Annotated in this window: 50 protein-coding genes (2 of these 50 only partly in view); 25 read left to right on the top strand and 25 right to left on the bottom strand. The window is 70.1% G+C overall.

The window, feature by feature from the left end; all coding sequences use genetic code 11:
- The 3 genes in view from ABEA43_RS12590 to kynU are tightly spaced (at most 12 nt apart) and all read left to right on the top strand, a layout consistent with a single transcriptional unit that may run on beyond the window.
- A protein-coding gene (locus ABEA43_RS12590) for an amidohydrolase family protein (RefSeq protein ID WP_345561331.1) crosses the window boundary here: on the top strand, nt 1-798 show its 3' portion. 171 nt of this gene lie to the left of the window's left edge; only the last 798 of its 969 coding nucleotides appear in the window; its start codon lies off the left edge, out of view; it ends in the stop codon at nt 796-798.
- A gap of 12 nt (nt 799-810) precedes the next feature.
- A complete protein-coding gene (locus tag ABEA43_RS12595) occupies nt 811-1947 on the top strand; it encodes an ABC transporter substrate-binding protein (protein ID WP_345561332.1) in 1137 nt (378 codons plus the stop codon).
- 4 nt (nt 1948-1951) lie between these two features.
- The gene (gene kynU, locus ABEA43_RS12600; protein WP_345561333.1) at nt 1952-3148 is read left to right on the top strand and encodes a kynureninase; all 1197 of its coding nucleotides are present in this window, start codon (nt 1952-1954) and stop codon (nt 3146-3148) included.
- On the opposite strand, the gene ABEA43_RS12605 is transcribed toward kynU, so the two are convergent.
- Nucleotides 3141-3515 carry an MmcQ/YjbR family DNA-binding protein gene (locus ABEA43_RS12605; protein WP_345561334.1) on the bottom strand — a complete coding sequence of 125 codons (375 nt, stop codon included), beginning with the start codon at nt 3513-3515 and terminating at the stop codon, nt 3141-3143. The two genes, kynU and ABEA43_RS12605, sit on opposite strands and share 8 nt — an antisense overlap.
- Complete coding sequence (locus ABEA43_RS12610; protein WP_345561335.1) at nt 3512-4549, bottom strand: DUF2293 domain-containing protein; 1038 nt, start codon at nt 4547-4549, stop codon at nt 3512-3514. The genes ABEA43_RS12605 and ABEA43_RS12610 overlap by 4 nt, the downstream gene beginning before the upstream one ends.
- 223 nt (nt 4550-4772) lie before the next feature.
- On the opposite strand from ABEA43_RS12610, the gene ABEA43_RS12615 reads away from it, so the two are divergent.
- Nucleotides 4773-5576, top strand: coding sequence for an FKBP-type peptidyl-prolyl cis-trans isomerase (locus ABEA43_RS12615; RefSeq protein WP_345561336.1), 804 nt, complete (start codon nt 4773-4775; stop codon nt 5574-5576).
- 7 nt (nt 5577-5583) lie between these two features.
- Here the strand turns inward: ABEA43_RS12615 and ABEA43_RS12620 are convergent, their stop codons facing one another.
- The gene (locus ABEA43_RS12620) at nt 5584-6102 is read right to left on the bottom strand and encodes a GNAT family N-acetyltransferase (RefSeq protein WP_345561337.1); all 519 of its coding nucleotides are present in this window, start codon (nt 6100-6102) and stop codon (nt 5584-5586) included.
- Entirely contained in the window at nt 6099-7445 is a 1347-nt protein-coding gene (gene mads6 / locus ABEA43_RS12625) for a methylation-associated defense system protein kinase MAD6 (protein WP_345561338.1), read from the bottom strand. Before mads6 ends, ABEA43_RS12620 begins: the two co-directional genes overlap by 4 nt.
- Nucleotides 7446-7505: 60 nt before the next feature.
- On the opposite strand from mads6, the gene ABEA43_RS12630 reads away from it, so the two are divergent.
- Entirely contained in the window at nt 7506-8123 is a 618-nt protein-coding gene (locus ABEA43_RS12630; protein WP_345561339.1) for a type 1 glutamine amidotransferase family protein, read from the top strand.
- A complete protein-coding gene (locus tag ABEA43_RS12635) occupies nt 8120-8572 on the top strand; it encodes a MarR family winged helix-turn-helix transcriptional regulator (RefSeq protein WP_345561341.1) in 453 nt (150 codons plus the stop codon). The genes ABEA43_RS12630 and ABEA43_RS12635 overlap by 4 nt, the downstream gene beginning before the upstream one ends.
- A gap of 205 nt (nt 8573-8777) precedes the next feature.
- Here the strand turns inward: ABEA43_RS12635 and ABEA43_RS12640 are convergent, their stop codons facing one another.
- Nucleotides 8778-9242, bottom strand: a complete 465-nt coding sequence (locus ABEA43_RS12640) for a hypothetical protein (RefSeq protein ID WP_345561343.1) — start codon at nt 9240-9242, stop codon at nt 8778-8780.
- Nucleotides 9243-9650: 408 nt separating this feature from the next.
- Between ABEA43_RS12640 and ABEA43_RS12645 the strand changes: the two genes are divergently transcribed.
- The gene (locus tag ABEA43_RS12645) at nt 9651-9917 is read left to right on the top strand and encodes a hypothetical protein (RefSeq protein WP_345561345.1); all 267 of its coding nucleotides are present in this window, start codon (nt 9651-9653) and stop codon (nt 9915-9917) included.
- Between the two features lie 220 nt (nt 9918-10137).
- Here the strand turns inward: ABEA43_RS12645 and ABEA43_RS12650 are convergent, their stop codons facing one another.
- Nucleotides 10138-10740, bottom strand: a complete 603-nt coding sequence (locus ABEA43_RS12650; protein ID WP_345561348.1) for a C40 family peptidase — start codon at nt 10738-10740, stop codon at nt 10138-10140.
- A 374-nt stretch (nt 10741-11114) separates the two neighbouring features.
- Here ABEA43_RS12650 and ABEA43_RS12655 point away from each other — a divergent pair, with 374 nt between their 5' ends.
- Both ABEA43_RS12655 and ABEA43_RS12660 read left to right on the top strand, forming a co-directional pair.
- The gene (locus ABEA43_RS12655; protein ID WP_345561350.1) at nt 11115-11381 is read left to right on the top strand and encodes a hypothetical protein; all 267 of its coding nucleotides are present in this window, start codon (nt 11115-11117) and stop codon (nt 11379-11381) included.
- Between the two features lie 440 nt (nt 11382-11821).
- Complete coding sequence (locus ABEA43_RS12660; RefSeq protein WP_345561352.1) at nt 11822-12175, top strand: STAS domain-containing protein; 354 nt, start codon at nt 11822-11824, stop codon at nt 12173-12175.
- Here ABEA43_RS12660 and ABEA43_RS12665 read toward each other — a convergent pair.
- The 5 genes from ABEA43_RS12665 to ABEA43_RS12685 are packed head-to-tail and all read right to left on the bottom strand — an operon-like array spanning nt 12155 to nt 19230.
- Nucleotides 12155-14350 carry a terpene synthase family protein gene (locus ABEA43_RS12665; protein WP_345561354.1) on the bottom strand — a complete coding sequence of 732 codons (2196 nt, stop codon included), beginning with the start codon at nt 14348-14350 and terminating at the stop codon, nt 12155-12157. The two genes, ABEA43_RS12660 and ABEA43_RS12665, sit on opposite strands and share 21 nt — an antisense overlap.
- 28 nt (nt 14351-14378) lie before the next feature.
- Nucleotides 14379-15761: a family 2B encapsulin nanocompartment shell protein gene (locus tag ABEA43_RS12670; RefSeq protein WP_345561356.1), complete on the bottom strand. Its 1383-nt coding sequence runs from the start codon at nt 15759-15761 to the stop codon at nt 14379-14381.
- A gap of 24 nt (nt 15762-15785) precedes the next feature.
- Nucleotides 15786-17195 carry a family 2B encapsulin nanocompartment shell protein gene (locus tag ABEA43_RS12675; RefSeq protein WP_345561358.1) on the bottom strand — a complete coding sequence of 470 codons (1410 nt, stop codon included), beginning with the start codon at nt 17193-17195 and terminating at the stop codon, nt 15786-15788.
- Between the two features lie 30 nt (nt 17196-17225).
- Nucleotides 17226-18167: a 4-hydroxy-3-methylbut-2-enyl diphosphate reductase gene (locus tag ABEA43_RS12680; RefSeq protein WP_345561360.1), complete on the bottom strand. Its 942-nt coding sequence runs from the start codon at nt 18165-18167 to the stop codon at nt 17226-17228.
- Between the two features lie 13 nt (nt 18168-18180).
- Complete coding sequence (locus ABEA43_RS12685) at nt 18181-19230, bottom strand: polyprenyl synthetase family protein (RefSeq protein ID WP_345561362.1); 1050 nt, start codon at nt 19228-19230, stop codon at nt 18181-18183.
- Nucleotides 19231-19353: 123 nt separating this feature from the next.
- On the opposite strand from ABEA43_RS12685, the gene ABEA43_RS12690 reads away from it, so the two are divergent.
- Together ABEA43_RS12690 and ispG are read left to right on the top strand one after the other, a co-directional pair.
- Nucleotides 19354-21102 (top strand): 1-deoxy-D-xylulose-5-phosphate synthase, encoded by a 1749-nt coding sequence (locus ABEA43_RS12690; RefSeq protein ID WP_345561364.1) that lies wholly within the window; start codon nt 19354-19356, stop codon nt 21100-21102.
- Nucleotides 21090-22205 (top strand): flavodoxin-dependent (E)-4-hydroxy-3-methylbut-2-enyl-diphosphate synthase, encoded by a 1116-nt coding sequence (gene ispG, locus ABEA43_RS12695; RefSeq protein WP_345561366.1) that lies wholly within the window; start codon nt 21090-21092, stop codon nt 22203-22205. Before ABEA43_RS12690 ends, ispG begins: the two co-directional genes overlap by 13 nt.
- Before the next feature lie 32 nt (nt 22206-22237).
- Here the strand turns inward: ispG and ABEA43_RS12700 are convergent, their stop codons facing one another.
- Nucleotides 22238-23611, bottom strand: a complete 1374-nt coding sequence (locus ABEA43_RS12700; protein WP_345561369.1) for a carbohydrate-binding protein — start codon at nt 23609-23611, stop codon at nt 22238-22240.
- Nucleotides 23612-23768: 157 nt separating this feature from the next.
- On the opposite strand from ABEA43_RS12700, the gene ABEA43_RS12705 reads away from it, so the two are divergent.
- From ABEA43_RS12705 to ABEA43_RS12725, 5 genes are all read left to right on the top strand, one after another.
- Nucleotides 23769-24950, top strand: a complete 1182-nt coding sequence (locus tag ABEA43_RS12705; RefSeq protein ID WP_345561371.1) for a zinc-dependent alcohol dehydrogenase — start codon at nt 23769-23771, stop codon at nt 24948-24950.
- Between the two features lie 52 nt (nt 24951-25002).
- Nucleotides 25003-26052: an NAD-dependent epimerase/dehydratase family protein gene (locus ABEA43_RS12710; RefSeq protein ID WP_345561374.1), complete on the top strand. Its 1050-nt coding sequence runs from the start codon at nt 25003-25005 to the stop codon at nt 26050-26052.
- Between the two features lie 215 nt (nt 26053-26267).
- Nucleotides 26268-26741 (top strand): ATP-binding protein, encoded by a 474-nt coding sequence (locus ABEA43_RS12715; RefSeq protein ID WP_345561375.1) that lies wholly within the window; start codon nt 26268-26270, stop codon nt 26739-26741.
- A 63-nt stretch (nt 26742-26804) separates the two neighbouring features.
- A complete protein-coding gene (folP, locus tag ABEA43_RS12720; protein ID WP_345561378.1) occupies nt 26805-27704 on the top strand; it encodes a dihydropteroate synthase in 900 nt (299 codons plus the stop codon).
- An 11-nt stretch (nt 27705-27715) separates the two neighbouring features.
- The gene (locus ABEA43_RS12725; protein WP_345561380.1) at nt 27716-28114 is read left to right on the top strand and encodes a DnaJ family domain-containing protein; all 399 of its coding nucleotides are present in this window, start codon (nt 27716-27718) and stop codon (nt 28112-28114) included.
- 123 nt (nt 28115-28237) lie between these two features.
- Here ABEA43_RS12725 and ABEA43_RS12730 read toward each other — a convergent pair whose 3' ends face one another.
- Nucleotides 28238-30550, bottom strand: a complete 2313-nt coding sequence (locus ABEA43_RS12730; RefSeq protein WP_345561382.1) for a glycoside hydrolase family 6 protein — start codon at nt 30548-30550, stop codon at nt 28238-28240.
- 357 nt (nt 30551-30907) lie between these two features.
- Here ABEA43_RS12730 and ABEA43_RS12735 point away from each other — a divergent pair, with 357 nt between their 5' ends.
- From ABEA43_RS12735 to ABEA43_RS12745, 3 genes are all read left to right on the top strand, one after another.
- Complete coding sequence (locus tag ABEA43_RS12735; protein WP_345561384.1) at nt 30908-33802, top strand: glycoside hydrolase family 48 protein; 2895 nt, start codon at nt 30908-30910, stop codon at nt 33800-33802.
- Complete coding sequence (locus tag ABEA43_RS12740; protein WP_425570251.1) at nt 33745-36294, top strand: glycoside hydrolase family 9 protein; 2550 nt, start codon at nt 33745-33747, stop codon at nt 36292-36294. Before ABEA43_RS12735 ends, ABEA43_RS12740 begins: the two co-directional genes overlap by 58 nt.
- Nucleotides 36295-36359: 65 nt before the next feature.
- Nucleotides 36360-37940, top strand: a complete 1581-nt coding sequence (locus ABEA43_RS12745) for a cellulase family glycosylhydrolase (RefSeq protein ID WP_345561386.1) — start codon at nt 36360-36362, stop codon at nt 37938-37940.
- Between the two features lie 125 nt (nt 37941-38065).
- On the opposite strand, the gene ABEA43_RS12750 is transcribed toward ABEA43_RS12745, so the two are convergent.
- Nucleotides 38066-38590, bottom strand: a complete 525-nt coding sequence (locus ABEA43_RS12750) for a hypothetical protein (RefSeq protein ID WP_345561388.1) — start codon at nt 38588-38590, stop codon at nt 38066-38068.
- Nucleotides 38587-39642, bottom strand: a complete 1056-nt coding sequence (locus tag ABEA43_RS12755) for a lytic polysaccharide monooxygenase (RefSeq protein ID WP_345561390.1) — start codon at nt 39640-39642, stop codon at nt 38587-38589. The genes ABEA43_RS12750 and ABEA43_RS12755 overlap by 4 nt, the downstream gene beginning before the upstream one ends.
- 260 nt (nt 39643-39902) lie before the next feature.
- Here ABEA43_RS12755 and ABEA43_RS12760 point away from each other — a divergent pair, with 260 nt between their 5' ends.
- A complete protein-coding gene (locus tag ABEA43_RS12760) occupies nt 39903-41270 on the top strand; it encodes a glycoside hydrolase family 12 protein (RefSeq protein WP_345561392.1) in 1368 nt (455 codons plus the stop codon).
- A gap of 74 nt (nt 41271-41344) precedes the next feature.
- On the opposite strand, the gene ABEA43_RS12765 is transcribed toward ABEA43_RS12760, so the two are convergent.
- From ABEA43_RS12765 to ABEA43_RS12780, 4 genes are all read right to left on the bottom strand, one after another.
- A complete protein-coding gene (locus tag ABEA43_RS12765) occupies nt 41345-42586 on the bottom strand; it encodes a serine/threonine-protein kinase (protein ID WP_345561394.1) in 1242 nt (413 codons plus the stop codon).
- Nucleotides 42573-43544, bottom strand: coding sequence for a LacI family DNA-binding transcriptional regulator (locus ABEA43_RS12770; RefSeq protein ID WP_345561396.1), 972 nt, complete (start codon nt 43542-43544; stop codon nt 42573-42575). Before ABEA43_RS12770 ends, ABEA43_RS12765 begins: the two co-directional genes overlap by 14 nt.
- A 114-nt stretch (nt 43545-43658) precedes the next feature.
- Entirely contained in the window at nt 43659-44102 is a 444-nt protein-coding gene (locus ABEA43_RS12775; RefSeq protein ID WP_345561398.1) for a hypothetical protein, read from the bottom strand.
- A 16-nt stretch (nt 44103-44118) separates the two neighbouring features.
- Nucleotides 44119-46272, bottom strand: a complete 2154-nt coding sequence (locus ABEA43_RS12780; protein ID WP_345561399.1) for a transglycosylase domain-containing protein — start codon at nt 46270-46272, stop codon at nt 44119-44121.
- A 297-nt stretch (nt 46273-46569) separates the two neighbouring features.
- Here ABEA43_RS12780 and ABEA43_RS12785 point away from each other — a divergent pair, with 297 nt between their 5' ends.
- From ABEA43_RS12785 to ABEA43_RS12800, 4 genes are all read left to right on the top strand, one after another.
- Nucleotides 46570-47775 carry a hypothetical protein gene (locus tag ABEA43_RS12785; RefSeq protein WP_345561401.1) on the top strand — a complete coding sequence of 402 codons (1206 nt, stop codon included), beginning with the start codon at nt 46570-46572 and terminating at the stop codon, nt 47773-47775.
- Nucleotides 47775-48773 carry a hypothetical protein gene (locus ABEA43_RS12790; RefSeq protein WP_345561403.1) on the top strand — a complete coding sequence of 333 codons (999 nt, stop codon included), beginning with the start codon at nt 47775-47777 and terminating at the stop codon, nt 48771-48773. The genes ABEA43_RS12785 and ABEA43_RS12790 overlap by 1 nt, the downstream gene beginning before the upstream one ends.
- 117 nt (nt 48774-48890) lie before the next feature.
- The gene (locus ABEA43_RS12795) at nt 48891-49400 is read left to right on the top strand and encodes a MarR family winged helix-turn-helix transcriptional regulator (protein ID WP_345561405.1); all 510 of its coding nucleotides are present in this window, start codon (nt 48891-48893) and stop codon (nt 49398-49400) included.
- Between the two features lie 58 nt (nt 49401-49458).
- The gene (locus tag ABEA43_RS12800; protein WP_345561408.1) at nt 49459-49911 is read left to right on the top strand and encodes an STAS domain-containing protein; all 453 of its coding nucleotides are present in this window, start codon (nt 49459-49461) and stop codon (nt 49909-49911) included.
- On the opposite strand, the gene ABEA43_RS12805 is transcribed toward ABEA43_RS12800, so the two are convergent.
- From ABEA43_RS12805 to ABEA43_RS12825, 5 genes are all read right to left on the bottom strand, one after another.
- Nucleotides 49877-50755 carry an alpha/beta fold hydrolase gene (locus ABEA43_RS12805; RefSeq protein ID WP_345561410.1) on the bottom strand — a complete coding sequence of 293 codons (879 nt, stop codon included), beginning with the start codon at nt 50753-50755 and terminating at the stop codon, nt 49877-49879. The two genes, ABEA43_RS12800 and ABEA43_RS12805, sit on opposite strands and share 35 nt — an antisense overlap.
- 77 nt (nt 50756-50832) lie before the next feature.
- Nucleotides 50833-52239, bottom strand: a complete 1407-nt coding sequence (locus ABEA43_RS12810; RefSeq protein ID WP_345561412.1) for a dihydrolipoyl dehydrogenase family protein — start codon at nt 52237-52239, stop codon at nt 50833-50835.
- Between the two features lie 70 nt (nt 52240-52309).
- Complete coding sequence (locus ABEA43_RS12815; protein WP_345561414.1) at nt 52310-53167, bottom strand: hypothetical protein; 858 nt, start codon at nt 53165-53167, stop codon at nt 52310-52312.
- Between the two features lies 1 nt (nt 53168).
- Nucleotides 53169-54221, bottom strand: coding sequence for a hypothetical protein (locus ABEA43_RS12820; protein ID WP_345561416.1), 1053 nt, complete (start codon nt 54219-54221; stop codon nt 53169-53171).
- Nucleotides 54214-54822, bottom strand: coding sequence for an RNA polymerase sigma factor (locus ABEA43_RS12825; RefSeq protein ID WP_345561418.1), 609 nt, complete (start codon nt 54820-54822; stop codon nt 54214-54216). The genes ABEA43_RS12820 and ABEA43_RS12825 overlap by 8 nt, the downstream gene beginning before the upstream one ends.
- A 108-nt stretch (nt 54823-54930) precedes the next feature.
- Between ABEA43_RS12825 and ABEA43_RS12830 the strand changes: the two genes are divergently transcribed.
- On the top strand, nt 54931-56034 hold the full coding sequence (locus tag ABEA43_RS12830) for a sialidase family protein (protein ID WP_345561421.1): 1104 nt from the start codon (nt 54931-54933) through the stop codon (nt 56032-56034).
- A gap of 6 nt (nt 56035-56040) precedes the next feature.
- On the opposite strand, the gene ABEA43_RS12835 is transcribed toward ABEA43_RS12830, so the two are convergent.
- On the bottom strand, nt 56041-56923 hold the final stretch of the coding sequence (locus ABEA43_RS12835; RefSeq protein WP_345561423.1) for a CheR family methyltransferase. 971 nt of this gene lie beyond the right edge of the window; only the last 883 of its 1854 coding nucleotides appear in the window; its start codon lies off the right edge, out of view — the gene reads right to left on this strand; its stop codon occupies nt 56041-56043.

The following is a 56923-nucleotide window of genomic DNA, read 5'->3' on the forward strand; positions in this document are numbered from 1 at the left end:
AAGATGGACAAAGACGGCGTGGACCGGCAGGTGGTCTCGCCCACGCCCGTCTTCTTCGGCTACGAGCGGCCGGCCGCCGAGGGCGTCCGGATCGCGCGGGTGTTCAACGATCTGGCGCTGGAGATCTGCCGGGACCCGCGGCTGATCCCGTTCTGCCAGGTGCCGCTGCAGGACCCCGGGCTGGCCTGCGAGGAGCTGGAGCGCTGCCTGGCGGCCGGCCACAAGGGCGTGGAGATCGGCAACCACGTCGGCGACCGCGATCTCGACGACCCGGGCGTGGTGGAGTTCTTCCAGCACTGCGCGGCACGGAACGTTCCCGTCTTCGTGCACCCGTGGGACATGCCCGGCGGCCCGCGCGTCGAGCGGTGGATGGCCCAGTGGCTCGTCGGGATGCCCGCGGAGACGCACCTGTCCATCCTGGCGATGATCCTCGGCGGCGTGTTCGACCGCGTGCCGGACACCCTGCGGATCTGCTTCGCGCACGGCGGCGGCTCGTTCGCGTTCTGGCTCGGCCGGTTCGAGAACGCCTGGCACCGCAGGCACGACCTGGTCGGCGTCTCTGAACGGCCGCCGTCCCACTACCTCGGCAGGTTCAGCGTCGACTCTGCCGTCTTCGACGAGCGCGCGCTTCGGCTGCTCGTCGACACTCTCGGGGAGGACCACGTCATGCTCGGCTCCGACTTTCCCTATCCACTAGGCGAGTCGCCCTCCGGCGACCTGATCAGGAATGCCGGCTTCCTGTCCGGCACGGCCCGCGCCAAGCTGCTCGCAGCCAACGCCGAGGCGTTCCTGGGCTGAAGGGAGCTCCCCATGCGCATCCCCGTGCTGGGGCTGCCCGTGGCCGGGCTGCCCGTGGTCGGCCTGGCGGTGCTGATGGCGGCGGGCTGCGGCGGGACGGTGCCGCTGCTCGAAGAGGACAGCCCGCCGGTCAAGGTCGGTGCGATCATCTCCCAGACCGGCGTGTACGCCATGCTCGGCGACGACATGGAGATCGCCATGCGCCTCTACCTGGACGGCCACGGAGGCCGTCTGGGCGGCCGGCCGGCCGAGCTGATCGTGGCCGACGACGCCGGCAGCCCCGAGCAGGGCCAGAAGGAGGCCAGGCGGCTCATCGACGCCGCGGGCGTGAACGTCCTCACCGGCCTGATCTCCTCGCCCGTCGCCGAGTCGGTGGTCCAGGTGGCCGGCACGACGCCCGTGGTGATCGCCAACGCCGGCTCCGACGACCTGGGCGGCCCGAACGTCTTCCGCGTCTCCTACACCAACCGCGCCCACGGCATGGCCGCCGGCCGGTACGCCGCCGAGCGCTACGGCAAGCAGGGCGTCGTCCTCATGGCCTCCGACTACTCCGCGGGCGTCGAGACGCTCAAGGGCTTCGAGGAGGGGTACGGCGCCCGGCCGCTCAAGCAGATCCTGACGCCGTTCGGCAAGGCCGGCGACCTGGAGCCGTACTTCGAGCAGATCCCGCCGCAGGCCGGCCTCCTGTACGCCTTCTACGCGGGCGGCGAGGCGGCCACGTTCGTCAGGTCGTACAAGCGGCTCGGCTACGATGCCAAGATCAAGCTGCTGACCTGCCAGAACCTCACGGACGAAGACGTGCTGCGAGCCATCGGCCAGGACGCGGAGGGGATCACGAGCGTCGGCATGTACTCTCCGGCGCTGGACAATCCCGACAACGCGGCATTCGTCGCCACGTGGCGGACCAGGACCGGCCGCAACCCGTCGGCGGTGGCGCTCCAGAGCTGGGACGCCATGCGGCTCATCGACAAAGCGCTGGCCGGCGGCGGCGACCTGAGCCGCGCGCTGGGCGGGGCGGGAGAGCTGGACGGCCCGCGCGGCCCGTTCAGGCTGGACGCGGCGCACGACCCGGTGCAGAACTGGTACGCCCGCGAGTACCACAATGGTATAAACCGGGTAATCGCCACCATTCCCCCCAAACAGGAGTGAGTACGTGCTGGATCGCGATCGCTGCCTCGCCCTTGACGCCGCCGATCCGCTGCGCGAGTTCAGAGACGAGTTCGTGCTGCCCGAAGGCACCGTCTACCTCGTCGGGAACTCGCTGGGCGCGCTGCCGCGCCGTACCGCCGAGCGGGTGCGCAGAGCGGTCGAGGACGAGTGGGGCAGGGAACTGGTCGGCGGCTGGAACGCCGCGGGCTGGTACACCCAGCCGCTGACCCTCGGCGACCGGCTGGCCCCGCTGATCGGCGCAGGACCCGGGCAGGTCGTGGTGGGCAACAGCACCTCGATCGCGATCCACCAGGCGGTGGCGGCGGCGTCGCGGCTGCGCCCGGAGCGCCGGGTGATCGTCTCCGACGTCCGGAACTTCCCGACCGACCACTACATGGTGCAGGGGCTGGCCGGGCTGCTCGGCGGCTACGAGGTGCGTGACGTCGCGGAGGGGCGCTTCGACGACGCGGCCGTGGTGCTGCTGGCGGAGGTGGACTACCGCACCGGCGCGCGCCAGGACGTGCCGTCGGTGACCGAGCGGGTGCAGGCGGCGGGCGCGCTCATGGTGTGGGATCTGTGCCACAGCGTGGGCGCCATGGAGGTGGACGTCTCGCGCGCCGACTTCGCGGTGGGGTGCACGTACAAGTATCTCAGCGGCGGCCCCGGCGCGCCCGCGTTCCTCTACGTCAACCCGCGCCACCACGCCGCCGCCGAGAACGTCCTGTCCGGCTGGCACGGGCACGCGGAGCCGTTCGCGTTCGAGCCCGTCTACCGGCCGGCGGAGGGGATCAGGCGGTTCGCGGTCGGCACGCCGCACGTGCTCTCGCTCGCGGCCCTGGAAGCGGCGCTTGACGTGTGGGAGCGGGTGCCCATGGACCTGGTGCGGGCCAAGAGCATGGCGCTGACCTCGCTCTTCATCGACCTCGTCGGCGACGCGCTCAAGCTGGCCGCGCCGGCGGACGCAGCGGCGCGGGGGAGCCAGGTGAGCTTCCACCACCCCGACGGCTACCCGGTGATGCGGGCGCTGATCGAGCGCGGGGTGCACGGGGACTTCCGCGCCCCCGACCTCCTCAGGTTCGGCTTCGCGCCGCTTTACATCGGTTACGCCGACGTCTATGACGCGGCGCTCACCCTGCTCGAAGTGCTGGACAAGGAGCTCTGGCGGGACGAGCGGCACGCCAGGCGGCTCGCGGTCACCTGAGCGCGTCCAGCTCCTTGATCGCCCGCTTGGGCGCGATGGCCCGGTAGCTCTCCTCCACCCAGTCGATCAGCACCTCGGTCTCCGGCAGCTCGGCCAGGAACGGCACGGTCACCCACCCCGCCTTGCCGAGCCCGTAGCCGCTGGGCGCCGCGCCCTCGACGGTCAGCGCGTGGCCGTGCGCCTCGGACAGCAGCTTCACGCCGAACGTGGGATCCCACTTCTCGGTCCGCTCGTCGATCCCGAGGAAGAGGAACACCTTCTTGTTCACCTTGATGACGCTCTCGCCCCACGGGTGATCCTCGTGGGTCTCGGGGAGCCCGAGCGCGAACGCGCGCAACTCCTCGCGTACGTCGTGCCAGTCGCTCATCGGCGGAACTCCTCCAGCTTGCCCTCGATGCGGTCCCTGATCAGGTCGCGGGCCTCCATCCGCGGCACACCGGACATGAGCAGGCTGTCGTAGTCGGTGTCGAGGTGCCTGATCGAGGCGATCACGGCCAGCGTGATGGCGTTCTCGTCGAGCGCCCTGGCCGCCGCCGACCTGCCGACGCGGCCGCTGCCGCGCTGGCCCGCGTGCTCGGCGATCTCCTTCGCCCGGTCCTCCGGGCAGCCGGGGAACAGCCTGGCGATCTCGGCCGCCATCCGGGCCTGGAAGTCCACGTCCTCCTCCGCCCGGCGAACCCGGTCCCGCTCGCGGCGGAGCAGGCGGACCTCCTCGTCGGCCAGGCAGCGATCCTCGGCCGCCGCCAGCGCGCTCTCCTCCACCAGCAGGCCGAAGCGCTGGTAGACCTTGCGCCGCCGGTTGTAGCGCACGACCACGGCCGCCAGGCCGCTCTCCTGCTTGGCCCGGCGGCTGAGCGCCGCGTTGCCCGAAGGCAGGAACACCAGGTGGTCCATGTCCGCGCACGTGAGGCAGTGCGGCCGCTCGTCCTCCATGATCAGGTAGGGGCCGGTGTCGCCGCAGTCCGCGCACGTCCAGGCGTCGAGCGGGGCCACCGCCACCAGATCGGGCGCCTTGCTCTGGCGCTCGGTGAGCTGCCGCACCCTGGCCTCGCTGAGGTCGGGCGAGATCCAGTGGACGCGGAACGCCTCCTGCCCGTGGCCCGAGGTGAAGCGCAGCTCGCGGCGGTCGCGGGTGCCGGCCACGTAGGGCGTCTCCACCGGCTTGAGCCCCTTGCCCCGGGCCCAGTCCCGCAACAGGGCGGCCGTGGTGAGCAGGCGGTCCTCGTCGACGGCCGCCAGCTCGGCCAGCGTGCCGGCCCGGCCCTGCCGCCAGGTGTCCACGTGCCGGGAGTGCAGCCAGCGCAGCCCCGTCACGACGTCGATGAAGGTCACGTATTTCCGGGTGGTCAGCGCGATCTCGGCTGCCTCCGCCACCCTCCGCGCCAGGTTCGGCTTACTCACGGCACCTCCTCCGTCGGCGCCGTGAGCATGCTGCTGTGTCTAATGGTTCGCGCGCTCACGGCACCTCCTCCGTCGGCGCCGTGAGCATGCTGCTGTGTCTAATGGTTCGCGCGCTCACATACCAAGTCTCTCGTGGCTTTGTCGTGTGATGGCGAGTCCCGACGCATTCCTTTGAACCATTGCGGCAAGTAACTCCTTCGGATCTGGCACCCAAGGGGGAATCGTGCGTCTGTTCTGGCCTGCCGTTCTCATGCTGGCCACCTCGTGTGGCCTGGCCGAGGACGGCACGCAGCCCGTCGTATCGGGCACATTCGGCAGCAAGCCTGTCGTCGCCATACCCAAGGGAGCGCCCGGGCGCACGCCGCGGATCACGGTGCTGTCCGTGGGGTCCGGGCGGCGTACGGTGGCGGGTGACGTGGTGCTCGCCGACGTCGACATCCGGCGCTGGTCCGGCAACCAGCCGTACATGAACACCTACGACGCCAACCAGCCCACCACGGTGGTCTTCGACGGCAGGCAGGTGTCGGAGACCTGGCGGCAGTCGCTCATCGGCCATCCGGCGGGCAGCCGCGTCATGCTGGTCAGCCCGGCCGCCGAGGCCCTCGGCCCGAACGTGCCGCTGACCGGCGTCTCACCCGCGGACACGCTGGTGCTCGTCTTCGACATCCTGGGCGGCTACCCGCCCGACGCCCGGCTCGTCGGCCGCCCTCTGCCGGTGGTCCCGGCCGACCTCACGCCGGCCGCGCTGCCTCGCACGATCATCGACGGCTCGGGCCGCGAGGTGGTGGCGGGGGCGAAGGTGGTCATCCAGTACGTGGCCGCGTCCTGGCCGTCCAGGACCGTCGTGGACTCGTCCTACCGCAGGGGCGGGCCGAGCGCGTTCACGCTGAAGCCGGGGTCGGTGCCGGAGGCCTGGCTGGACGCCCTCGTCGGGCGGCACGTGGGCAGCCGCGTGGCCGTGCCCTCGCCCGGGGACAGACCCATCCTGTACGTCATCGACGTGCTCGACACCATCACCCAGGCGTAGGGACAGGTCAGTCCTTCTCGGGGAGATCGGCCCTGAGCATGCTGTAGAGCACGCCGTCATGCCACTGCCCGGCGCGGAAGCCGATGCCGCGCAGGACGCCCTCGCGGGTGAACCCGGCCTTCTCCAGCGCCCGCTGCTCGGCCAGGTTGGAGATCTCCGTGGCGGCCTGGACCCGGTTGACCACCGAATGGTCGAACAGGTATCGCACGAGCAGCTTGTGCGCCTGGGTGCCGTGGCCCAGGCCGCGGAACTCCGGCGCCACGATCAGCCCCATCTCCCAGTAGAAGCTGGAGGTGGTGGCGATCTGCTTGCTCCACGACACGAAACCGGCCATGTCGTCGCCGGCCATGATGATCAGGAGACCGCCGTCATCGCCGAGCAGCCCGTTGTCCTCCCAGTTCCGGCGATAACGGTGGGGGTTGCGGAAGCCGAACCACTGGAAGTCGCCGGTGCTGCCCGGATCGCTCGTGAGCAGGTACAGGAAAGGAAGATCGTTCTCTTTGACTGGGCGGAGGGTGACCGTCATGAACGGGAGACTATGCGACGCATCAGCCGCTTGATCCGGGACTCCTGGACCGGCGCGGCCTCCAGGGCGCCGAGCGCCTCGGCGGCCGTCGGACGCTTGGCCGGGGAGTGGTCGAGCATCCTCCGCACCACCTCGGGCACGTCGGGCCCGTGGGCGTCGGCGCTGGTCGGCAGCGCCCCCGTGAGGAGCTGATAGGCGATGGCGCCGACGGCGTAGACGTCGGAGGCGGTCGTCATCCTGTCGGGCCGCTCCTGGCACTCCGGCGCGACGTAGTGGGCGTCGAGCACGTTGCCCAGCTCGTGGGCGACGGTGTAGTTGCGGGGCCCCGGCTTGGCGTAGTCGAACCCGGTCAGCACGGCGTGCCCGTCGTCGGTGACCAGCACGGACGCGGGGGTCAGGGCCCGGTGGACGACGCCGTTGGCGTGCGCGTGCGCCAGCCCGCGCAGCAGGTCCTGGATCACGCCCAGCCGGGCGCCCTTGCCCAGCGACAGATGCAGCGCCTCGCCGTGCACGTCGTCGAGCACCAGCACGAACCGGCTCTCGTCGTCGATCGCGAAGAAGTCGCGGGAGCGCACCACGCACGGGTGCGGAGGGATCCTGGCCAGCGTCTGGTAGGCGTTGGCGATGCGCTGCCGCTCGGCCGCCCGCGCCTCGTGATCGGCCAGCGGGTCGGCCTGGTAGACCCGGAGCAGCACGGTCTCGCTGCCCGGCACCGTGACGTTGAACGCGCGATATTCGGTGATCTTGGTGTCGCCGCCGAGCTGCTCCTCGACCTCCCAGTTGCCGAACCTGGGCGGCGCCGTGCTGCGGCGCACGGTCTGGTTGAGCGCGTCGAGGATCGCCGTCATGTATGGTCGCGCATCCGGGCTGCAGCCCCGCCTGATCCTGGAGACGTCGCTCAGCGTGGCCAGCAGCTCAGGCAGCACCGTGACGTTGATCGCGTCACGCCCCGCGGGGTCGATGAGCTCCGCGTCGGGCGAGGTGAGCACGACCAGGCTGTCGACGTAGACCCGTTCGAGCTGGGTGGCCTTGGACACCAGCAGGCCCTTGAGCGCCTTCGCGGTGCCCCGCAGCTTGGCCACGGGGGAGCCGAACGCCTCCCTGCGCGGCGGGAACCAGCGCGTGCCGGACACCTCGATGCGGCCACGGGTGCCCTTGACGTCGACGACCACGAGCGAGTGGCCGGTCAGCACGATCAGGTCCACCTCGAAGACGTCATGGCCGCGCGGCACCTCGACGTTGTGCAGCAGCAACCAGTCGGCGGGCGCGTTATCGCGCAGATAGGAGATCACCCGCCGCTCGGCGTCGTTGACTGGACGTCCTCCGCCGACGATCTCTGCCATAGAGCTATCCTCGCACGGTATTAGATTGACAACATGTTGTCGTAATGACAAGATGTTGTCATGCAGCGAATCATTCACCACGCCGTTTACGACACGTTCGCCGACTGGGAGACCGGTCACGCGACCGCGCACCTGCGCAACGGGCGCTACCAGCGCGAGCCGGGCGGCTTCGAGATCGTCACGGTCGGGCTGACCGCCGACCCCGTGGTCAGCATGGGCGGCCTGCGCGTCACGCCCGACCTCGTGCTCGACCGGCTCTCGCCGGCGGACAGCGCGCTGCTGATCCTTCCCGGGGCCGACCTGTGGGACGCGGGCGACGGGCTGGCGCCGTTCGCGCGTAAGGCGCGCGAGTTCCTCGGCGCGGGCGTGCCCGTCGCGGCCATCTGCGGCGCCACGGCCGGGCTGGCCAGGGAGGGGCTGCTGGACGATCGCGCGCACACCAGCGCCGTGGTGCAGTACCTGGAGGCGCAGGAGGGCTACGCGGGCGCCAAGCGTTACCTCGACGAGGACGCGGTGCTCGACGGCGACCTCGTCACGGCGGGCCCGACGGAGCCGGTGGCGTTCGCCAGGGAGATCTTCCGCCGGCTCGACGTCTACCGGCCCGATGTCCTGGACGCCTGGTTCCGGCTGTTCTCGCGCAGCGACGCGGCCGCCTACGAGGTGCTGATGACGGCATGAGCGAGACGGCCGGCCTGCTCTCGGCCACGGCGCTGGGCGCCTTCCGGCTCAACGGGCAGTTCATGCAGGTGGCCGAGGGGCTGGCCAGGCCCTCGGGGCTGACCGCGGCGTGGTGGCAGGTGCTCGGGGCGGTGGTGCGGGAGCCGCTGCCCGTGTCGGGGATCGCCAGGGTCATGGGGATGACCAGGCAGGGCGTCCAGCGGATCGCCGACCTGCTGGTGGAGCGGGGGCTGGCCGAATACCGGCCCAACCCCGCCCACCGCCGGGCCAAGCTGGTCCAGCCGACGCCGCTCGGGCGTGAGGCCATGGCCAAGATCGTCCCTGGCCATCAGGAGTTCGCCGACCGGCTGGTGGACGAGCTGGGGCTCGACGGAGCGCTGGAGTGCCTGGCGGCACTCCAGCGCCTCTCGGCCGCCCTGGACCGGCTGGAGCCACCCCAGGAGCACTGACAAAAGGACCGTTGTCCTGGCGGCGGCCGGTGACAGAGGGCTGCCCGGCGGCAGAGGGTGTCCGCTAGTGGCGGGCTGTGGCCAGGATGACGCCGGAGCCGTGGGTCAGCTCCACGGCGGCCGACCTGGCTCGTCCGTGAGCCGCGGCGACCGCCTCCGGCGTTTCAGAATTCATGGCCGCTTTCTATCCCGAGGCCCGCCCGTGTCACCGGAGTTTCCCCCGGGGTTTGCACACCGACAGCGCCGCCGCGGTCATGAGCAGCACGATCTGGGTGCCGAGCACGGCCACCTGACCCCACTGGCGAGTGGCGGCGACCGCCCTGCCGCCTTCGGTCGCCGCGGCCATTCCCTCGGGATCGAACAGGAACATGCCGAGGCAGATCACGATCACCAGCAGCACCAGCTTGGCCGCCGTCCAGTAATAGCGAAACAGCCCCCAATGGCTGGTCAGAGCCAGTGCGCAGCCGGTGGCCAATGCGGTGAGGCTGAGCGGTATCCCGCCCGCGAACACCAGGGCGGGCATCAACCGATAGGCGGCGTGCGCCAGCGCGAGATCCTTTGTCAGCGCCGCCGCCGTATTCAGCACGACCAGCCCCCACACCTCCCCGAGCAGCGCGACGGAGACGACGATGTGGATAACCACGACGGTCTTGCGGATAGGCGGCCGCATCCCTCTCACCTGACCTCCTGATTGGGAACTCGCGGCCATCCTCGCCGCTTTGTTCGCGCCTGACGTCAGCCCCAGGTAGTCGCTACGGGTACGCCGATCGGCGTACGGCGATTCTCAAGTTTCGGGTGATCATTGCCTATACGGCGGTGAACAGTTGACCTGTCGCACGCGCGGTCAGACAAAATAATTGTTGTTCCCCGGCATTCCCGCGCAGCATATGTACCGCGCGTCGTCGACGACCTCGAAAACCGATCACCAAGAAATCGAGGCGTCGGCTTGACCTCGATGAGGGCTTTTTGAGTTGCGGTTCTCGCCGCCTGCCGCGATGGTTATTTGCGGCACCTCACAGCCCTGCAAAAACGACTATGGCGCCGGGAATTCCGCGCCGATCCATGGAGGAAAGCAAACATGATCCGTCGCATTCTGGCCGGTGCAGCAATCGCGGCCGTCGCCCTCGGCTTCTCCGCCACCGGAGCCTCCGCCGACGTCGGCCCCAACCCGCACAACAGCGGCCAGAGCATCCTGAGCCAGCTGAGCATCCTCGACGACGTGACCGCGCTCAACGACGTGCTGAACGACTCGGTCAAGTACATCGACATCCTCACGCTGCTGCACCTGAACGACATCGACGCCGACATCCTGAACAACGAGGAAGACACGGGCGACAACAACTGACGGCTCCTCGCGTGGCGTAGGCAGGAAGATGATCGGCGGCTCCCCTTCTGAACGGGCGAGCCTGCCCGGCCAAGGTCGTCTTCCTGGTGCCTTGAGGTGAACCGAAGGAACGGCCGTGGACTTCGCGAAGCCACGGCACGAGCTTGGTGCGCACCGAGCTCAACTGCGCCGCGCGGCCCAGGTCGATCACTGCAGGACGACCTGGGCCGCGCGGCCGCTGTCATTCGACCTCCTCATAGCCCTCCGGCGGATCGACGTTCGCCGCTCTCCCCGTCGGCCTGATCACCCCCATGAAGGTCGGCCTGTCCAGCGGATCCACCCGGACGAACTGCCCGGTGTACGGCGCGTGCACCATCCGCGTCGCGTCCACGGCCAGCGCGACGTGCTCGGGCCCGGCCCGGCCCGTGTCGTTGTCGTAGAAGACCAGGTCCCCCGGCTCGATCTCCTCCTTGGGCACCCTGATCCCCGAGCGCCACTGCTCGTACGTCGTGGTGCCGATCAGCACCCCCGCCCGCGCCCACGCGTACTCCGTGAGCCCGGAGCAGTCGAACCCACTGACCTTGGCCCCCTTGCCGATCCCGAAGCCGGGCCCGCGGACCCCGCCGCCGCCCCACGAGTACGGGACGCCGATCATCTCTATCGCCGCCCGCACCGCCATCGCCCCGCCCGCGGACCGGGCCGACTTGGGCGCGTAGCCCTCCTGTGCGCAATCGCCCTCAAGTGGCGTGTGGCAGCCATTGACGGCCAGCGCGGGAGCGGAATGCGGGACGTACACAATCGCCGGCGCCAGCGCTATCAGCAGCAGTCGACGTAGTCCATTCATGGCATATTCAGCGCTCCCGTGACTCGTTCGCGCCGAGGGATCGCCGCGGCGCGTGCCAGGTCGTTCCCCGATAGCTTTCCTCCTTCCCTATGGGGATAAAACGACCTTTGGCCATGCGGGATGCCCATATGGCCATAAGATGAAAAATGGCCGTCCCGGCGTCCCGGGGCAAATCCGACCGAGTCGGTACATATCCGGACGAGCCATGATCAATGGCCAAGGAATTGGGAAGCGCATTTGACTTCGACTTAGCTCAGCCAAGTTGCGACACGCCCGCGGGCCGCGAGATTGTTAATACTGGAATCTCGCAGCCCTGTGCGAGTGATTTACGATGACGCGCATCCCGCGCTGATTCCGACGAAGGAGAAGTAGAAATGATGCGTCGCATTCTGGCCGGTGCAGCGATCGCGGGCTTCCTGTTCGGTGTCTCGGCCACGAGCGCCTCGGCCGATGTCGGCCCCAACGCGTTCAACAAGGACCAGCAGATTCTGAGCCAGCTCAGCATCCTGGACGACGCCACGCTGCTCAACGACGTCCTCAACGACTCGGTCAAGTACATCGACGTCCTCACCGCGCTGCACCTGCAGGACATCGACCTCGACCTGCTGAACAACGAGAAGAACACCGGCGACAACAACTGACCTGCCCCGGGCGGGGCCGGCCCACCCGCGCGCGCCCGTACGCCTGATCTGAAGGCGCTTCGGCAGCCACGAACCCCTTTGTGGCGGCACCCTGCCGGAGCGCCCCCGGGTCGGCGCGTACGAGGACGCGCGGAAAGCGGCGCCTCGCCCCTGGTCGGAACGGTCAGAACGCCTCCGAGCAGGCCGTCGCCGCCGTAGGCCCGCAGCCGGCGCGGGCCCCGGCCGGCCTGCTCGGACAGCGTCGCGCGGCGCCGGCCTGCTCGGCCGGGCGTCGTGCGTCATTATTTGCCCGTAATTCGGTCATTTCGGAGCGAAAATTACATAGTGAAAGAAAGTCGCATGTAGCCTGGTTTCGGGTTAATCGTCAGGCGCCATGGCGGTTTGCCCTGTAGGTGGCATATCCGGCTACAACCCCCAAAACGTGCGCCTTGGGGGGTGCGATGAGCGTGAACGGCCTCGAAGAGCGGCTGCTCTACCAGGACGGGCTGCTGCGGGTCACGGTGCGTTCGACGCCGTCCGCGCCGGCCGTCACCCTGACCGGCGAGATCGACGCGACCAACAGCCCCGCGCTGGCCGGTGCCCTGGCCGGTTGCCGCCAAGGCGCCTACATCGTGGTCGACACCGGCGCCCTGACCTTCATCGACGTCTCCGGCCTGCGCGTGCTCGTCATGCCCGCGCTGCCGCCGTCAGAGCGGTGGATCAGGCTGCACAACGTCACACCGTCCCAGCGCCGCCTGCTGCGCATGATGGGCTGGTTCCACCAGTCCGAGCAGCTACGGCCTCTCCCGCAATAGACCCGTGCCCAGCGCCGCCGCCGACGTGCCCAGCCCCGTCGGCCCGGCCGGCCAGGGTCGCGGCGGTTGCTTGTGTCGGCGCAGGGACTCCTCGTCGTAGCGGAAGCAGCCTTGATGCCAGTTGAGGATGCCGGCCACCCAGTCCCGCAGCTCCGTCACGAACCCGTCCAGATTCTGCCGGGCCTCGGCGTCGAGGTCGAAGTTCGCGCACACGAGCGGCAGCTCATGCTCCACGAGGTGCTCGAACTCCCGCGTCCGCGAGGTGTGCAGGTCGTGCACGATGGCCAGCGCCGCCGGATAGTCGCAGTCGAAGAAGTTCTGGACCACCAGGACGCAGTTGTGCACCTCGCCGTCGTACTCGATCTCCTTCTGGTACGAGAAGACGTCGTTGATCAGCAGGCCGCAGTCCATCACCGCCCGCTCGATCGCCCGCACCGTGCCGCTCTCGTAGACCTCCTCCGGGATGCCCTTGCTGTGCCGCAGCCGGCACTGCAGCATCGTCAGGTCGGAGCCGAAGGTCAGGCGGCGCATCTCGATGTAGTCCACGGGGTCGGGCACGTGGTGGAACACCTCGTTGGCCAGCTCCCACAGCCAGCCCGCGCACATGTCCTCGATCGACCGGCGCAGCCTGCGGCGGGCCTCGATCGGCATCGGCGCCGTCGTACGCGTCCACAGATCCGCCAGCCCGCGCTCCAGCGCGCTCGCGGGCGGCGGCGTTGCCCCGCCGTCCAGCGGCATGAACGCCGAGAACCTGTCCACCGTCACCTTGGCCGCCGCCAGGCTGCGCGTCCTGCCGAAGACGACGGGGAAGTAGTCGTCGCCGTAGGTGCCCCAGGCCAGCCAGCACGACGCCAGGTCGAGCTCCTCGGGCGAGGCGTCGGGGTGCAGGCCCGCCGCGCAGAGCGGCAGGTCGAAGTCGATCACTTTGTCCTCGTCCCACACGGCCGAGCCGGTGACTCCTGGCTGCGCCTCCAGGAAGCCCATCTCCCGGCACCACGCCACGGTGTTCCGGCGCGCGGCGTCGAGGTGCGGGGAGAGCCTGAGCTTGAAGGGGACGTACAGCTCGGGGATCTTGGAGGGACCCACCGGCTGGTGCGGGACGTGCGTGAAGTTGCGCAGCCGCTTGGCGCCCAGCACACCGATGAGCGAGGACATGCCCAGCGGCGTGCCGGCCCGCACCCGCTCGTTCATGTAGCGGCTGGAACGGAGGTGCCACTCGTGCCCGCCCGACTGCCAGTCCTGCAGCCCCTTGACGTAGGCCAGCACGCCGGCCGCGGTGAGCGGGTCGATGGCGTGCTCCACGAACAGCGGCCCGAGCTCGCCGAACACCGTGTGCTCGAACTGCTGCAGCCGCGAGGTCAGCAGGTCGTTGACGGCGTCGGCCGCCTCCTGCGTGGTGCAGCGGAGAAAGTGCTCGAGCACGAGCACGCCGTTGCTCAGTTCGCCCTCGTCGCCCACCTCGCGCCGGTAGGAGAACAGGTCGTTGCGCAGGTGCACCGCGTCGGAGAAGGCGTCCTTCAGCACCCGCATCGGCCGGGTCGCCGCGATCCGCGCGGGCACCTCGGCCCCCACGGCGTGCTCGACGAGCCCCGCCGACCAGGGAGCGCCGCCGACCTTGCGGCGCATCTCGATGTACTCCACCGGGTTGGCCACCCGGCCCCTGCCGATGTTGGCCAGCTCCCAGAGCGACTCGTTGAGCAGGTTGCGGGTGCTCTCGGCGAAGCGCTCGCGCCAGGCGGCCGACATGCTCGGCACCGTACGCGGCCACAGGTCGGCCAGGCCCGCCTCGACCGGGTTGGCCGGCTCCGGCACGGTCAGATCGGCGCCCATCGGCATGAACCTGGCCAGCCGGTCGAGGTACGCCTTACCGCCCCGCAAGTCCCCGGTCCGCTTGAACACCTCCAGGAAATGGTCGTCGAAGAAGAAGACCCACACGTACCAGTCGGTGATCAAAGACAGCTCGGCGCCGTCGCAGTCGGGATGCGTATAGGAGCACAACAGCGGATAGTCGTGGGCGTCGAGATCGGCCTCCTCCCAGACGCCCGAGCCCTCCAGCATGCCCATGTCGCGCGCCCACTGTCTGGAGTGCACGCGGGCCTCTTCGAGATGCGGGTTGAGCCGCGCGGGGTACGGCACGTAGAAGTCGGGCAGTTCGAACGGCTGGTCCATAATCATTTCTGGCTCACTCCTTGACGGGAATCGCTCAGCGGGCCACCTCGACGTTCTCCAGCACGCCGAGCGCGTCGGGCACCAGGATCGCGACCGAGTAGTAGGCGCTGACCAGGTAGGACGCGACCGCCTTGGCGTCGATGCCGGTGAACTTGACGCTGAGCCCCGGCTCGCGCTCGCCGGGGATGCCGCTCTGGTAGAGGCCGACCACTCCCGAGTCGTCCTCGCCCGTCCGCAGGACGAGGATCGAGCTGGTCCCCTCGCGGCTGACGGGGATCTTGTCGCAGGGCAGGATGGGCACGCCGCGCCAGGCCGTCACCCTGCTGCCGTCGATCTCGGCGCTGTCGGGGTAGACGCTCTGGGCGCTGCACTGCCGGTGGAAGGCGGCGATGGCACGCGGGTGGGCCAGGAAGAAGCGCGACTTCTTCCTGCGGCACAGCAGCTCGTCCAGATCGTCGGGGCCGGGCGGCCCGGTACGGGGATAGATCCGCTGCGCGGGGTCGGCGTTGTGCAGCAGCCCGAAGTCCCGGTTGCCGATCAGCTCCCGCTCCTGCGACTCGCGCACGGCCTCGATGGTCAGGCCGAGCTGCTCCTCGGTCTGGTTCATCGGCTGGTTGAACAGGTCGGCGACCCGGGTGTGCACGCGCAGCACGGTCTGCGACACGCTCAGCGCGTACTCGCGGGGTCCCGGGTCGTAGTCGGCGAACGTGCCCGGAAGAACCGGCTCACCCCGGTGCCCCGCGGCGGTCTCGATGACGGCCTCGCCCCACTTGTTCCTGGGCCTGGCCAGCCGGGCGCGGTAGCGGTCGAGCTGGGCGGCGAGCGCGGGCGACTGGCCGGTCACCGCGTGCAGCTCCTGGAGGGGCAGGGCCAGCACCGTGCACGCGGTGCCGGCCTCCAGCGTGTAGTCCCACTCGCCCGCGTCCGGCCGGTCGGCGCCCGCGTGGTCGCCGCCGGCCAGCGCGCCCACGACGACGCGGTCGCCGTACGGGCCCTCCTGGAGCTTGGTCACCTTGCCACGGACGATGAGGAGCAGCTCGCCGGCCGGTCGCCCGGCCCGGACGATCGTGCCGCCAGGCCCGAACTCCCGCTGCTCGAAGAGTCCCGCGAGCGTGTCGAGCGCGCGGTCGTCTTCGAGCCCGTGCAGCAGCGGCAGTTCGGTCAGACTCGGCGGGACCACGCGGACCCGGGCGCCCGTGTGGGCGAAGCTCACCCGGCCGCCGCCGACCGCGTACGTCAGCCGCCGGTTCACCCGGTAGACGCCACCAGGGACGTCCACCCACGGCAGCATGCGCAGCAGCCAGCGCGGCGAGATCTCCTGCATCTGCGGAGACGTCTTGGTCGTCGAGGCGAGCCTGCGCGCCGCCGCGGTGTCGAGACTCAGCCGCTGGTCCTGCTCTGTCAACTCCAGCACCATCCACCGATCGGATCGGACGAGGGACTAGCCGTTCCTCCCGAGCTCGACGTCCTCCAGCACGCCGAGCGCGTCGGGCACCAGGACGGCCGCCGAGTAGTAGGCGCTGACCAGGTAGGAGATGACGGCCTTCTCGTTGATGTTCATGAAGCGGACGGAGAGGCTGGGCTGGTATTCGTCGGGGATGCCCGTCTGGTGCAGGCCGATGACGCCCTGGTTCTCCTGGCCGGTGCGCAGCAGCAGGAACGACGTCGTCCGCGTGCCGGAGACCGGGATCTTGTTGCACGGGAAGATCGGGACGCCTCGCCAGGCCGGCACGCGGTGCCCGTTGACCTCGCTGGACTGCGGGTAGACGCCGCGCTTGCTGCACTCCCTGCCGAAGGCGGCGATGGCCTGCGGGTGGGCCAGGAAGAACGCGGGGTCCTTCCACACGGTGGACAGCAGGTCGTCGAGGTCGTCGGGGGTCGGCGGGCCTGAGCGGGTGCGGATGCGCTGGCTGAAGTCGGCGTTGTGGAGCAGGCCGAACTCCTTGCTGTTGATCAGCTCGTGCTCCTGGCGCTCGCGCAGGGCCTCGACCGTGAGGCGGAGCTGCTGGTCGAGCTGGTTCATCGGCTGGTTGTACAGGTCGGAGACCCGGCTGTGCACGCGCAGGACCGTCTGGGCCACGCTCAGCTCGTACTCGCGCGGGCTCTGCTCGTAGTCCACGAACGTGCCGGGCAGCACGGCTTCGCCGACGTGACCGGAGGACATGTCGATCGCGGCCTCGCCGTAGTCGTTCTGGGCCTGGCTGCCGCTCGCGCGCCAGCCGTCGAGGTGCTCGCGCAGCGTGGCCGACTGGCCGGCGATCTGCTCGAAGTCCCGCCGGGAGAGGGTGAGCACGGTCGTGGCCGTCTTGGCGCGCGCGCTGAAGGCGTACTGGTCGCCGTCGGTCAGGACCTGCTCGCCGAAATAGTCGCCGTCGGCCAGCACGCCGAGATTCTGCTCATCCCCGTACGAGCCCTGCCCCACCTTGCGCACGCGGCCGTGGGCGATCAGCACGAGCTGGTCGACCGGCCTGCCCTGCCCCACGATCTCCTCGTCCGCCTCGACCTCGCGCTGCGTGAAACGGGCCGCCAGCGCCTCCAGGACCTCCATGTCCTCGAAACCGCGCAGCATGGGCAGCTCGGTGAGCTCGGCGGGGATCACCCGGACGACCGAGCCCGTCGTGCTGAAGGTGATGCGACCGTCGCCGAGCGTGTAGGTCAGCCGCCGGTTGACCCTGAACACGCCGCCGGTGCACTGGACCCACGGCAGCAGCCGCAGCAGCCAGCGGGAGGTGATCTCCTGCATCTGCGGCGGCGTCTTGGTCGTGGTCGAGAGCTGTCTGGCGGCATCGGTGCTCAGGCTCAGCTGTCCGTTGCCGTTCTCAGGCGTGCTCGAGTTCGTCGCTTCGGGCATTGTGCGGTACCACCTATCTCGGTATGGGACCTAGCGAGGGTTGCGGGCGGATCGGAGCTCAAGGGGCAGGGAGAACGTGAGGGTCTCTTCGGTCAGGGTCACCGGCTCCACGTCGGCGAACCCGCGGTCGGCCAGCCAGTCCAGTAATGCCTGGACCAGCCCTTCTGGGACGGAGGCGCCGGAGCTGACCCCGACGGTCTCCACGCCGTCCAGCCACCGCTCGTCGGCGTCCGCGGCCCTGTCGACCAGGTAGGCCGCGTCCGCTCCCGCGTGCCTGGCGACCTCCACCAGCCGCTGGGAGTTGGAGGAGTTGGCCGAGCCGACGACGATGACCAGCTCGCACTGGGGGGCGATCCTGGTGACCGCCTCCTGGCGGTTCTGGCTGGCGTAGCAGATGTCGTCGCTGGGCGGATCGACCAGGTTGGGGAAGCGCTCGCGCAGGCTCGCGACGGCCGCCATGGTCTCGTCCACGGCGAGCGTGGTCTGCGACAGCCAGCTCACGCGTCCTGAGCCGCTCGCCGTCACCTCGCCGGGCGTGGCCGGGTCCACGACGTGGATGCGGTCGGGGGCCTCGCCGACCGTGCCCTCGACCTCCTCGTGCTCGGCGTGGCCGATCAGCACGATCTCGTAGCCCGCCTCGGCCAGGCGCGTGGCCTCCTTGTGGACCTTGGTGACCAGCGGGCAGGTCGCGTCGATCGTCCGCAGCCCGCGCAGCCCCGCCTCGTCCTTGACCGCCGGGGAGACGCCGTGCGCCGAGAAGACGACCAGCGAGCCCTCGGGCACCTCGTCGAGCTCCTCGACGAAGACCGCGCCGCGCCTGGTGAGGTCGTCGACCACGTAGGTGTTGTGGACGATCTGCTTGCGTACGTAGACGGGAGGACCGAAGCGTCTCAGCGCCTCCTCGACGGTGACGATGGCTCGTTCCACGCCCGCGCAGTAGCCGCGCGGCGCTGCCAGAAGTACCCGACCCATGTGGGAGAACCCCTTACTTGGTGCGGTGCGCGAGCTGGTCGGCCAGCAGCGCCAGCGCGCTCGCGGCCTCCGGCTCCATCCGGGCCGCGACCAGCGCGGGGAGCGCCTCGCGCACACGTTCTTCGATCATTTCCTCGACCTTGGCCAGCGCGCCGGTGTCGCGCAGGATCTGCCGCAGCTCGTCGGCGCGCTCCTCGGTGAGCTCCGGGTTGCCGTGCCAGCTCCTGAGATGGGCGAGCTGCAGGGGGGAGGAGTGGTGGACGGCGTGCGCGAGCAGCACCGTGTGCTTGCCTTCGCGCAGGTCGTCGAGCGCCGACTTGCCCGTCTCGGCCGAGGAGCCGAACGTGCCGAGCACGTCGTCGCGGAGCTGGAACGCCTCGCCGAGCGGCAGGCCGAAGCGGGAGTAGGACTCCAGCAGCCCCATGGAGGCGCCGGCCAGCGCGCCGCCGATCTGCAACGGCCGTTCGACGGTGTACTTGGCCGTCTTGAAGCGGATCACCGTGAGCGCCTCCTCCACGCTCGCGCCCGAGCGGAGCTGCGCGAGGATGTCGAGGTATTGGCCGCTGATGACCTCGGTGCGCATGGCGTCGAAGATGTGGTGCGCGGCGCGCAGCCGCTGCGGCTCCACCCCGCACGACGACAACATGGTGTCGGACCAGGCCAGGCTGAGCGTCCCGAGCAGGATGCCCCCCGCCTGGCCGAACGCCTCCGCCCCCGGGCCCTCGTGCAGCCCGGCCAGGCTCCTGTGCACGGTGGCCCGCCCGCGGCGCAGCTCACTGCCGTCCATGATGTCGTCGTGGATGAGCAACCCCGCGTGGCACAGCTCCAGCGCCGCGGCGGCGGTGATGATGTCCTCGGAGTCGCCGCCGCCGGCGCCGCGCCAGCCCCAGTAGCACAGCAGCGGTCTGATGCGCTTGCCGCCGCCGAGGATGAACTCGGTCAGCAACCGGTATGCGGCCTCGACGTCCGGATCGGCCACGGGGGCCTGCCAGGTCTCCAGGAAGCCGGTCAGTCGCTGGTCAATGCGTGACCCCACATGGTGCTGAGTGAAGCTCAGCGGCATCGGCACGGCTCCTTCGGTCGCTCGTTCGCTACTAATAGTTACTCATCCAATACGGAGTGTGTAAAGTGTCTTTTGTAGCTGGAGTTTTGTTTTGCCACAGCGGTCCCACCGTCTGGGGATGCCATGAAGACCTTGCTTCCCTACATCTCGACTCCTGACGACCTGCGCGCCCTGCCCGCCGAGCTGCTTCCCGGGCTGGCCTGCGAGATCCGTGACTTCCTGATCGACAAGGTGAGCGCCAGAGGCGGCCACCTGGGCTCCAACCTCGGCATCGTCGAGCTCACGATCGCGCTGCACCGGGTGTTCCGCTCGCCCGACGACGTGCTCGTGTTCGACACGGGCCATCAGGCCTACGTACACAAGATCCTCACCGGCCGCCGCGCCGCCTTCGACGCGCTGCGCTGCCGCGGCGGCCTCAGCGGCTACCCGAGCAGGGAGGAGTCCGCGCACGACCACCTGGACAGCTCGCACGCCTCGACGGCCCTGGCCTACGCCGACGGCATGGCCAAGGCCCGCAGGCTGGCGGGCGACGACACCCGCGCCGTCGTCGCGGTGGTGGGCGACGGCGCGCTCACCGGCGGCGTGGCCTGGGAGGCCCTCAACAACCTGGGCGCGGCCCGCCAGCGTCCCGTCATCGTGGTGCTCAACGACAACGGCCGCTCCTACGCGCCGACCTACGGCGGCTGCGCCGACCACCTCGACCGGCTGCGCGACGGAGGCGGGGTGACCGTCTTCGAGAGCCTCGGCCTGCGCTACCTGGGCCCTGTGGACGGCCACGACATCCCCGCGCTGGAGCAGGCCATGCGCGCGGCGCGCGAGCTGCGCGCGCCGGTCGTGGTCCACTGCGTCACCCGCAAGGGCCGCGGCTACGACCCCGCCGAGCAGGACCTCGACGAGCACCTGCACGCCATCCCGGTCACCGATCCCGCGACGGGCAAGCCGGTGGGCACGGGCCGGAGCACGTGGACGCAGGCGTTCTCGCAGCACCTCTGCGAGCTCGGCGCGCGCCGCCACGACCTGGTCGCGATCACCGCGGCCATGCCGGGGCCGACCGGGCTGGCCGCCTTCGGCCGGCGCTTCCCCGGGCGCATGTTCGACGTCGGCATCGCCGAGCAGCAGGCCATGGCCTCGGCCGCGGGGCTGGCCATGAGCGGCCTGCACCCCGTGGTCGCGATCTACGCCACGTTCCTCAACCGCGCCTTCGACCAGGTGCTGATGGACGTCGCGCTGCACCGGCTGCCGGTGACCCTCGTGCTCGACAGAGCCGGGATCACCGGGCCCGACGGTCCCAGCCACCACGGCATGTGGGACCTCGCGGCGCTGGCGGTCGTGCCGGGCATGCGGGTGGCCGCGCCGCGTGACGCCGTACGCCTGTGCGAGCTGCTGGAGGAGGCCGTCGAGCACGACGGTCCCACGGCGCTGCGCTTCCCCAAGGCGACGGCCGAGGCGGAGATCCCGCCCGCGGGCAGCGTCGGCGACGTGGACGTGCTGTCCTCGAACGGCCAGGACGTGTGCCTGGTGGCCGTCGGCCCGATGGCCGGGCCCTGCCTGAGCGCCGCGGCGTTGCTGTCGTCCCAGGGCGTCGGCGTGACCGTGGTCGATCCGCGCTGGGTCATCCCGGTCTCCGCCGACCTGCGCAAGGTCGTCTGCGGCAGCAGGCTCGTCGTCACGGTCGAGGACGGCATCGCCGCGTCAGGGGCCGGCGCCCTGCTCAGGCAGGTGTGCCGGCCCGGCCAGCACGTCCTCAATCTGGGCCTGCCGTGCTCGTTCATCGCGCAGGGGACCAGGTCCGAGCTGCTCACCGAGGCCGGGCTGACCGGCCAGGGCATCGCACTCGCCGTCAGAGAGGAACTCAAAAGGTGGCCGCTGTGAACCTCGGGCTTCCGCCCGTACGCCGGTCCCGGCGCGTCTCCCGTCAGGTCATGGTCGGGGACGTGCCGGTCGGCGGCGACGCGCCCGTCTCCGTGCAGTCGATGACCACGACGCAGACAGCCGACGTCAACGCCACGCTGCAGCAGATCGCGGAGCTGACCGCGGCGGGCTGCCAGATCGTCAGGGTGGCCGTGCCGACCCAGGACGACGCCGACGCCCTGCCCGCCATCGCCGCGAAGTCGCAGCTCCCGATGATCGCGGACATCCACTTCCAGCCCCGGTACGTGTTCGCGGCCATCGAGGCGGGCTGCGCGGCGGTGCGCGTCAATCCCGGCAACATCAAGAAATTCGACGACAAGGTGGGCGAGATCGCGCGGGCCGCGGCCGACTGCGGCGTGCCGATCAGGATCGGCGTCAACGCGGGCTCGCTCGACCCCAGGCTGCTGGAGAAGCACGGCAAGGCCACCCCCGAGGCGCTGGTGGAGTCGGCGCTGTGGGAGTGCTCGCTGTTCGAGGAGCACGGCTTCCAGGAGCTGAAGATCTCGGTCAAGCACCACGACCCGCAGGTGATGGTGGCCGCCTACCGGCTGCTGGCCAGGAGCTGCGACTATCCGCTGCACCTGGGCGTGACCGAGGCGGGGCCGCTCATGCAGGGCACGATCAAGTCGGCGGTGGCCTTCGGGGTGCTGCTCGACGAGGGGATCGGCGACACGATCAGGGTCTCGCTGTCCGCGCCTCCCGTGGAGGAGGTCAAGGTGGGGCTCGGCATCCTGGAGTCGCTGGGGCTACGGCAGCGGCGCCTGGAGATCGTCTCCTGCCCGTCCTGCGGGCGGGCCCAGGTCGACGTCTACACGCTGGCCGACCGGGTGACGGCCGCGCTCGACGGGTTCCCGTACCCGCTGCGGGTGGCCGTCATGGGCTGCGTGGTCAACGGGCCCGGCGAGGCCAGGGAGGCGGACCTGGGCGTGGCCTCGGGCAACGGCAAGGGGCAGATCTTCGTCAAGGGCAAGGTCGTCAAGACCGTGCCCGAGTCGCAGATCGTGGAGACGCTGGTCGAGGAGGCCATGCGGATCGCCGAAGAGCAGGAGGCCGCCCAGCCGTAGCCCGCGGGGGCCGGGCGGCCTCCTGCCCGGCCCTAGACGCGCTGCCAGAGCGCGGGCACGTTGGGCGGCTCCCAGCCTGCCTGTGAGGTGTGGCCCTGAAGGCACCGGTACGCCGCCCCGCCGTAGGTGACCGTGGCGCCCGTCGCGTACGCGGTGTTCGGCGCCCACGTGCCGCCCGGGTTGGTCGGCCCGGCGGTCGGCGAGCCCGTCCCGCCGCCGCCCTGGGTGGCCAGGGTGAGGCCGTACGTGGACAGGATCTCGTTGACCGGCTGGAAGTACGTGGTGCCGCCCGAGCCGCAGTTGCCCGAGCCGCCGGACGTGACGCCCTGGGCCTGGTCGCCCGAGATGAACGAGCCGCCCGAGTCGCCCGGCTCCGCGCAGACGTTGGTCCTGGTCACGCCGGAGACGGTGCCCTGCGAGTAGGTGACGCTGGTGTTGAGCTGCTGCACCGAGCCGCAGTGGTACTGGGTGGTCGATCCGGACCGGCAGATCGAGGAGCCGACCTGGGCGACGGCGGAGCCGCGCACCGGCAGGATGCCCGCGCTGTAGGCGTTCACCACGCCGACCGGGGTCCACTGGGCGTTGACCTCGACCCAGGAGTAGTCGTTGCCGGGGAACGAGGAGCCGCGGAAGGTGCCCTGGGCGACCCTGTTCGAGCCCGACGTGCTCGCGCCGGTGCCGCCGCAGTGCCCGGCGCTGACGAAGCCGCCCTGCGAGCCCGCCTTCGTCACCGAGAAGCCGATCGAGCAGCGCGTGCCCGCGCCGATGTAGTAGGCGTCGCCGCCGCGTACGTCGTAGTAGGTGACCGGCCGCTCGTCCGAGCGCACGACGCGGACGGCCGAGACGTCGGCGCCGCTGGCCCGGACCCAGGCGGCCGCACGGGCGGGGGTGGAGGTCAGGACGACCACGGTGTTCGCGACGACGTCCACGTACCAGACGGGCGCGGTCTTCGGCGCTCCGGCCGACGCCTGGTCGAGGGTGGCCTTGACCTGGTCGAGCCGGGCGAGCGAGCGGGTGACCACGCGGGCCTCGACGCCGGCCGCCGTGATGGCCGCCGCCCGCGCCGGGTCGGTGGTGGCGGTGACGGGGGCGGCGGTCGGGCCGGTGACCCAGGAGCCGCCGTACGAGGCTCCGAGCAGGGCCTTCAGCCTGGGCTCCAGGCCGGCCGCGGCGGCCTCGTTGACCAGGCGCGCGGCGGCCTGCTCGGGGGTGAGGCCCAGGTCGCGGCCGAGGGCGTCCACCAGGCCCTGCGGCGGGTCGGCCGCGGCGGACGCGCTCGCCTGGGCCATCGCGTAGAGGTCGTCGTCCTGGGCGGCGGCGCCGCCGGCGGTGAGCAGGACGGCGGGGACGGTGATGAGGGTGACGGCTAACGCGATACCGGCCGTCACGGTCTTTCTGGAAAGCATTGGTGACTCTCCTCGTACTGGGGGGTGCCGCCACGGTACGTGGCCGAGCACGAGGAGTGGTCGTGGCAAAAGACCCCTATCGCGGTGTTATGGCGGCTCAGTTTGAGGCTCTATGTGGGGGTATGCGGCATTTATGCCTCTGCAGTGAGGAGACACCATGAAGGCAGTCACCTGGCACGGCAAGCGCGACGTACGGGTCGAGGAGGTCCCTGACCCGGTCATCAAGGAGCCCAACGACGCGATCATCCGCGTGACCAGCACCGGGATCTGCGGCTCCGATCTGCACCTGTACGAAGTGCTCGGCCCGTTCATGGCCGAGGGCGACATCCTCGGGCACGAGCCCATGGGAGTCGTCGAAGAGGTCGGGCCCGCGATCACCGACCTCAAGCAAGGCGACCGCGTGGTCATCCCGTTCAACATCTCCTGCGGCCACTGCCACATGTGCGGCCTGCAGCTGTACGCGCAGTGCGAGACCACGCAGGTGCGCGAGCAGGGCACGGGAGCGGCGCTGTTCGGCTACACGAAGCTCTACGGCCGGGTCCCCGGCGGGCAGGCCGAGTACCTGCGGGTCCCCGAGGCCCAGTTCGGCCCGATCAGGGTGCCGGGCGGGCCGCCGGACGAGCGGTTCGTGTACCTGTCCGACGTGCTGCCGACCTCGTGGCAGGCCGTGGCGTTCGCGGACATCCCCGAGCGCGGCAGCGTCACCGTCTTCGGTCTCGGCCCCATCGGCCAGATGTGCGCCCGCATCGCCCGCCACCTGGGACACCGCGTGATCGCCGTGGACGGCGTCACCCAGCGGCTGGAGATGGCCCGCCGCCACGGCATCGAAGTGATCGACGCGAGCGAGGTCATGGACGTTCCGGCCGCCATCCGCGACCTGACCTCGGGACGCGGCACCGACTCGGTCATCGACGCGGTCGGCATGGAGGCGCACGGCTCGCCCGCCGCCAAGCTGGCCCAGACGCTCACGGGGCTGCTGCCCGACGTGGTGGCCGCGCCGTTGATGTCGAACGCGGGCATCGACCGCCTCGCCGCGCTCAACCAGGCCATCGACTCCGTACGCAGGGGCGGCGTCATCTCCGTCGTCGGCGTGTACGGCGGCATGACGGACCCGATGCCCATGCTGCGCATGTTCGACAAGGGCATCACGCTGCGCATGGGACAGGCTCACGTCAAACGGTGGATCAGCGCGCTCATGCCGCTGGTGACCGACGAGGCCGATCCGCTCGGCGTGATGGACCTGACCACCCACCGCCTTCCTCTCGATCAGGCACCGGTCGGGTATGAGATGTTCCAAAAGAAGGCAGACGGCGCGGTCAAGATCCTGCTCCAGCCATAACCTGGCAGGTCAGCGGGGTTTCGCGGCCCTGGGAGAGGGCAGCGGAGCGTTCATGAGAGTCGTTGTGGTGGGGGCTACCGGTAACGTCGGCACCAGCGTGGTACGCGCGCTGGCCACAGACGACGACGTCACCTCGATCGTGGGGGTCGCGCGCCGGTTGCCCGGCTGGCGGGCGGACCGCACCGACTGGCGGCAGGCCGACGTGGCCAGCGCCGATCTCGTGCGCATCTTCGAGGGCGCGGACGCCGTGGTCCACCTCGCCTGGCTGTTCCAGCCGACCAGAGACCCGGCGGTGACCTGGCGGGCGAACGTGCTCGGCAGCATGCGCGTGTTCCGGGCGGCGGCGGAGGCCGGGGTGTCCGCGCTGATCCACGCCTCGTCCGTGGGGGCGTACTCGCCGGGGCCCAAGGACCGGCCCGTGGACGAGAGCTGGCCCACGCACGGCTGGCCAGGGGCCGCGTACGGGCGGGAGAAGGCCTACGTGGAGCGGGTGCTCGACGTCTTCGAGCACGACCACCCGAACATCAGGGTGGTGCGCATGCGGCCCGGGTTCATCTTCCAGCGGGTGGCCGCGACCGAGCAGCGCCGGTTGTTCGGCGGGCCGTTCGTGCCGCGGCGGCTGATGCGGCAGGGGCGGATCCCGTTCGTGCCGGACATCCCCGGGCTGCGGTTGCAGGTGCTGCACGCAGACGACGCGGCGGAGGCGTACCGGCTGGCCGTGACCAGGCCGGTGCGCGGCGCGTTCAACCTGGCGGCCGAGCCCGTGCTGGACGCGCAGGACCTGGCCGAATTGCTCGGCGCGCGTACGGTCCCCGTCCCGCAGGGCCTGGCCAGGGCGGCCGTGGCGGCGGGCTGGCACCTGCGGCTCGTGTCCGCCGCGCCCGGCCTGCTCGAACTGGCCCTGCGGATCCCGGTGATGCGGGTGGACCGTGCCAAAGAGGTGCTGGGCTGGACGCCGCGCCGCTCCTCGTGGGAGGCGGTGCGCGAGCTGTTCGAGGGGCTGCACGACGGCGCCGGCATGGACACCGCGCCGCTCGCGCCCGACGGCGGGCCCGTCGACCGGATCAAGGAGCTCGCCACCGGCATGGGCGGACGACCGTGATGGCTGCGGTGTGTAATTCCGTCGTCTATGGGAAGAAGTGTCACTACGCGAGGTCCTGAAGCGAGGCCTGCGTGTCGGATGACACGGAGGCTGGTCATGGATCTCATTCACGGGACACGCACAGATCGGTCCCGCATCCCCTTTTTTCCCGCGGAGGCGCTCCGCCTTCGAGCCATGCGCGTAGGCATATCCAAGCGAGGTTGGAGGAGCCTGCCATGCGCACCCTTCTGACTCAGCCCTTCACCTTTCACGATGTCACCAAGCTGCGTCGCGAGGTCGCCGAACAGGCCGCGAACTGCGGGCTGAACGGCCCCCGGCTGGACGACTTCGTCCTGGCCGTGCACGAGAGCGTGGTGAACGCCGTGGAGCACGCGGGCGGTCACGGGTACTTCAAACTGTGGACGATCGACGGCATCATCCGGTCGGAGACGACCGATCGGGGATCCGGCATCCCCGACGGCTATCTCAACGGCCACCGGCGGCCGTCCGACATGTCCTACACGGGCAGGGGGATCTACCTGATCCGCCGGCTCTGTGACATGGCCGACTTCCACACCGGGCCGCGCGGCACCCAGGTCCGGCTCACCATGCGGTTACCGCGAGGGCCGGATCGCGGCGCGCACAGGGCGATGAGACGGATCAGGGTCACGGCGGCGCCCCATCGCATGTTCGGGCACTTCACCGCCTGATCGGGGCATGTGGTGCTCACGCCGTCCGGCTGACCTGGTCCGTGGCCGGGTAGGCTCGCGTACGTGAGCGGCGACATGCCTTCCCCGGGGATGGTCTCCCCGGTCCGGCGCATCGGGCGGCGGGAGTTCGACTTCGAGCGCCAGGTCGCCATCATGGCCATCGTCAACAGGACCCCCAACTCCTTCCACGATCAGGGCCGCACCTACGAGCTCGACCGGGCCGTCGCGGCCGCCGTGCGGGCCGTGGACGATGGGGCCGACTGGGTCGACATCGGCGGGTTCGCCTTCAGCGCGGCCCAGGCGCAGATCGGCGCCGAGGAGGAGATCGAGCGCGTCGTCCCCGTCATCGCCCAGGTCAGGGCCGCGACCGACGCGGTGATCTCCGTGGACACCCACCGGGCCGCCGTGGCACGGGCGGCCATCGAGGCCGGCGCCGACGTCATCAACGACACCAACGGCCTGCGCGAGCCCGGCATCGCCGAGGTCGCGGCCGAGGCCGGCGTCACCGTGGTCGTCACCCACAGTCTCGGCGGGCCCGGCAAGCGGGTCTTCCGGCCGAGCTACGCCGACGTCGTCTCGGAGGTGGCGGACTTCCTGCGCGAGCGGGTCTCGTTCGCCCTGAAGGCGGGGATCGGCGCTGAGAAGATCATCATCGATCCCGGCCACGACCTGAACAAGAACACCTTCCACTCCCTGGAGCTGACACGCCGGTTGGAGGAGATCACCTCGATCGGCTACCCGACGCTGGTGGCGCTGTCCAACAAGGACTTCATCGGGGAGACGCTCGACCGCCCGCCGGGGGAGCGGAAGGAGGGCACGATCGCCGCCAACGTCCTGTCCATCGTCAAGGGCGCCCGCATCCTGCGCGTGCACGACGTGGCCGCGGCGGTGGCGTCCGTACGCATGACCGAGGCCGTGCTCGGCTGGCGCGGCCCGATCGCCCCAAGTCACAATTTGGCGTGAGGAGAGCCCGCGTGACCGAGCGCAAGCCAGCAGGACTTCCCTTCGAGAGCTGGGTCGACCGGCAGATCCGTGAGGCCGAGGAGCGCGGCGCGTTCGACGACCTGCCGGGCGCCGGAAAGCCGCTGCCCGGCCTCGACCGGCATCACGACGAGATGTGGTGGATCAAGCAGAAGCTGGACAGCGAAGGGCTGTCCATGCCGCTGCCGCCCACCCTGGCGTTGCGCAAGGAAGCGGAGCAGGCGCTGGCCGAGGCCCGCGGGGCCAGGACCGAGGCCGAGGCGCGGCGGATCGTCGAGGACATCAACGACAAGATCCGCAAGGCGATCAGGACCGGGCTGTCCGGGCCGCCGCTCAATCTGATGCCCTACGACGCCGACGAGGTCGTGTCGGAGTGGCGTAGAGCGCAGTAGAAGGGGCCCGGACCCCTTGGAGATGAGCCCGGGCCCCTTCGAGATGGGCTGAGGGGCCCGGGTCAGGCGGGCCCCTCGGTCCTGCTCAGGGGCCCGGATCGTGTCCAGGCCCCCGAGCGGCTGCTAGCTGATGGGCGGGTAGGCGTTCCTGAGCAGCTCCTGGAACTGCGCGGAGAACCACTGGCCCGACAGCGGCGCGTTGGGCAGTGCGCCCGACATGTTGTTGCCGTTCAGGCTGTTGCCCGTGTAGGTCGGGTCGCACATCCGGTCGAACTTCTTGCCTTCGTCGTTCGGGATGTCCGTGCTGGCGCCGTCGGACTCGCCCGGAGGCTTGATCCAGACGTAGGCGTCCAGACCGGTCTCGGGGTTGGCCGCCGGCCGCGCGCCCATGCCCGCGCCGCTCTGGTTGCACCAGTTGCCGGCGTGGATGCGCCGGTCGATGCGCGACTGGTTGACGAACGTGTCCAGCACGGTCGAGGTGCTCGGCCCGGTCGGGCGGGCGCTGCCGCCCCAGCCGTTGCGCGAGGTGTCGACCAGCATGCCGAGCCCTTGCCGCATGCCCTTGCCGATGAGCGCGGTGCGCAGGGCCTGGGCGAAGGTGACCTCGTCCACGTAGAAGTTCCAGTCGACCCACTTGGACTGCCGGATCGACGTGCCGTTCACCGTCGTGTTGATGGTGAAGTACGGCTCTTTGGACGCGGAGGTGTTGGCGGTGTTGGTGATGAAGCCGTCCACGCTGTCCACGCCCGCGGTGGTGCCGGCGACGGTGTTGTAGAAGAGGTTGACCGACGGGTTGAAGTTCGAGTCCCAGCCCAGCCAGGCGTGGTGGGCGGCGTCGATGTAGGTGTAGACGTTGGTGATGGCGTGCAGCTTGTTCAGCGCGTACTGGACGCCCTGGACGTAGGCGCCGGTCGAGTTGGCCTCGGCGCACTTGGCGAAGCTGAGGTTGGTGATCAGGTTCGGCAGCGAGTCGGGCTCGATGATCGTGACGATGCGCAGGTTCGCGTACGCCGGGCTGTTGATGATCGTCGAGATCGGGTCGATGTACTCGGTCTTGTAGCGGTTGAGCCCGTTCTCGGCGATGAGCAGCTCACCGTTGGAGGCCAGCGCCGAGCAGTCGCGGTTGGGCAGGTCGTAGATGACGAGCTGGATGGTCAGCGGGGCGGAGCCGTTGGCGGCGTCCTGCCTGACGGCCTCGTCCAGGTGGGCCTGCAGGCCCATGACCGAGGAGGAGCCGGCGATGGCCGCGATGCGGTCCAGCCACACGGCCGTGGAGGTGTTGGCCACCGCGGCGCCGCCGGGCTCGGCCGCGGCCCTGGTGCGCCAGTTCGGGTTCACGTAGCCGGTCGCGCCGGCGTACGGGTTCTCGGCGTGGGGGCCGGGGTTGGTCCCGCCGTCGTCGTCGGCCTCGGTCGCGGTGACCGTCCTGGAGGTCAGGCCGGTGGAGGCGACGGTGATCGGCCGGGTGCCGTTGGTGTTGTCGGTGTCCTGCGCGGCGGCCAGGGTCACCGTCTGCGGGGTGCTCCAGTTGGCCGAGGTGAAGGTGAGACTCGCGCCGGAGGAGACGGTGATGTTCGTGTCGCCGCTGCCGGCCGCCGAGGTGACGGTCACGTTCGAGGTCGGCTGCGCGGCCAGGCGCACGGTGTAGGTGGCGGTGGCGCCCTCGGGCACGGTGACCGAGGCCGGCGTCACCAGGATCGACTGCTCCACCGTGGCGTCGTCGTCCACCTCGGTCGCGTTGACCGTGGCGGCGGTCACGCCGCTGCCGCCCACGCTGAACGCGGCGGTGCCCGCGGCGGTGTCGCTGTCCTGGGCCGCGGCCAGGGTCACCGTCTGGGCGGTGCTCCAGTTGGACGGGGTGAAGGTCAGTGAGCCGCCCGAGCTGACGGACAGGTCCGTGTCACCGCTCGTCCGCGCGGTGGCGACGGTCACGTTGGCGCTCGGGGCCGAGGAGAGCCTGGCCGTGAACGTCGCCGTGCCGCCCTCGTTGACCGCGACCGCGCTGGCCGAGGTGACCACCGACGGGGTCGTCGGGTTCATGCCGCCGCACGCGGTGCTGTTGACGCTGAACGCGGTCGGGTTCGGGTTCGTGCCGGTCCAGGTGCCGTTGAAGCCGACGGAGACGGACGCGCCGGTGGCCAGGCTGCCGTTGTAGGGCATGTTCGTGCCCGTGATCCGGGCGCCGGACTGGCTCCAGTTCGCCCCCCAGCCGGTCGGCGTGTACTTCTGACCGGTGGTCGGATAGTCGAAGCCCAGTGACCAGGAGGTCAGCGGGTCGCCGGTGTTCTTCAACGTGATGTTCGCGGTGAAACCGCCCTGACCAGGGCTGCTCGTCCACGAGTTGGCTGTGTAGGTCACGTCGCAGGCGACGGCGGCGTTCGCGGCCGTGCTCTGGCCGACGACGAGCCCTAAGGCCGCGGTACTCGCGGCGGTCATGGTCACGGCCCATTTGCGGAGGCCGCGGTGGAGTCTCACGTGCGATCATCTCCAGTTTCAGTTGGCTGGGAGCGCTCCCATGGTGAGCCGGACTCGGAGCCGTGTACAGCGGGCGGCCTTCGAGACAGGGTCCGCCGCCCCACATGCTCGCTGAATGCCCCGGAACACCGATGAAACTTTCATCCCCGGCAGCCTGGTGGGAGGAAACACGGGGGTTACCGAAACGCCATTCCGTTGACATACAGGCGATGGCACCCACAATCCCCATTGGGAGCGCTCCCACACCCCTACTCCCATGGAGATCCCGTGAAGTACAGACCTCCTTCCGTTTTGACGCGCTTATCGAGGCGGCTCGCCGTGGCCACGAGCCTCGTCCTCGTCGCCGGCGTGACCACGGCTCTGGCGGCAGGTCCCGCCCAGGCGGCAGTGGCCTGCGACGTGACCTACGCCGCCAACCAGTGGACGAGCAGCCCTGGCCAAGGCGGTTTCACGGCCAACATCACGTTGAAGAACACCGGAGACCCGATCACGTCGTGGTCGCTGGCGTTCGACTATCCGACGACCACGCAGAAGTACACGCCGACCGGCTGGGGCGCGAACTGGAGCCAGTCGGGCGCCCGGGTCACCGGGACGAACATGCCCTACAACGGCAGCCTCGGCACCGGGGCCTCCGTCTCCGTCGGCTTCAACGGCACCTGGTCGGGCACGAACCCGAACCCGACCACGTTCAGCGTCAACGGCGTCACCTGCGGCGGCGCCAACCCGGGTCCGACCGTGTCGCTGACCTCGCCGACCGCCGGGCAGACGTTCACCGCGCCGGCCACCGTGCCGATCGCGGCGACCGCGGCCGACTCCAACGGCACGGTCGCGAAGGTCGACTTCTACCAGGGCTCCACGCTGCTGGGCACCGACACCTCCTCGCCGTACGCCTACAGCTGGACGAACGTCGCGGCGGGCAGTTACTCGATCACCGCCAGGGCGACCGACAACGGCGGCGCGACCACCACCTCGCCGCCCGTCGGGATCACCGTCGGCCAGAACACGGGCCCCGCGCTCGTGGTCAGCCCGACGACCCTGTCCGTGCCGGAGGCGGGCAGCGCGACCTTCGGCGTGAAGCTGTCGCAGGCCCCCACGGCCAACGTGACCGTCACCACGGCCCGCGCCAGCGGTGACACCGACATCACGGTCTCCGGCGGCGCAAGCCTGACGTTCACGACGGCCAACTGGAACACCGCGCAGAACGTGACGCTGGCCGCGGCCAACGACACGGACACGGCGAGCGGCTCGGCCGTCGTCAGGGTGAGCGCCACCGGTTACACCGCGGTGGACGTGGCCGCCAGTGAGGCGGACGACGACGTCGGCGGGAACAACCAGTACGTCCAGCGCTTCGTCGAGCTCTACAACGAGCTGCACGACCCGGCCAACGGCTACTTCTCGCCCGAGGGCGTGCCGTACCACTCGGTCGAGACGTTCATGGTCGAGGCGCCCGACCACGGGCACGAGACCACGTCCGAGGCCTACAGCTACTACCTGTGGCTGGAGGCGACCTACGGACAGGTCACCGGCGACTGGACGAAGTTCAACGCCGCCTGGGCCTCGATGGAGAAGTACATCATCCCGGCCACGGCCGACCAGCCGACGAACTCCTTCTACAACGCCGCGAAGCCGGCGACGTACGCGGCCGAGTACAACACGATCAACAGCTACCCGTCGCAGATCGACTCCAGCGTCTCGGTGGGCACCGACCCGATCGCCAGTGAGCTGCAGACCGCTTACGGCACCCGGGACATCTACGGCATGCACTGGCTGCTCGACGTCGACAACACCTACGGCTTCGGCCGCTGCGGCGACGGCACCACCAAGCCCGCCTACATCAACACCTACCAGCGCGGCCCGGAGGAGTCCGTCTTCGAGACGATCCCGCAGCCGTCCTGCGACACCTTCGCCCACGGTGGCACCAACGGCTACCTGGACCTGTTCATCAAGGACGCGTCCTACGCCAAGCAGTGGAAGTACACCAACGCCCCCGACGCCGACGCGCGCGCGGTGCAGGTGGCGTACTGGGCGCAGACCTGGGCCACGGCGCAGGGCAAGCAGTCGCAGATCTCCGCGTCGGTCGGCAAGGCCGCCAAGATGGGCGACTACCTGCGCTACGCGATGTACGACAAGTACTTCAAGCAGCCCGGGTGCACGAGCCCCTCGTGCGCGGCAGGCACTGGCAAGAACGCCTCCAACTACCTGCTGAGCTGGTACTACGCATGGGGCGGCGCGACCGACGCCAACGCCGGCTGGGCGTGGCGCATCGGCTCCAGCCACAACCACTCCGGCTACCAGAACCCGTTCGCGGCCTGGGCGCTGGCGAACGTGGCCGAGCTCAAGCCCAAGAGCGCGACCGGCGCGGCGGACTGGAGCACCAGCCTCACCCGTCAGCTGCAGTTCTACACCTGGCTGCAGTCGTCCGAGGGCGCCATCGCCGGTGGCGCGACCAACAGCTGGGAGGGTCACTACGCGGCCCCGCCCACGAGCCTGCCGAAGTTCCACGGCATGGCCTACGACTGGCAGCCCGTCTACCACGACCCGCCGTCGAACCAGTGGTTCGGCTTCCAGGCGTGGACGATGGAGCGGGTGGCCGAGCTGTACTACGCCTCGGGCAACGCCGACGCCAAGGCCCTGCTCGACAAGTGGGTCACCTGGGCGATGGCCAACACCACCATCAACGCGGACGGCACGTACCAGATCCCGTCCACGCTGCGGTGGACCGGCCAGCCGGCCGGCAACTTCACCGCCACCACCGGCATGCCCCCGGCCAACCCGGGCCTGCACGTGACCATCGCCGACTACACCCAGGACGTGGGCGTGGCCGGCTCGTACGCCAAGGCGCTCATGTACTACGCCGCCAAGGCGAACAACACGGCGGCGCGGAACATGGCCAAGGCCCTGCTCGACGGCGTCTGGGCCAAGCGGGACGCCAAGGGCGTGTCCGTGCCCGAGACCAAGACCGACTACAACCGCATCGACGACGCGGTGTACGTGCCGGCCGGCTGGACCGGCGAGATGCCGAACGGCGACACGGTCAACTCCAGCTCGACCTTCATCTCGATCAGGTCCTTCTACCGGAACGACCCTGACTGGCCGAGGGTCAACGCGTTCCTGAGCGGCACGGGTCCCGCGCCGGTCTTCAACTACCACCGCTTCTGGGCGCAGGTGGACGTCGCCGTCGCCCTGGCCGAGTACGGGCGGCTCTTCCCGTGAGAAAAGCAGCACTGACAGCCGCGGTGTCGCTGGTCCTGCCCCTTCTGGGGGCGGGGCCGGCGGCCCGCGCCGCCGCACCCGCCTTCTCCTACGGCGAGGCCCTGCAGAAGTCGCTGTTCTTCTACGAGGCCCAGCAGTCGGGCGCGAAGCCCGCGTGGAACAGGGTCGGCTGGCGCGGTGACTCCGGCATGAACGACGGCAAGGACGCCGGCGTGGACCTCACGGGCGGCTGGTACGACGCGGGCGACCACGTCAAGTTCGGCTTCCCGATGGCCTTCTCCGCCACCATGCTGGCCTGGGGCGCGGCCGACTACCGCGACGCCTACGTCTCCTCGGGTCAGCTCACCCCGCTGCTGAACAACCTCAAGTTCGTCAACGACTACTTCATCAAGGCCCATCCGTCGCCGAGCGTGCTCTACGGGCAGGTCGGCAACGGCGGCACGGACCACGCCTGGTGGGGTCCCGCCGAGGCCATGTCGATGACGCGGCCGGCGTACAAGATCGACGCGTCGTGCGGCGGGTCGGATCTGGCGGGGGAGACGGCGGCGGCGATGGCGGCCTCCTCGATCGTCTTCCGCCCGACAAATCCGACTTATGCCGACACGCTGGTCACGCACGCCAAACAGCTCTACTCCTTCGCCGACACCGTGCGGAAGAAGTACAGCGAGTGCATCAGCGACGCCCAGGGCTACTACAACTCCTGGAGCGGCTTCAACGACGAGCTGGTCTGGGGCGCGATCTGGCTCTACCGGGCCACGAACGACGCCTCCTACCTGGCCAAGGCCGAGGCCGGCTATGCCAACCTGGGCACCGAGCCGCAGAGCAGCACCAAGTCCTACAAGTGGACGATCGCCTGGGACGACAAGTCGTACGGCGCGTACGTGCTGCTGCACAAGCTGACCGGCAAGCAGCAGTACCTGGACGACGCCAACCGCTGGCTCGACTGGTGGACGGTCGGCGTGAACGGCGCGAAGGTGGCGTACTCGCCGGGCGGACAGGCCGTGCTCGACCGGTGGGGCTCGCTGAGGTACGCGGCCAACACCTCGTTCGCGGCGCTCGTGCACAGTGACGCGATCACCGACGCGACGCGCAAGGCCCGCTACCACGACTTCGCGGTGCGCCAGATCAACTACGCGCTCGGCGACAATCCGCGCAGCTCCTCCTACCTCATCGGCTTCGGCGCCAACCCGCCGAAGAACCCCCACCACCGCACGGCGCACGGCTCGTGGACCGACCAGATCACCAACCCCGAGCAGACCCGCCACACCCTGTACGGCGCCCTCGTCGGCGGCCCGCCCGACCCGAACGACGCCTACACCGACAAGCGCGACGACTACGTCATGAACGAGGTCGCCACGGACTACAACGCCGGCTTCACCAGCGCGCTGGCCAGGCTCTACAAGGAGTACGGGGGCGCGCCCGCGGCGAACTTCCCCGCGCAGGAGACCCCGGACGGCCCCGAGATCTTCGTCGAGGCGGGCGTGAACGCCTCGGGCACGACCTTCACGGAGATCAAGGCGATCGTCCGCAACCAGTCGGCCTGGCCCGCGCGGGTGCTGTCCGACGGCTCGTTCCGCTACTACTTCACCCTCGACGGCACCACGACCGCGTCGCAGATCAGCGTGTCGTCGGCCTACACGCAGTGCAAGGCGCCCACGCTGCACCAGGCGAGCGGGAGCACGTACTACGTGGACATCGACTGCTCGGGCCAGGCGATCGCCCCGGCAGGGCAGTCACAGCACCGCAGGGAGGTGCAGTTCAGGATCTCCAGCGCGGGCACGTGGGACCCGGCCAACGACTGGTCGTACCAGGGCATCCCCACCACGCCCGGCACGACGCCGGTGCGCACGAACCACATCACCCTGTACAGCGGCGCCACCAAGATCTGGGGTGAGCCCCCAGGACCGGAGGTAGTGGACGAGACAGCGCCCAGCAAGCCGGGCAAGCCCGTGGCATCCGGGATCACGGGCAACGCGGCGAGGCTGAGCTGGACCGCCTCCACGGACAACGTGGGCGTGAGCGGCTACGACGTCTACTTGGGGTCCACCAAGGTAGGCACGGCCACCAGCGCCTCCTTCGATCTGAGCGGGCTCACCCCTGCCACGTCCTACACCGCCACCGTGGTGGCACGGGACGCGGCGGGCAACACCTCGGCGGCCTCGGACGGCACGGCGTTCAGCACCACGAGCGCACCCGCAGGCGGGTGCACGGCCGCCTACAAGGTGACCAGCACGTGGAGCGGGGCGTTCCAGGCCGAGGTGACGGTCAGGAACACCGGCACCGCGGCGACCACCGCCTGGACGGTCTCCTGGACCTCCGCCGGCGCGATCACCCAGCTCTGGGGCGGCAGGCACACGGTGTCGGGCTCCATCGTCACCGTCAAGAACGAGGCGTGGAACGGCGGGCTCGCGCCGAACGCGACCACCACGTTCGGCCTCATCGCCAACGGCACCCCCGCCACTCCCGACCCGATCACCTGCACCCCCGCCTGAGCGAAGACTCCGCCCCCGTCGCAGTAGCGGCGGGGGCGGCTCCACAGCTCAGTGAAAGGCAGCCCATGAAATCACTGTTCACCGCGCTGGCCGTGCTCGCGGCCTTCCTCGTCCTGCCCGCCGTCCCCGCGAGCGCCGCCACCGGCCTGCGCGTCAGCGGCGCGAAGATCCTGGAGTCGAACGGCCAGGAGTTCGTCATGCGCGGCACCAGTCACGCGCACACCTGGTACGCCACGCAGACCAAGGCGTTCGCCGACATCAAGTCGCTGAAGGCCAACACCGTGCGGGTCGTGCTCAGCGGCGGCCGCTGGACCGCCAACACGGCCGCCGACGTGGCCAACGTCGTCGCGCTCTGCAAGCAGAACAAGCTCATCTGCGTGCTGGAGAACCACGACACCACCGGGTACGGCGAGCAGAGCGGCGCCTACACCCTCGACCAGGCCGCGAACTACTGGATCAGCGTCAAGTCCGCCCTGGTCGGCCAGGAGGACTACGTCATCGTCAACATCGGCAACGAGCCGGTCGGCAACAACGCCGTCACCCCGGGCTGGGCCGCCGCCACCACGGCCGCGATCCAGAAGCTGCGGACCAACGGCTTCGAGCACGCGATCATGGTCGACGCGCCCAACTGGGGCCAGGACTGGCAGTTCGGCATGCGCGACAACGCGCGGGCCGTCTTCGACAGCGACCCCGCCAAGAACACGATCTTCTCCATCCACATGTACGGCGTCTTCGACACGGCCGCGGAGATCAACGCGTACATGGACGCGTTCAAGACCGCCGGGCTGCCGCTGGTCGTCGGCGAGTTCGGGTTCAACCACTCCGACGGCGACCCGGACGAGGACACGATCATGGCGCAGGCCGTGAGCCGCGGGCTCGGCTACCTGGGCTGGTCGTGGAGCGGCAACGGCGGCGGCGTCGAGTATCTCGACCAGGTCACCAACTTCGACGTCACCCAGCTCACCTCCTGGGGCCAGCGGCTGTTCAACGGCGCCAACGGCATCGCGGCGACCTCGAAGCAGGCCTCGATCTACGGCGGCGGCACCACCGACCCGACACCGCCGAGCACCCCCGGCACGCCGGCCGCGTCGAACATCACCTCGTCGGGGGCCACCCTGACCTGGACGGCCTCCACGGACAACGTGGGCGTGGCCGGTTACGACGTCTACACCTCGACCGGCACCGCGCTCGGCAGCACGGCCACCAACTCGATCGCGCTGACCGGGCTGTCGGCGGCGACCGCGTACCAGGTGTACGTGAAGGCCAGGGACGCCGCGGGCAACCAGTCCGCCCAGTCACCGGCCGCGTCCTTCACGACGCTGAGCGGCGGCGGTGGCGGCGGCTGCACGGCCGCGGGCACCGTACAGAGCCAGTGGGGCACCGGGTACGTCGTGCAGCCCGTGACCGTGACCAACACCAGCACCTCGGCCAAGACGAGCTGGACGGTGACGTTCACGCTGCCGGCCGGGCACACGCTCACCGGCTCGTGGAACGCCGCGGTGACGGTCAGCGGCCAGACGGTGACGGCCAAGAGCATGGGCTACAACGGCACTCTGGCGCCGAACGCGAGCACCAGCTTCGGCCTCCAGGCGAGCCGCCCCACCGGCAACACCTCAGTTCCCTCCGGTTACACCTGCGCCAACTGAACACTCGGACGTCCGGCTGCGTATGAGGAGGTGAGGGTCCAACTCCATTACCCTGCTCAGGACACCATCCCGCCCGGATGGGCGGACGCGGCCGGCTTACCAGCCGGCCGCGTCCGTATGTGTGCTCACTTCGCGGAGATGGCCTGCGCGAATCTCTCACGGGCGGCGTCGATCGCGTCCTCGCTCTCGAACTCGGCGAACGCCTGCTCGTGGTAGCGGGCGGGGATGAGCTGCCGGACGCGGTCCGGATAGCCCTCTCCCGGCGACGGCACCCTGATCTGGGGTGGGATGTCTATCTTCACGGCGATGGGGCCTGAGGCCCGTACGGAGGACGCCCAATCGGTGCCCGCACCGGTGACCGCGCACATGTGGCGGGCGTAGACCCACCGGACCTCCACCAGGGAGGTGGCGTCCGCCGGCTCGGTGCCGAAGGGTTCCACGGCGCAGACGACCCGCGAGTCGAAGGTGCTGTGGCCGTGGGCGTGGTGCTCGTCCGGCGACGACTGCTCAAGGATGAGAGTCACCTGGGCGGCGAGCTCTTGGTTCAGCTGTGACGACGGCTGCCGGGCAGCGAAGAACATCACCCCGGCCAGGGTCAGGCTGGCCAGGGTGACGACTGCCGCGACAAGCCCGCGACGTGTTTTGATCACGGACTGGTGCACGTCAGAGTGGGTGCGGGGCTCGGGACCGAGCCGGTGGCGTTGAATCCGAACGTGGTGGTCGCGTTCGGGGAGAGCTGGCCGTTATAGCTGGCGTTCTTGACCGTCACATTCGGCGGTTGAGCGCTCAGCACGCCGTTCCACGGCGAGCCGTCGAAGCCCTCGCCGTTGCCGTAGGTCCACTTGACCGTCCAGCCGTTGATCGAGGAGGTGGTCGTGTTCTTCACGGTCACCTCGCCCTGGAAGTGGCCGGCCCAGCCGGTGTTCGTGGCCTTCCACGTGGCGGAGCAGGAGCCCGTCGGGACCGGGTCGGTCGGCGTGACCGTCGGGTCGGGGGTGCTGCCGCCGGGGCCGACCCCGGTGACCTGGCCGGTGCCGCCGTCGAAGACGACGTCGGAGCAGCTGTAGAAGTTCTCGTTGCTGTCCGAGCGGATCCAGTGCGTGTAGATGATGTGCCGGCCGGTCTTGCCGGACGGGAGCTGGGCGTTCCAGTAGTAGTAGTTGAGCCCGCCGGGACCGCCGTTGGCGGGCGGGTTGGTGGCGCTGCCGAACGGCTCCAGATCCGACCACTTCAGTGGCGCGTTCGGGTTCCAGCCGTTCTTGGTGACGTAGTAGTTGAACGCCCCGGGGTGCTGCGCCCAGTTGCTGTGCCGCATCTGGATGTTCGCGCCCGAGGTCAAGTGAGTCAGCGGCCAGTCTGAACGGACCGCGTTGTAGGCCGAGAAGTCGTAGGGCCCGCCGGTGCCGCCGCTGCAGAGCTGCCCGTCGGGGATGAAGCCGGAGGTCCGGCCCGCGCCGTCGGAGCGCAGCACCGCGAACCAGTTGTACAGGGGGGTCGCGCCGCTCTGGTTGACGGCGGCCGCACATGCGGGGTTGTAGGGGAGGATCTGCCCGTTCTCCCGCAGACCGTCCTGCCAGCACATGAACGTGCGGGCGGCGGGGAACATCGAGACCCCGTGCGCCTGTGCCTGTGTGGGCACCATGAGGACAGAGGTGATCAGAACCATGACGGCGGTGATCGCCGCCGACTTGAATAACTTCATGGGGATTCCCTTGCGCTGACGACAGAGGAAACCTGCCCACGAACAGCCCGCCCGGCCAGCGCATTGAATCACGGACGGCAGGCCCCCGACAACGCGCTGTGAAACTTTCAGCCGATCTTGGTCACGGTTTCCCCTGGTGGCCGTGCCGCCGCGGGCGACCGGGTGTACGCCCTGCTTGTGCTCTACCGGCACGCACTGGAGTCTTACGCTGGGAGCGCTCCCAGCGACCCTTGGTTTCGCAGAGGCGGGAGCAACATGCCATGAGGCACGTGCACATCTACCTGATCATCAGTGCGTTACTCGCCGCCGGCCTGTTCGCCGCCCCGGCGCAGGCCGCACCGGTGCTGTGCGAGAAGTTCGGCGCGACCACCGTCCAGAGCGGCCGCTACGTCGTGATCAACAACGTCTGGGGCGCCGACACCGCGCAGTGCATCGACGTCAACCAGAGCGGCGGCTTCACGGTCACCCAGTCCGCGCACAACAAGCCGACGAACGGCGCCCCGGCCTCCTACCCGGCGATCTACGCCGGCTGCCACTACGCCAACTGCAGCACCGGCAGCAACCTGCCCATGCAGGCCAGCGCCGCCGCGTTCGGGTCGCTGCGCACCAGCGTGAGCATGACGTACCCGGGCAGCGGCACCTGGGACGCGGCCTACGACATCTGGTTCGACCCGACCCCGCGCACCGACGGCCAGAACACCGGGGCCGAGATCATGGTCTGGCTGAACAAGCAGGGCTCGATCCAGCCCGTCGGCTCGCAGGTCGGCACCGTGAGCCTGGCCGGCGGCACCTGGCAGGTCTGGTTCGGCAACATCGGCTGGAACGTGATCTCGTACGTGCGCACCTCGGCCACCTCCTCGCTCGACTTCACGATCAACACCTTCTACGCCGACGCGATCAGCCGCGGCCACGCGCAGCGGTCCTGGTACCTGACCAGCGTGCAGGCCGGTTTCGAGCCCTGGGTCGGCGGCGCGGGCCTCGCGGTCAACTCCTTCTCCTTCGGCTCCGGCGGCGGCGGCACGGACACGACGCCGCCGAGCACGCCGGGCACCCCCACGGCCGCCGGCACCACGTCGACCGGCACGACCCTGTCGTGGGGCGCCTCCACCGACACCGGCGGCAGCGGCCTGGCGGGCTACGACGTCCTGCGGGCGACCGGCGACACCTTCACCAGGGTCGGCGGCGGCACGACGACCTCCTTCACCGACACGGGCCTGACGCCCGCCACCGCGTACCGCTATCGGGTGCAGGCCAGGGACGGCGCGAACAACCTCTCGCCGGAGTCCGGCACGGTCACCGTGACCACGCTGCCCGGCGGGGGCGGCGGCGGGAGCTGCGCGGTGAACGCGACCACCCAGAACGCCTGGAACACCGGCTACGTCATCCAGCCCGTGACCGTCAGCAGCACCACGGCCAGGACGAGCTGGACGGTCACCTTCGCGCTCCCCGCCGGCCACACGATCAGCGGCATCTGGAACGCGAGCTACACCGTCAGCGGCGGCACGGTGACGGTCAGGAACCTGGCGCACAACGGCGCCATCGGGCCCGGCGCGTCCACGAGCTTCGGCTACCAGGCGACCAGGCCGGCCAGTAGCACCCAGCTGCCCGCGGGCTACGCCTGCGGCTGATCTCGCTCGGGCGTGCTTTGCGAGGGGCGCGACCCGGGCGTGGAGGGGTACGGCGGGTGCTGCCGTACCCCTCGTCAATCCCGCTTGAGCGCGATGTCGATGTCGTCGAGCCTGGCCTGCAGCTCGCTCAGGCAGGCCGGCGAGAGCCGGCCTTCCCGCAGCCGGTCGGACAGCTTGCGGCGCAGGTGGTCGGTCTTGGACGTGGACGGTCCGTGCGGCGCCACGGAGTCGTGCAGGACCTGCTTGAGGTCCAGCACGACGTCGGCGTCGGTCGCGCCGCACGGCGTCTTGGCCTCCAGCACGGTCCTGAAGTCCGTGACGGCCTCCTCGACGGTGACCACCGTGGCCGGAGAGCGCTCGATCAACCTGGCCGTGGTGGCGGGCGCAGGTTCGGCCGCCTGCTCCGGCTGCTTGAGCTCGGTCTGCTGGAACCACAGCAGGATGGACAGCGCGACCGCCGCGGATCCCGCCACGGTGAAGCCGCGCCTGACGTGCTGCCCGAGCCGCGCCGTGCCGAGCGCCGAGGTGAGCGCCGCGACGATCTCCGCAGCCGTGGGCCGCTCCTCCGGCCGGTGCGCCAGGCAGTGCTGGCAGAGTGTGGCGACGGCATGGGGCACCCCGGGGGGCCGGGGCGGCGGTGCCGTCCTGAGCGCCGCTTCGATCTCCTCCCACGTGGTCTCGGGGTACGGCGTCCGCCCGGTGAGCATGGTGAACAGCAGCACGCCCAGGGCGTAGACGTCGACCGCGGGATGGGTCGGCGCGCCCATGAGGCGTTCCGGAGCGACGTAGGGAGGGGTGCCGCGGTCGTCGTCGGGGTCTCCCGCCCAGGCCGCGATGCCGTAGTCGAGCAGCTTGGGGCCGCCGGCGGTGAGCAGCACGTTCTCCGCCGTGACGTCCCTGTGGACCAGGCCGAGCGCGTGGCCGGCCATCAGGACCCGCGCCAGCCGGAGAGCGATGGCCGCCGCCTCGGTCCACGGCAGCGGGCCCCGTTCGATGCGTTCGGCCAGTGGCGTGCCGTCGAGCAGCGGCATGACGACGAAAGCCGCCACCCCGCCGCTCGTGGTGACGCTCTCGCCGTAGTCGTAGATCTCGATCGAGTCCGGATGGATGAACTTGGCGGCGGCGCGGGCCTCGCTGCGTACGCTGACCCGCTCGCCGTGATCGGTGTGCAGCGAGGCGGTCAGCACCTTCACCGCGATCATCCGGTGCAGCGACTGGTCGAAGGCACGCCAGATGACCGACATGCCCCCGCTGGCCAGCGGGTCCAGCAACAGATACCTGCGGGCCAGCACATCCCCAGGCTCAAGCCGACTCACGGACGACCAGTTCCGTGGGGAGTACAGGGTCGATTCCCGTGGCCCCCGAGAGGAGGAGCCGGGTGGCGACCGTGGCGAGTTCCTCGACGGGCTGGCGGATGGTGGTCAGGGTGGGTGCGGTGTGCCTGGCGACCGGTGCGTCGTCGAACCCGATCACCGCGACGTCCGCGGGAACCTTGCGGCCGGCCCTGCGCAGTGCCTGGATGGCGCCGGCCGCCATCAGGTCCGAGGCGACGAAGACGGCGTCCAGCCCTGGCGCGTGGCGTAACAGCCACTGCATGGCGTGGGTGCCCGAGGCGGCGGTGAAGTCGCCGTAGGCCACGGGCACGTCGGGCGCCCCTGCCGCCTGGAGGGTACGTACGAGGCCCTCCAGCCGGTCACGGGCGGCGGGTAAGGAAGGTGGACCGCCGATGGCGGCGACGTTGCGGCGGCCGGTGAGGAGAAAGTGCTCGGCCGCCTGCCGCCCGCCGTCGAAATTGTCCACGTCGGCGTAGGGGAGCTTGAGGTCGTGGGGCGGTCTGCCGATGTTGCGCACCGGGACGCCCGAGGTGGATAACTTGATCGCCAGCGGGTGCCGCTCTCTGGCCCCCACGATGAGCACCGCCCCGGACAGGACGGGCAAGGTGGAGGAGGTAGGGGTGACTGTCGTCACCATGAGATGGGTGCCGTGTTCGGCGATGACCGCGCCGGCCGCGGACAGCAGCCGGGCGTAGTAGGGCTCGGAGAACAACCGGGGAAGATGGTCGCAGATGACCGCCGTGACGCCGTCGGCCATGGTCTTGGCGGCCGTACCCCGGGGGGCGCGTTGGCGGACGTATCCCATGCGGGACACGGCGTCGTAGACTTGTCGGCGGGTCGAGGTACTGACCCGCACCGAGCCCGTGAGGACTCGAGATGCGGTCGCGGGGGAAACCCCTGCAGCGGCCGCCACCTGTGCCAGTGTGGGCTGCTCGGTCATGGAGCACCTCGCGGAAAGATCCTGGGAGCGCTCCCACGTTACCAATGTTTCGCCGCTGTTAATAGGGCCTTTGCAAGGAGTGCGTCCCACTGTGCGGACGCACTCCGAATCTGCTCAGCTAGGGGCGGTGGTAACCGTCAGAGGTTTCTGTGCCGGGTGTGGATCACGCCATATTTCCCTGACCGATACGTCGTATCCGACAACCTGGAAACCCTCCAGACAGATGTCGCCGTCGTGCTGATGGCTCCCGGCGAACAGGCGGCAGATGTCGTTCACGGCCGGCGAGGTCGTGGACGTGCCGTCGGCGAAGACCAGCTCGACCTTGGCGGTCCCGGGTCTCGCCAGGCCGAACCACCGGCGGTCGCGCTCGATGAACTGCGTGCCGCCCGCGTGGCTTTCGACGTCCTGCTCGCGGACCAGGGCCATGCCGACGTCCTTGCCACCCACGCTCCAGACCAGCGTCCTGTCGGGGACCGCAAAGAGGTTGGCGACCAGGTTGTCCGGGAGGAGCAGTTCGAGCCCGGGGAGCACCGGCCCGCTCTTCGGTCTGCCTGTCAACGTGGCGGGCTTCAGATCAGTCCCGGGTGGTGCCGACGTTGGTGTCGCCCGGCCCGCCCTCTTCCAGCGCGTCGTCGTCGTTGTCGGGCTGCGGCCGGACGGGCGCGCAGCTGCTGCCGCAGCCGCCGAAGCGGGCGCTGTCGACCGGGGTGAAGGACGTCGGCGGGGTGCCCTTCAGCGCCGACATCATGGTGTCCTTCCAGATCGGCCCCGGCACGGAGGCGCCGAAGACCGAGCCGTAGTACCGGCCGCCGATGGTGATGTTGTTGAGCTTGTGCGTGACCGCGCCGCGCGGGTCGCCGATGCTGACCGCGCCGGCCAGGTCGGGGGTGAACCCGGCGAACCAGGCGGTGGACTGGGCGTCCGTCGTGCCGGTCTTGCCGGCCGCCGGTCGGCCGATGCCGCCGACGCCCCGCATCGTGCCCTTGGTGAACACGCCCGACAGGATGTTCGCCGCGGCGTCCGCGACCTCCTCGTCGAAGGCCTGCTTGCACTCCGGCTTGTAGGTGCGCACCTTGCCGTCACGATCGGTGATCTTGGTGATGGCCATGGGCTCGCAGTACTTGCCGCGCGCGCCGATGGCGGCGTAGGCGTTGGCGACGGTCACCGGGTCCATCTCGTTGATGCCGAGCGTGAACGTCGAGAACTCCTGCAGCGGGTTGCCGTCGGCCCGCTCGATGCCCAGCGACTTGGCCGTGGTGATCACGTTGCAGAGGCCGACCTTCTGCTCCAGCTGCATGAAGAAGGTGTTCACCGAGCCCCAGGTGCCGGTGGCCAGCGACTTGAAGCCGCCGCCGCCCTCGTCGTTGGTGACGGTGAAGGTCGGGTCGGCGATGTTCTCGCCCTTGCAGTTCTTGAACGAGGAGTAGTACGGGGCCCGGAAACCCTGGCCGACCGTGAACCCTTCGTTGATCTTCATGCCCTGCTTGAGCGCGGTGAGCAGGGTGAACGTCTTGAACGTCGAGCCGGCCTGGAAGCCGATGCCGCCACCGTGCACGGCGTTGGCCACCACGTTGTACGACATCTCATGCTTGCGCTTGGAGTTTCCGTACTTGCGGCTGGCGGCCATCGCCTTGATCTCGCCCGTGCCCGGCTTGACCAGGGCCTCGGAGGCGACCGGGTTGTCCGAGGCGTGCACGTGCTTCTTGATGGCCTCCTCGGCGGCCTCCTGCATCTTCGGGTCCAGCGTGGTCTGGATCGTCAGCCCGCCCCTGTTGAGGAACTGCGTCCTGATCTTCTTCGTCTTGCCGAAGGCCTTGTTGCTGAGGATCTCGTTGCGGACGTACATGCAGAAGTACGGGTACGGGCTGGCGCCGCAGCCGCCGGGCAGCGCGGTGGCCTTCCAGCCGAGCTTCTTCGCCTTGGCCGCCGCGGCCTCCTCCGGCGTGATCTTCTTCAGCTCGGCCATCCGGTTGAGCACGACGTTGCGCCGGTTCAGCAGCAGGGCCCGGTGGGACTTGCCCAGGTTGGGGTCCGTCGCGTTGGGGTCCTGCACGGCGCCCGCGAGGGTCGCGGCCTGCGAAAGCGTCAGCTCGGACGCGTTCACCCCGAAGAAGCGCTTGGCCGCCGCCTCCACCCCGTACGCGCCCGCGCCGAAGTAGGCGATGTTGAGGTACTTCTCCAGGATCTGGTCCTTGGAGTACTTCTTCTCGACGGCCATCGCGTAGCGCAGCTCCTTGAGCTTGCGCGCGTAGCTGGCCTCCAGGGCCGCGTTCCGCTCCTTGTCGGTGGTCGCCGAGTTGAGGAGCACCTGCTTGACGTACTGCTGGGTGATGGAGGAGCCGCCCTGGGCGATGCCGCCCGAGGTCAGGTTCTTCGCCAGGGCGCGCATGGTGCCCTCGATGTCGATCGCGCCGTGATCGTAGTAGCGGTAGTCCTCGATGGAGATGATGGCCGTCTTCATCAAGTCGGACACCTCGGCGAGGGCGACGTTCTCGCGGTACTCCTCGTAGAACGTCGCGATCGCGTTGCCCTTGGCGTCGAGCACCGTCGTCTTCTCCGCGAGCGGGGGCTCCTTGAGCTCCTCAGGTTTGATGCCCAGGTCCTCCGATGCCGAGACGAACATCGCTCCGGTGCCACCGACCGCCGGCAGAGCGATGGCCGCGGCCACCACGCCGGCTGCCACCGCTGCCCCGGTCAGGCGCGCGATACTCGACAAACGGGAACTCATGCTGGCAATACCTTCCCCTCGTGGCAATAGGGTGCATCCTAAACCCCGCCATGACGTGCTACATGTAAAAGCTTGGACCCGCCAACTTCCCTGTTTGTTCGGGCCGTAAGCCAGTTTTTTGCCGCTTTCGTCGGCATAGCAGAGGATTCGCGGCGCGCGGGTCGGGTGCGGCGGCTGTGGCGTCCGCTCAGTTTCTGCCAGCCACGGGCAAAGAAGCGTGTTGACCGCCAGGCGTACGGCGGCCCTTCTGGCAACGTCTACGAGGGCGTTTTCTTGCCGGCCTTGGGGGAGGGTCTTATGCGTCGTGCCGGGGACGGCGAGCACGTCGAACGGCTGCTGTCCGCCGCCAGGACCTCCTGGGGGCCGGCCCCCACCGGATCGTGCTGCGTCGTGGCGGAGCTGTCCGGTCAGGACATCAGGGTCGTCCTGCGGACGCTGGTGACGGCCAGGGTGCTCGCCGAGCTGCTCGCGGCGCGGCTGGTGGTGCAGGCCGGCGCCGAGTGGCGCAGGCTGGCCGAGGCGTTCGGGGCCGAGCGCGACCTGCGGGCCGCGCCGTCGCCCGCCGCGCTGGTCACCAGCCGCGTGGAGCCCGGTGTCCGCATGGACGTGCCGGTCGTGCACGTCCACGGGACCGGGTCGCTGAAGGCGTACGCGGTGTTCCCCGAGGACGAGCCGAGCGCCTTCCACGAGGAGCTGCCCGGCCGGGTCGGCGCGTTCTTCGAGCGGCACGTCTGGCCGCACCGGGACGCCGTCAGGGCCGGCGTCGAGCGGGCGGCCTGGCGGGCGAAGAGCGGCTACCAGATCCGCACGGAGACCGAACGCCGCCAGTTGCGTTACTACGGGTGCGCCCGCCTGGGCCTCGACCCCGACCGGCCGTCGATCGCCGTGTTCGGGCACACGCCCGGCCAGGACAAGGAGCTGTTCGAGACGACGGCGGAGTTCGCCGCGGCGGACGAGTCGGCGAACTGGCTGTTCCTCGACCCCGTCGCGCCCGTCCATCCCCGGATCAGGTGCGTGACCGGGGCCCTGTCCCCGAATCTCCTGTGGAGCCTGGCGGACGTGGGCGTCACGTTCGGGGACAGCGACCTGCCCGCGTTCGGCATCCCCGTCATCCAGGCCGGCTGGTCGGAGGGGAGCGCGTGCGGCGCCACGTACGTCGCGCACTCGCCCGCCGAGCACCGGGCGCTGCTCGGGGAGGCCATCGGCAGGCATGCCAAGGGCGACTCCATCCTCAGGCCCGAGCAGCGCGAGCGCGCCCGCCTGTGGCTCTGGCTGCGCCGCTGCGGCGCCGACGTGCCCACCCAGCTCCTGCCGCACTGGGAGCACGGCGCGGACTACGCACGGGGGTGTGCCGTCAACCTGGCGCACGTGGAGCGCGACGGCGACCCCCTCTACGGCGCGGTACGCCGCATGTGGGAGAGACGCGACCCCTTGCTGACCCGATTCGACTTCCACGACCCCGCAGGACCGGCCACGACATTCACCCCCGCGAGGAGCAGCTGATGAGCAGCGCAGGATCAAGCACCGACTTCGACCAGGTGATCCTTCCGGCGATCCCGCCCGTACATCTGCTCAGCGGGCAGGTCCCCTCGTTGCAGGTGACCGACCGGCTGCACCGGGGCAGCCAGATCGTGGGCAGGTTCGAGAGCTCGGGGCTGGCCGGGTTCAAGGTGGCCGCGCAGGGACGCCCGCTGCGGGTGCTGCTGTCGCTGTCGGCGGACGAGCGCTCCGTCGAGGGCTGGCACACCGGCAGGACCGAGCCCGCGACCACGCTGCCCCGGCTCGTGCAGATCCGCTCCCAGGGGCTGCTGCGCCAGTGCGTGCTGCTGCGGGGCAGGAAGGCGCACGCCAGGGTGGCCTTCGACCTGACCGCCGCGGAGATCCCCGACGACGGCCTGATCTGCGTCGAGGCGCTCGACATCATGGAGGGCGACGGCGTCGGCGAGGAGGTGCGTCAGGCCGTGGCGGGCCGCGTCGCGTCCGACGGCGTGGCCGGGCTGCGGCTGGACAAGGTCGTGTTCGAGGAGGTCCCGGCGGTGGACTTCGACCCCGACACGCTCGACGGCTCGCGCTGCGAGTTCTCCTCGCTGATCAGCGGCGGCGGCCTGGCCAACCTCAACAGGCAGGGCGCCCGCCTTCTGCGCTCGGGCATGTTCGTGGTCAACCCCGTGCTGAAGGACACCTTCGGGTCCAGCGGGCGGATCAAGCTCAGGCTGGGGACCAGGGCCGAGTCGGCGAGCGTCATCCCGGCGACGTGGCGGCGGATGAACAGCGAGCTGCGCTGGCTGCGCCACGCCACCAGGAAGCTGCTCGGCGCGGCGGCGCCGTCCGTGGAGCGGATCCTCAGCGTCAGGGACGGCGAGACGGCCGCGCTGGCGCAGAGCGTGCAGGGCAACGTCACCGAGCTGGTGCTGCCCAGCCCCGCGGGCTCGCCGCTGCTGGTCATGATCGCCCCGTCCCCGGGCGCCATCCCCACACTGGAGTCGGGCACCGACCACTAGCCGGCCGGCGTCGGCCGGTTTCGGCGGCGCTGCACCGACGCCGGTCGGCTTCCCAGCGGCACTGACGGCCAGGTAGTACGGGGGCGGATAGTCCTGGCCCGAATAAGATGCGGTGTCATGGGCGACGCTATCGACAGGATCCTCGAACAGTGGCGGCGCGAGCGGCCCGACCTCGACCTGTCGGCCATGGGCGCCTTCGGGCGGCTGGCCCAGGTGACGCGGCTCCTGGAGCCGCGGGTGGATCAGGTCGTCCTCAAGCGCGGGCTGCGGCAGGGCGAGTTCGACGTGCTGGCGGCGCTGCGCAGGTGCGGGCCCCCGCACACGCTGATCCCGTCGGAGCTGTCGGCGGTGCTCATGATGTCGCGGGCGGGCATGACCAACCGGCTCGACCGGCTGGAGGCCGCCGGGCTGGTCGAGCGCAGTCTCGACCCGGCCGACCGGCGCAGCTTCCGCGTCCGGCTGACCGATGAGGGGCTGCGGGTCATCGACGAGACGCTCACCGAGCACGCCGCGAACCTGGCCCGCCTGGCCTCGCCGCTCAGCCCCGAGGACGTGGAGACGCTCGCCGGGATTCTCCGCAAGCTGCTCGACGGCCCGCTCGGCGAACGGGGAGACCGTGAGGCGTAATACGCGGGAAAATTCGTGATCCTCTGTGATATCGCCGCTCATGGGGCAGTGGAACGTCGTGGGCAAACGCAGCTTGCGCATCGAGACGACCAGGTACGTGCACTGCACGGTCCTGCGCGCCAGCGGTGAGCTCGACCACGCGGGCCGGGTCAGGTTCAGCGCCCGGATCAACGACGTGTGGGACTGGTCTTCCGGTCCCGTCTTCGTGTTCGACCTGGGGGAACTGAACTTCTACGACTCCTCGGTCATCGGCGTGCTCGCCATGGTGATGCAGCGGATGGAGGAGGAGCCGAACGGCCGGATCATCCTGGTCCATCCGTCGGAGCACCTGATGTCGGTGCTCCGGCTGACGGACCTGCTGTCGCACGTGGAGCTGCGCGGGAGCGTGGAGGAGACGGTGGCGGAGCTGATGGTGCAGTCGGAAGCCCGGGGCGGTCACGAAGGCGCCGCCCTCGGCTCGGCCATCCCGCCCGGCGTCATGCGTGCGAACGGGCCAAAAAGTCGCGGCTGAGCGCGACGATCTCCGCCAGATTGGTCTCCAGGGCCCAGTGCCCGCCGTCGAGCAGGTGGAGCTCCGCGTCGGGAAGGTCTCTCAGGTACGCCCGCGCCGCGCCCTCCGGCATGTAGCCGTCATGCGGTCCCCAGACGATCAGCGTCGGGGGCTGATGCTCGCGCAGGTAGTCCTGATATTTCGGGAACCAGGAGAGATTGTCCTTCAGGCCCTCCATCAGGCCGACCATGATCTCGCGGCGCAACGGGCTGCCGAGCTGACCCCAGGCCAGCTTCCACAGGTCGGGACTGATCTGCTCGGCCAGCCCCGCCGGGACGTCGTTCAGGAACTCCTCGCGGAACCCCTCCTCGCTCACCGCCCCGGTCAGCGCGGACCGGCCCTCCATGGTCGGGTCGTCCCAGTACGCCCGCAGCCCCTCGTACTTCGGCCCGAGCTCGTCCTCATAGACGTCGCCGTTCTGGATGATGAGGGCGGCGACCCGCTCCGGATCCGCCATCGCCAGGCGCAACCCGATCTGCGAGCCGTAGTCGTGCAGATAGAGGGCGAAGCGCCGCAGGCCGAACGCGTCCGCGAAGCGGCCGAGGAAGTCCGCGTAGCCGTCGAAGGTGTAGGAGAAGCGCGCGGGGTCGGGCGTGCCGCTGTAGCCGAACCCGGGGAAGTCGGGCGCGAGCAGCCGCCACCGGTCGGCCAGCGCGGGCATGAAGTCGCGATACTGGAAGGACGAGCACGGATAGCCGTGCGGGAGCAGCACGACCGGCGCGTCGGCCGGCCCGGCCTCCCGGTAGAAGACGTCGATCCCGTCGAGCCGCATCCAGCGGTGGGCGATGGCCGTTTCCCGATCCATCACCCACCCCTAGCCGCCTGCCCGCCGGGCAAACCTGGCAGGCCCAGCCCAGGTCCCAGCCCAGGTCACAGCACAGGTCACAGCCCGTACGTCTCCAGCAGCCGCAACCAGATCTCGCTCACCGTCGGGAAGGCGGGCACCGCGTGCCAGAGCCGGTCGAGCGGCACCTCCCCGGTCACCGCGATCGTGGCGGAGTGCAGCAGCTCAGCCACCCCTGGACCGGCGAACGTGACGCCGAGCAGCACCTTCCTGTCTTCGTCCACGACTGCCTTGGCCCGGCCGCGGTAGCCGTCGCCCAGCAGGTAGGCCCCGGTCACCGCGCCCATGTCGTAGTCGACCACCCGGACACGGAAGCCGGCCTCCCGCGCCTCCTTCTCGGTGCGGCCGACCGCGCAGATCTGCGGATCGGTGAAGACGACCTGCGGCGCGCCGTAGCCGCCCGCGAGGTCCCGCATCCCGGTCAGCTCGTCGCCGCGCGCGCGGGCCGCGATGACGTCACCGCAGATCCTGGCCTGATATTTGCCCATGTGGGTGAGAAGCACGCGGCCGTTGACGTCGCCCACCGCGTACAGCCAGCCGCCCGAGACCCCGGTCGCCCGCATGCTGTCGTCCACCTCGACGGGAGCGTCGTCGGGCAGGCCCACCGCGCCGAGCCCCAGACCGCCCGTGGCGACCCGGCGGCCGGTGGCCACCAGCAGCTCGTCGGCCTCCAGCGGCGGCCCCTCGGAGAGGTGCACCGTCACCTTGCCGCCGGGCTCGGGGCGCTCGACCCGCACCACGCCGGTGTGGAGGCGCACGTCGATCCCGGCCTCGGCGAACGACTCGGCGAGCAGCTCGCCGGCGAACGGCTCCATCTTGTTCAGCAGCCCGCCGCCGCGCACCAGCACGGTGGTCTGCCGGGCGCCGAGCCCGTGCATGGCCTGGGCCATCTCACAGGCGACCACGCCACCGCCGAGCACCACGAGCCGCTCGGGAATCGTGCTGGTCGCGGTCACCTCGTGGCTGGTCCAGGGGGACGCCTCGGCCAGCCCCGGCACCGGCGGGACCAGCGCCTTGCTGCCGGTCGCCAGCACGACGGCCTGCCTGGCCGTCAGCACCCGCTCGCCGCCGTCGTCAGTCGTGACGCGCACCCGGCGCTCGCCGTCGAGCCGCCCGTGCCCGCGGACGAACTCGGCCGGCACGCCCTCGATCCACCGCACCTGACCGGCGTCGTCGAAGTGCGACACGGCCTCGTCGCGCCGCGCCAGCACCGCGGGCACGTCGATGTCCCCGAGCGAGAGCCCGGGGACCCTGCCGACCTCGCCGGCCAGATCGATCGGCCGCAGCAACGCCTTGCTCGGCACACAGGCCCAGTAGGAGCACTCGCCGCCGGCCAGCCGCTCCTCCACGATCGCCGCGGTCAGGCCGCCGCGCACGGCGCGATCAACGACGTTCTCACCGGCGGGACCCGCACCGATCACGATGACGTCGAACTCGTCTGCCACCCCAGCCTCCAGAAGCACTCGCTTTATGAGAAGCACTCTCTCACGCCGGGGTGGCGAGCACGGGGACCGCCTAGAAGGCGTCGGGCACGGCCGGCTTCTCGTCGGTCCAGCCGGACTTGACGTCGGTCGTCCAGGTCTTCGCGACCAGCTGCTTGCCCTGGTAGACGGTGTCGAGGTCGGTCGAGACCACCAGCATGGACGTCGTGTCGATCGTCCAGGTGTGCCGGACCTTGTACTTGGCGTCCTGCGAGCGGTAGGTGAGCTGCGTGCGCCCCTTGCCCGCGTCCTTGACGCTGACGCCGGTGATGGTGGACAGCACCTGGTACGCCGCCGCACGCACACCCTTGGGCACCGGCAGGTGCTGCATCAAGTTGACGTAGGCGCCGTGCGAGTTGCTCATGTCCTTCTCGGGCTCGTCAGGGCTGCTGTAGAGCTTGTTGAGCCAGGTCTTCAGGGCCGCCGGATCCGTCGGGGCGTCCTGCAGCTCCTGGAAGGTCAGCTTGGTGTTGCCCACGATGAAGCCGGGGCTGCCCTCGCCGGCGAAGACCGTGCCCTTCTCCGGATCCATCGAGAGCTTCACCAGCATGCCCTCGGTGCGGTAGCTCCACTTCCTGGGTGAGCCGTCCCGCTTCCACGCGGCCCGGTCGGCCGCGCTCTTGGGCTGCGCGCCCATGCGGCGGTACGAATGCCACGAATGGCCGTCGCGTGAGAACCATTCCGCGCTCAGCCGCCGCTCCACCACCCAGTACTTGCCGGCCCCGCGGCCCACCTGGCGCGGATGGGTCATGACCTGCAAGGTCTTGGACATCCAGTAGGCGCCGTCGGCCGCCGGCCTGGAGACACCCGCCACCGTGGCAGGGGCGGCGTGGGCGGGCGTCGCTGCCGCGACGGCCAGTGCGGCCAGGCCCGTGACCAGCAGTTTCCGCATGTCAGTCTCCTTCATTGAGGGGTTGGGGGTTGGGGAGGTCGGGCTTGCTGTCGGTCCACACGCTCTGCTCGATCGCGACGAAGGAGATCAGCTCCCCCGTGTCCGGCGTGAGTGTCTCGACGGATAGCGGCTCCCCGGTCGTTCCGTCCATGATCAGCCGGGTCTGCACCGGCTTGTCGTGCCGCCTTTCGGTCGGATCCTGGTAGAGCACGGCCGGCCCGGTCCTGCCGAGCTGGTCAGTGGCGGGCCCCTGGGCGACCACGCCGGGCAGTGAGGCCATGAGCCGGTAGGCCGTCGCCCGCACCTCGGACGGCACGGGGACGTAGACGATGAGGCTCTGCAGGTTGTACAGCAGATTTCGCACGTCGCCGGGCTCGGTCTCCAGCAGGGCGCGCAGCTTCGCCGGGTCGGCGGGCAGCTCGTCCATCCTGGTCAGCGTCTTGCCGGTGAACAGCAGCCGCCACTCCACGTCAGCGGACTCGTGCGACTCTGCCGCGCCGGGCGCCGCCTCCACGTCGAACGGGTTGCCCGCCAGGTCTCCGGGGTTGACGGTGCGGTAGGCCCAGGAGGTGGGGGAGCCCGCGGCCCGCCAGGCCTGCTCGTCCTGCGGCGTCGCGGGTTCGGCGCCCAGGTAGCGCTGCACGATCCAGTGGGGCCTGGTCATCTCGCCGGCCTGGATCCAGGTCTCCTCCGCGGTGGCCGTCTGGAGGACGTACCGGCCGGTCGGGTCGTGGAACCGCGCGCCCCTGACCAGCTTGTTGCCCCACCAGGCGCCTTCCGCCGGCTGCCTGGCCACCGACGTGGCGGCGGCCAGCAGGATCTGCCGCGCGGTCGGCGGCGCGACCGGCTCGGGCGCGGCGCTGGAAGTGATCACGAGGGCCGCCGCCGCGGCTCCCGCCAGGCCCAGGCCGAACGTCGTCCAACGGGCCGCGCGGGCCCTCGGGGCCCGCTCCTCGGCGATCAGCTCCAGGAGTCTGCCACGCCCCTGCGCGACCGTCTTCGCCGACGGTCCCGGCACGGCGAGCCGCTCCCGCACCGCGGACAGGTCATCCATCTGCATCTCCGATCGTGGGATTGACGTCGCCGAGCACGGCCTTGACCCGCTTGCGCGCCCGGTTGAGCCGGGAGCCGACCGTGCCGGGGGGAATGCCGAGCGACTCGGCCACCTCGTCGTAGCTCAGCCCGGCCACCGCGATGAGCAGCAGCACGTCCCTGTCGCCCGCCGAGAGTCCGGCCAGCGCCGTGGCGAGCGGCCCTCGCACGTTCGCCGCGTCCACCTTGGTCGGCACCCGGTCCTCGGGGCCGGCCTCGACCTCCTCCGCGGGCGGCCGCAGGCGGCGGAACGCGGCCAGCATCCTGCTCAGCCCCCGCCGGTGCCTGGAGACGAGGTTGGTGGCGATGCCGTACAGCCAGGGCCGTACGGCGCCGCGGGCCGCGTCGAACGTGTGGCGCTTGCGGAAGGCCGCCAGGAAGGTCTCGGCGGCCAGGTCGTCGGCCGCCTCCGCGCCGATCCTGGCGGCCACGTAGCGGTAGATCTCCTCGAAGTACCGGTCATAGAGGATGGCGAACCGCTCTGGCCGGCGTACGGACTCGCTGATCACGATCGCGTCGTCCGCCTCTGTCGGTGGATCGTCCACCTCTGGAGGAGCGGTCATCGGGGGGTCCCTTCTTTCGCTTACACCCCTACTCCACCGCTCATCGCATTCGTCTTCACGTACGCCGTAGGTCGAAGGCCGTTAACCCGGGGGCCGTAGCGTGCCCGCATGGCGGACCTTTACCCGACGTCGATGCCGTACCGGCAGGCGACCGATGGCTATCACACCTACCGGATCCCCGCGGCCGTGGTGAGCGCGGCCGGCACGGTCCTGGCGTTCGCGGAGGGCCGGCGCGGCTCGGCGGGCGACTCCGGGCACATCGACCTGGTGCTCAAGCGCTCGCCGGACGGTGGCAGGACGTGGGGCGGGCTGCAGGTGGTGGCCACGGAGCCACGCCGCGGCACGGCCGGCAACCCCGCGCCCGTGGCCCTGGCCGACGGCCGGATCCTGCTGGTCTTCGTCAGGCAGGGACCGGCGGCGACCGAGGACAAGATCAGGCGTGGCCAGGTCGCGGCGGACGCGGGGCGGCGGGTGTTCGTCACGGTCAGCGAGGACGACGGTGCCACATGGGCGGCGCCCAAGGAGATCACCGGCAGCGTGAAGCGGCCCGAGTGGCGCTGGTACGCCACCACCCCCGGGCACGCCATCGAGCTGCGGCAGGGGCCGCACGCCGGCCGGATCGCGGTGCCCGCCAACCACTCGATCCCGCCCAGCGGCGCCGACAACGGCACCGAGGGCAAGTACAACGGCGGCCACGCCCTGCTCAGCGACGACGGCGGCCGGACCTGGCGGATCGGCTACATCGACGACAACCCCGACGGCTACCTCAACGTCAACGAGACCACGGGCACCGAGCTGCCGGGCGGGCGCCTCTACGTCAACGCCCGCACCGACTCCACCGCGCCCGGCACCAGGTGCGACGCCTACTCCGCCGACGGCGGCCTGACCCTGGAGCTGCCGTTCCGCCCCCAGGCCGGGCTGACGGGACCGGTGGTCGAGGGCAGCGTGCTGTGGTGCGAGTCGCCAGATGTACTGCTGTTCTCCGGACCGGCGGCGCCCGACGCCCGGGCGCTGATGACGGTGCGGGCCAGCGGCGACCTCGGCGTCACCTGGCGGACCGTGCACACGGTGTCGGGGCTGCCCGCGGCCTACTCCGACCTGGTCAGGGTGGACGCGGACACGGTGGGACTGCTGTTCGAGACCGGGAGCTTCAGCGCGTACGAGAGCATCGCCTTCCGTCGTGTCCCGATCGCGGAGCTCGCGTCACTCTGAATCGACTCACTCTGATTCGACGATGTCCATCACCATGATCAGGCCTTGCACGGTGTCGTCCTCCGCGCGGAGGTGGGAGAGCTGCACCGCGAGCGCCGTCGGCCGCCCTCGGCGGTTGACGGCGTCGAGCACCAGCTTCTGCGTCTCGTCCTGCGGACCGGACCCGTCGGCCAGCGTGGTGCGCAGGCGGGGGGCGAGCTTTTCGAGAGGCAGGCCGATGTCGAGGGCCGCGAGTGAGAAGCCCATGGCCTCCTCCGCGCGCACTCCCCACAGCTCCTCGGCCCCCGGGCTCCAGACGAGCACCCGCAGCTCCTCGTCCAGCACCACCACGGCGTCGCCCAGGCTGCGGACGAGCGAGGAGACGAACCTGTTGACCTCGTCCAGCTCCATGGTGCGGGTCGTCAGGGCGTCGTTGATGTGCTGCAGCTCGTCGTTGGTGGACTGCAGCTCCTCGTTCATCGTCTCAAGCTCTTCGTTGGTGGACTGGAGCTCTTCGTTGGTGGTCTCCAGCTCCTCATTCGTGGACTGGAGCTCCTCGTTGGTCGTCTCCAGCTCCTCGTTGAGCGACTGGAGCTCCTCGTAGGCCTGTTCGAGCTGTCTGTTGGCCAGCTCCAGGTCGTCGCGCAGCTTGCGGTAGCGGGTGACGTCGTGGAAGTGGATGCCTATCCCGACGAGGTTTCCCGAGGCCAGCAGGGGGATGACGGAGACGTCGAAGACGCCGCTCTCCACCATGCCGACGCGATGCCAGGCCACGTCCCGCAGCTCGATCGGGCGCAGGTCGTGGCGGGCCCGCTCGATGACCGAGCGCAGCTCCACCGGCCGGTAGGAGACCTCCAGATCCTGGAAGGGCCGCCCGATGTCGCGGGGATTGAGGTTGAACAGCGTCTCG

It is taken from the genome of Nonomuraea rosea, from assembly GCF_039539705.1.
Taxonomy (GTDB): Bacteria; Actinomycetota; Actinomycetes; order Streptosporangiales; family Streptosporangiaceae; genus Nonomuraea; species Nonomuraea rosea.

What these genes read in the sequence shown, in the direction of transcription:
- ABEA43_RS12595 (WP_345561332.1), top strand. Translation starts at nt 811, where the DNA reads ATGCGCATCCCCGTGCTGGGGCTGCCCGTGGCCGGGCTGCCCGTGGTC.
- ABEA43_RS12605 (WP_345561334.1), bottom strand. Translation starts at nt 3,515, where the DNA reads ATGAGCGACTGGCACGACGTACGCGAGGAGTTGCGCGCGTTCGCGCTC.
- ABEA43_RS12620 (WP_345561337.1), bottom strand. Translation starts at nt 6,102, where the DNA reads ATGACGGTCACCCTCCGCCCAGTCAAAGAGAACGATCTTCCTTTCCTG.
- mads6 (WP_345561338.1), bottom strand. Translation starts at nt 7,445, where the DNA reads ATGGCAGAGATCGTCGGCGGAGGACGTCCAGTCAACGACGCCGAGCGG.
- ABEA43_RS12630 (WP_345561339.1), top strand. Translation starts at nt 7,506, where the DNA reads ATGCAGCGAATCATTCACCACGCCGTTTACGACACGTTCGCCGACTGG.
- ABEA43_RS12635 (WP_345561341.1), top strand. Translation starts at nt 8,120, where the DNA reads ATGAGCGAGACGGCCGGCCTGCTCTCGGCCACGGCGCTGGGCGCCTTC.
- ABEA43_RS12640 (WP_345561343.1), bottom strand. Translation starts at nt 9,242, where the DNA reads ATGCGGCCGCCTATCCGCAAGACCGTCGTGGTTATCCACATCGTCGTC.
- ABEA43_RS12645 (WP_345561345.1), top strand. Translation starts at nt 9,651, where the DNA reads ATGATCCGTCGCATTCTGGCCGGTGCAGCAATCGCGGCCGTCGCCCTC.
- ABEA43_RS12650 (WP_345561348.1), bottom strand. Translation starts at nt 10,740, where the DNA reads ATGAATGGACTACGTCGACTGCTGCTGATAGCGCTGGCGCCGGCGATT.
- ABEA43_RS12655 (WP_345561350.1), top strand. Translation starts at nt 11,115, where the DNA reads ATGATGCGTCGCATTCTGGCCGGTGCAGCGATCGCGGGCTTCCTGTTC.
- ABEA43_RS12660 (WP_345561352.1), top strand. Translation starts at nt 11,822, where the DNA reads ATGAGCGTGAACGGCCTCGAAGAGCGGCTGCTCTACCAGGACGGGCTG.
- ABEA43_RS12665 (WP_345561354.1), bottom strand. Translation starts at nt 14,350, where the DNA reads ATGATTATGGACCAGCCGTTCGAACTGCCCGACTTCTACGTGCCGTAC.
- ABEA43_RS12670 (WP_345561356.1), bottom strand. Translation starts at nt 15,761, where the DNA reads ATGGTGCTGGAGTTGACAGAGCAGGACCAGCGGCTGAGTCTCGACACC.
- ABEA43_RS12675 (WP_345561358.1), bottom strand. Translation starts at nt 17,195, where the DNA reads ATGCCCGAAGCGACGAACTCGAGCACGCCTGAGAACGGCAACGGACAG.
- ABEA43_RS12680 (WP_345561360.1), bottom strand. Translation starts at nt 18,167, where the DNA reads ATGGGTCGGGTACTTCTGGCAGCGCCGCGCGGCTACTGCGCGGGCGTG.
- ABEA43_RS12685 (WP_345561362.1), bottom strand. Translation starts at nt 19,230, where the DNA reads ATGCCGCTGAGCTTCACTCAGCACCATGTGGGGTCACGCATTGACCAG.
- ABEA43_RS12690 (WP_345561364.1), top strand. Translation starts at nt 19,354, where the DNA reads ATGAAGACCTTGCTTCCCTACATCTCGACTCCTGACGACCTGCGCGCC.
- ABEA43_RS12700 (WP_345561369.1), bottom strand. Translation starts at nt 23,611, where the DNA reads ATGCTTTCCAGAAAGACCGTGACGGCCGGTATCGCGTTAGCCGTCACC.
- ABEA43_RS12705 (WP_345561371.1), top strand. Translation starts at nt 23,769, where the DNA reads ATGAAGGCAGTCACCTGGCACGGCAAGCGCGACGTACGGGTCGAGGAG.
- ABEA43_RS12710 (WP_345561374.1), top strand. Translation starts at nt 25,003, where the DNA reads ATGAGAGTCGTTGTGGTGGGGGCTACCGGTAACGTCGGCACCAGCGTG.
- ABEA43_RS12715 (WP_345561375.1), top strand. Translation starts at nt 26,268, where the DNA reads ATGCGCACCCTTCTGACTCAGCCCTTCACCTTTCACGATGTCACCAAG.
- ABEA43_RS12730 (WP_345561382.1), bottom strand. Translation starts at nt 30,550, where the DNA reads ATGACCGCCGCGAGTACCGCGGCCTTAGGGCTCGTCGTCGGCCAGAGC.
- ABEA43_RS12745 (WP_345561386.1), top strand. Translation starts at nt 36,360, where the DNA reads ATGAAATCACTGTTCACCGCGCTGGCCGTGCTCGCGGCCTTCCTCGTC.
- ABEA43_RS12755 (WP_345561390.1), bottom strand. Translation starts at nt 39,642, where the DNA reads ATGAAGTTATTCAAGTCGGCGGCGATCACCGCCGTCATGGTTCTGATC.
- ABEA43_RS12760 (WP_345561392.1), top strand. Translation starts at nt 39,903, where the DNA reads ATGAGGCACGTGCACATCTACCTGATCATCAGTGCGTTACTCGCCGCC.
- ABEA43_RS12770 (WP_345561396.1), bottom strand. Translation starts at nt 43,544, where the DNA reads ATGACCGAGCAGCCCACACTGGCACAGGTGGCGGCCGCTGCAGGGGTT.
- ABEA43_RS12780 (WP_345561399.1), bottom strand. Translation starts at nt 46,272, where the DNA reads ATGAGTTCCCGTTTGTCGAGTATCGCGCGCCTGACCGGGGCAGCGGTG.
- ABEA43_RS12785 (WP_345561401.1), top strand. Translation starts at nt 46,570, where the DNA reads ATGCGTCGTGCCGGGGACGGCGAGCACGTCGAACGGCTGCTGTCCGCC.
- ABEA43_RS12790 (WP_345561403.1), top strand. Translation starts at nt 47,775, where the DNA reads ATGAGCAGCGCAGGATCAAGCACCGACTTCGACCAGGTGATCCTTCCG.
- ABEA43_RS12795 (WP_345561405.1), top strand. Translation starts at nt 48,891, where the DNA reads ATGGGCGACGCTATCGACAGGATCCTCGAACAGTGGCGGCGCGAGCGG.
- ABEA43_RS12805 (WP_345561410.1), bottom strand. Translation starts at nt 50,755, where the DNA reads ATGGATCGGGAAACGGCCATCGCCCACCGCTGGATGCGGCTCGACGGG.
- ABEA43_RS12815 (WP_345561414.1), bottom strand. Translation starts at nt 53,167, where the DNA reads ATGCGGAAACTGCTGGTCACGGGCCTGGCCGCACTGGCCGTCGCGGCA.
- ABEA43_RS12820 (WP_345561416.1), bottom strand. Translation starts at nt 54,221, where the DNA reads ATGGATGACCTGTCCGCGGTGCGGGAGCGGCTCGCCGTGCCGGGACCG.
- ABEA43_RS12825 (WP_345561418.1), bottom strand. Translation starts at nt 54,822, where the DNA reads ATGACCGCTCCTCCAGAGGTGGACGATCCACCGACAGAGGCGGACGAC.
- ABEA43_RS12830 (WP_345561421.1), top strand. Translation starts at nt 54,931, where the DNA reads ATGGCGGACCTTTACCCGACGTCGATGCCGTACCGGCAGGCGACCGAT.